The sequence below is a fragment of the Bacillota bacterium genome (genome assembly GCA_018818595.1).
GTDB lineage: Bacteria > Bacillota_I > Bacilli_A > Izemoplasmatales > Hujiaoplasmataceae > JAHIRM01.
Map to the genome: position 1 here is coordinate 1 of JAHIRM010000018.1, position 57,671 is coordinate 57,671.

Consider the following 57,671-nt stretch of genomic DNA (forward strand, 5'->3'; position numbering starts at 1 on the left):
AAGCCTTCGTATTGTACTCTTTCTAATTCAAATGCACTAAATACGAATAAGCCATCTTCGATTAAACCTTCATCAAGTGTGTCAAATGTTCCCATATTGATTTGTAGACCAAATGATGAATTTTCAGCTCTAAATGGTAATTCTAATGCGTTATCTCCGGCTACTAAGTCTACTATGAATTCAGTCATAACTCCACCAAACGTATTATCTTTTACTTGAATGGATACTTTTCTTGCGACTTCAGCATTCACATTTAATTTGAGGATATAATCTCCACCAAATTGAATTTCTCCACTCTTGTATTTCACTTGGATTCCCCAGAATTCAGGTGATCCAGTTTTAGTAATATCTAATTTAACAGAATCATCTTCATAGATACTTGTAAGTTCTGGAAGTTCAGTCCAACTACCAAACCAATCTGCGATTCCATACCATAAAATAAAGGTATCTGCAGGAATTGGTTCTGGGTTAAAGGCTAATGCTTCTCCATTTACGTTTGCAATTGCTTCAAAAGGATAAGGTGCTACTTCTTCAACTGGAGCAATTGGTTGTGAATATTTAAAGTTGTCAAATATTAGTGTTGAAGGATCTGTTAATCCTAGTAACATAAATAATCTAAATTGAGCTTGAGTTGCAACATAATATACTGTGACATGGTTGTCTCCTACTTCAAGCGAAACAATAACATCTTTATTTCCAGCATCACTTGCAGCTTTTAATTGAACTCCAATTGTTGTTGCAACAGTACTGTTTACGTCAAATTCAACTTTATAAACTGCTCCAACTGTCATATTATCTTCTTCGTGATTGTATTGAATTTGACATGCCCATAATGCATGTCCTGTTTGTGTAGTAACTGCAGTTAAAACTCCACCATCAATTACTTGAGTACCAAGATATTCAGGTTGATCAACTTCTAGCCAATCTGCGCCTGTACTTGTCCATAATGCCCAACCGAGTGCGTTTTCTCCTCCAAATACTTGAGTAGTTTCAAAATCGCCATTATCGATATATCCAACTACTTCTTCAACTGGTCTTGAAACCATAAATCTTTCAAAAGAAAGAGTTCCAATATCAGATAAATCATCTGCAAAAGTACCTAAATTAATTTGCATATTGAATGTATCAAATTCAGCGGTAAATGGGAGTTCAACTAAATTATATCCCGCTGTTAATACGATATCTTCGTTAATTGTACTTGCATTAAATGCAGCATTTTTAACTTGAACATTAATTGTTCTTGCAATTTCTGAGTAAACTATAAAGCTTAGTGAATAATCTACATTAACATAAAGATTATCACCAATGTATTTAAGTTGAGTAGAATAGAATTCAGGTCCATTTTGAGTAATATCTAGATTAACTTTTCCGTCTGTAACATCGCCTGTTAAGGTTGGATAAGTTCCCCAAGTAAACCATCCTGAAGCTTCAAATCCATACCATAAGAAGAATGTGTTTACTGGAATTTCAACTGTTTCTTCTGATGCAAATAAGAATCCAATATCAACACTTTCAACTGCCAGTGCTTCTTCGTTAACATTAAGAGGTGTTCCAAATACGTTTCCAATAATTGATCCATCATCTACCGGATCAGGAGGAGCAACTGCGCCAGCTTCTTCGTATAGTTTCAGATCTGTAATTGAAAATAAACCTGTTTGAGTTAAATCGCCATAATTTCCAAAGAATATCTTCATAAAGAAATAATCATATAACGATACAAATTCTAATACTATTTCATTGTCTCCAGCAACCAAACTATAACTTTGAGTTCCTGAGATAGGAAGAGCATTTGCATTTCCCGTTACTGAAACAACCATTGTTCTAGCAACTTCGGCATTTACGCTCATTGTTAATTTGTAATTGGCATCTATTTTTAAAGCTACTCCGGCTTTGTTCATATCATTCCATTGTAATTGAATGCCATAATCATGAGGTGCAGCTGTAATGACTGTAACATCAATTCCATCGGCCGTTACTTCGCCACTCATAAGATCGCCATCAGATTCATCCCAATAATAAAATTCTCTTACATAATTCGAATCCGTTGTCGAATTGTATTCAATACTTGTTTCTGCTGCTACATCTACATTTGTGAAGAAATCTTCTAATTCTGTATATTCAATTACGATTGGTCCCTCATAAATAACAAAATTTGAAAATTTTAAATATCCAAAGTCTGTTTCTAGTTCAACATTACCTGTCATAATGTTTAAATGAAGAATTTCCTGTGGCGCAACAAATATGATTTCATAATCATGAACTCCAGCTTGTAGTTCAAGAATATTAGGATAGTCATCATCATATCCTGCATCAGCATTTTGCGCTTTAACTACGATATTGATGTATCGCGCGACTTCTGAATCAATCGTCATTGTAATTTTGTAAGTACGAGCTGCTTCTAAAGCGATGTCTGTCATTACTTTAGCTTGTAAAGAATAATCATTTCCTCCCATGGCTTCTTGATCCATGACAAGAGAGTCATTTTCGACGCTTAAAGCAACTGTTGAAATGTCAGTCCAATAATACCATTCATTGGCAACAGCATCTTTTGTAAGTTTTGCCTCTACTGTATAATCCGTTCCAAACAGTAATTCATTGTCCCAAAGTGTGGTTTCAGTAAATTCCATAACATTTGGGGTGGCTGTAATCTTAATTAACCGTGTTGCTCTAGCCATAACACTGTTTATTACAACCGTGTATACTACTGAGCAAGTTTTAGCAGATGAAGCCATTAATTGTTTATCTGCTATTTGACATGCAGCATCGTCGCTTTGGAATAAAATATTATTTTTATAATCGACGCTATCTGATCCATAGGCATGTACACCTTCTAAAAGATCAAAATATTCGCCTGAATAAATGACATCTTCTTCCAAAAAGCCAACTTCTGTCAATCCAGATAAAGCAATTGTGAAAGGTGTTGCCGTTGTCGTTGTTGTTGTTTGAGTCGTAGTAGTTGTTGTAGTCGTTCCACTAGTTGTAGTGGTCGTTGTGACTTCATTACAAGCAACAAGTCCAAATCCAAGAAGTATTGCTAACACAAATACAAACGCTTTCTTTTTCATTTTTTCCTCCTATATTTTTTTGGCCGTAACCGTTTACCTATTCATTATATCAAAACATGTTAGCGATTTCAATAGATTTAATTTAGAAAAAATGAAATTTTATAAAAAAAGAAAAAGGAATGTGTCACTGTTTACACATTCCTCAGAATCTTTCATAATTTAATTATTCTTCGTGGGGGTTCACATGAATCATGCAGTGCTTTACATCAGGTACTAATTCTTCTATTTGATCATGTATCATGTCCGCTATTTTATGCGCTTCTAGAATAGATAAACTCTGATCCACTGATATTTCTAAATCCACGTAAAGTTTCATCCCAAACATTCTGGTTTTTAAATCATCGAGTCCTTTTACTTGAGGATTATCCAAAACAATCTTTTTAATTTGTAAAATGATTTCTTCGTCTGCGGATTGATCTACAACTTGACTGAATCCTACTTTTATAATTTGGAACCCAACTCTTAATACAAAGAAACAAATGACGATAGAGGCGACCGGTTCTAAAAAAGCAACACCTAGCATGGAGCCTCCAATTCCAATTACTGCTCCAAAACTTGCAAGTTCATCTGAACGATGATCTAATGCTTGAGCATTTAAGGAAGAGGATCTTGATTTCTTTGCATTTATTTTAGTAAAACGATACATTCCTTCTTTTATAACAATGGTTGAAATCGCGACGATTAAAGCAATTAATTTAGGGGGTGTAATCTCATCTCCATAAACAGCATAGTTATAAATTATGATTACTGCTGCTTTCCCAATTTCAAATGCGGTAATAATAATCGCAACTCCTAATAAGACGGAAACCATACTGTCAAATTTTTCATGACCATATGGATGAGAATCATCGATTCCTTTACGAGAGAATTTCCCTGAAATCATCACGACAAGGTTGGTGAGTACATCACTTATTGAATTGACGGCATCCGAAATCATCGCCGTTGAATTTCCTAATACTCCAGCGATAATCTTAATGACTGCCAAAAATCCATTTAAAAGCATAATCCAAATCGATGTTTTAACAATGATTTCAGCTTCTAGTTTATCTTGCATAAAGTGCCTCCAAACAAAAGTGCGAGTCTTTTCTAGCTCGCCCTATTTGTTATGTTAAATTATTCACTAATTGTATCTAAATTTTGAAATACTTGATTAAAATAGATGTCTTTAATTTCAGCAATATATGTCTTTAAATTAGCATCTGTAACATTACAGTAAGTTGTATCTTGGTTTAAGAACGTTCCAGCCATTAATTTATCTGCTACAATAATATTTAAGTACCCAACGACATACATTGAATCGTGTAGTGTCGTAAAATAGGCTTCCATCGCGTTTGTTACAGCAACTGGTATTCTAGGAACGGTTATTCCATAAGTCTCTTCAAGGTCTGTTGATGTTCCATAGATAATCTCATAAAAACGATACTCAGAATATACTTTTAATTGTTCGATTGAAGGAACGTTTTCTGTGTTATCTGTTCCTGCTGTATAGTTAGGTAATCCTTCTGTATCATAGGTCATCGTAAATTTAGCTGATGGTTTTACAAAATCTGTTCCTTTTTGTACGTATAATAAGTGAACGCCATATGTGGTTTGAATTAAATCATCAACATACATAAATGTTTTTGTTTTGTTTTCGGTTAAATTATAGGTGTTATAAGCAGAAATTAGTCCGTCTACAAATGGGGTTTCATAGGTATCGACTGAATTTAAGTAATTTAAAGATTCTGAAGCTGATAAATTTTCAGTTAGAAGATTAAATCCATAACTTTTAAAAATACCCCAAATTGGATCTGTTCTTTTTGCTTTATTATAAGTAGAAATTAATGAGGCAAACGTGTTATCTTCTGAAGCATCTAAATAGGTTTGGATGGTATCATGAAAATCAGACAATAAAGCATCATAGGCTACTTGATCTGTTAATCCAAGTAAAAATTCTTGATAATCATCTGGTGAACCATTTTCATCGCGGTCAACAAAAATTAGTAAATGTTCCACATTAAGGCTAAAATAGTTGTCATAATAATCTTGAATTAAATCATATAAATAATCAGTTAGTAACCACCAATCATCTTTTTGAAGTTCATCATAGATTAGATAAGGTTGAAGTGTTGATTTTACATAATATTTTTCAATCATTTCTGTTTCTGTTTTAGCACCATATGCTAAGTAAATATATTCATCAAAGGTATAGTAGTACACGTAATAGCTTTCTTCAAAAGAGGTTCTTAGTTCTTCAAGAGTTGCGCGGTGTTCTACTACTTTTGCTGATTCATTTTCGCTTAAATCGTAATTGCATACAACCGAAGTATCTGTACAATATACTTCGCTAAAGTAAGCATCCATAACTACTGCAACTTGTGCGGCATAAAGCGCATATAGGGCTGCGTTTTTGTTTAAAGCAAACGTTAAAAGTTCATCGGCAGTAATGGTGTATTCATCTCCAAAAGATGCTACTTGTGTTAAATGTCCTGCTTTGTTCGTTATGTAATCAACATCTACTGCTTGATAATCAATTCCCAAATAATAATCGTAAATTACTAAATTATTTAAAGCGCGTAAATCCGTAACTCTTGAAGATACAAATCCACTTGTTAAAATGGATGTATCTATTTTATCTTGATAGATTTCATCGTAAGTGGAAGCGCCAATTATTCCTTTAAGAGCTGCTTCATCTCCTGAAAAATCTGATAAATCCTCTTTTATAGTTCTCGATAAATTTAAAATCATATAACAACTTGTATCGCTTTCTCCATAATATTTTACAGGAGCATAAGTGTAGTAAAGAGGAGATGTTTCATCCAAACTATACGCATTAATTGATCCTAAAGTACGATACATAAACGTTGCAAGACTTGTATTAGAAGACGCAAGGTCTGTATAATCCATTTGTAAATCTTCAATGGCATCTAACTCTGAAAGAGTAGCTGCTTTGCTTAGTGGCAGACGATAATCTTCATATACATAATTATACATATCAATGAAGGCATCAACTAATTCTGCTTCAGATAACTCTCTTGTGTTGATATCAGTAAAACTAGAAGAAGGGACTTCATCAATGGGTTTGTCACCAATATATAATTTAAGAGTGCCACCAATGCTAACTAAATTAAATACTTTTAATACATTTTTTGCATCTGTTTCACTTAAAAAACGGATTTTAATGGAACTTAAATCTTCGTAGTATCCGTTTGTGTAAGAAGTTGCAACCGTAGAAGGTCCAACATACCATGTTTCAGAACTGTTTGCCTCAGAAGTCATCGCTTCAATTGCATAATTTTCTTTTGCAACAACCATTCGAACATAGGTATTTTCATTTCCTGAATAGCCTAGCAAATACATGTTCTCATCATAATTTTTTTCATAATCTAGTTTATCTTGAGGCTCAATGTCTGCAATTTCATCGTCATTAATCGTTCCATAAGTTAAATACTTAATTTTAGAATCGATTTCAGATTGTGTGACTTGATCTAAGTAATCTGATAATAAAACCGTATCCACCATAAATAATAATTGGTTAATACCGTCATTTATTTTAAATTCTTCATAGATATCGCTATAAGTGACATCATAAGTATCTCCAGAAAAAAAGACTGCATCAGGATTGCTTAATGTAGGCATAATTCCAGTAACAGTTGTATCAGCCGTTGTGGTTGTATTGTTTCCATTAACGGTTATAAGGATAATTCCTACAATTGTTCCAACAAGTAATATAATTCCTAAAGATAGTAGTACGGTCTTTTTTGTAATAAATCGCATAATCTCAAACCCCTTCTAAAATTGACACTTTCTTATATTATATAACAAATCCTCTTGTTTTAAAAACATTTTTTCAAGATTTTTGTTAATACTATTATACATTTGAATCGTGGTTAAATTGTGAAGATTTGAAAGAAAGATGGCTCCTTTTGAAAGGGGCCATCCCTAATTTAGTCTATTTTTATTTAATAATATCCGAATAATCCATCGCTAAGTATCGTTTGTACATTTGATAGCGACGTTTTGCATCTTTTAAATTGAGTTCTAATAATTCATCTGCTTCTTTTGGATTAACTAAAAGTAGTTGTTGATAACGGTTTTCACTTAATAAGAAATCGTGATATTTAGACCAATCGGGTTCTTTTGAATCAAGTTGGAATGGATTTTTCCCTTGTTCAATTAAACGAGGATCATATCTAAATGTTGGCCAATATCCACATTCTGTAGCAAGTTTTGCTTGTTGATGAGAATTGGTTAATCCACCATTAATTCCATGAGCAATACAAGGAGAATACGCAATAATTAAGGAAGGTCCCGGATAGGATTCTGCTTCTTTCATCGCTTTTAACAATTGTGTTGCACTTGCTCCATGACTAATGGTTGCTACATATACATGTTCATAAGTCATCGCAAGAGAGGCTAAATCCTTTTTCTTTCCTGGTTTTCCAGAAGCGGTAAATTTAGCAATGGATCCAGTACGAGCTGATTTGGAAGATTGTCCACCTGTATTTGAATATACTTCAGTATCTAATACTAATATATTAACGTCTTCTTGATTTGCGATAACATGGTCAAGTCCACCATATCCTATATCATAAGCCCAACCATCTCCACCAATAATCCAAGTGGATTGTTTTACAAGGTAGTCTTTTAATTCAAGAATGTCTTTTGCGGATTTGGAAGAATCACTTTCAAGTAATGGAATTAATTTTTTGGCAATGGCTAAGGTAACATCTCCATTTTGACGATTTTCAATCCATTCGGTTAATAATGGTTTGATTTTTTCGTTTTTAAATTGATCCAAAGAAGAAAGGATTAGATTTTGCAAACGAGCCCGAATGGTTTCTTGAGCAATCATCATACCAAAACCAAATTCAGCATTGTCTTCGAATAAAGAATTTGCCCATGCAGGACCTCTTCCTTCATCGTTGGTTGTAAATGGTGAAGCTGGGAAAGACGCTCCATAAATAGAAGAACATCCTGTTGCGTTAGCTATTACCATTCTTTCACCAAATAATTGGGTTACAAATTTGATATAAGGTGTTTCCCCACATCCTGCGCATGCCCCAGAAAATTCAAACAATGGTTTTTCAAATTGTACATTTTTATATGTCGATTTACCAACTAAATGAACTTTTGTAGGAACATCGTTGTATAGATATTCTGCTCTTAAATGTTCTTTGTTTTCGATTTGTTCGATAATCGGTTTTAGTTCCAAAGCTTTTGATTTAGCAGGACAGGTATTAATACAGACTGCGCATCCTGTACAATCTAAGATGGAAACTTGAATACGATATTTTAATCCTTCAAGTCCTCTTCCTAATGCATCTTTCCAAACTGTACCCTCTGGTGCTTTTAAAGCTTCCTCTTCTGTTGCAAGAATAGGACGAATGCAAGCATGAGGACATGCATAAGCACATTGATTACATTGGATACAGTTTTCGGAAATCCATGTGGATACTTCTTCAGCTACTCCTCTTTTTTCATATGCGGCTGTTCCATTTGGAATATGTCCATCTGCATAATCTAAGAAAGCTGATGTTGGTAAATCATATCCTTTAATAGCGTTAACAACGTCTGCTACATTTTTTACAAATGCAGGACGTTTTTCATCCACAACTACTATATCTTCTAACGATACCCAAGAAGGATTTACTTTAATTTGAACAAGTCCATCGGCTCCGCGATCAACGGCTTCGACATTCATTTTTACAATGTCTTCGCCTTTACGAGCAAATGATTTTTTCGCAAATGATTTCATAGCATCTTGTGCTTTTTCAAATGGCATAATTTGTTCGTTTAGTTTAAAGAAAGCAGATTGCATAATGGTAGAAACTAGTTTAATTTCTCCAATTTCTTTTGCTAATTTATAAGAATCTATAATATAGAATTTAACTTCTTTTCTCGCAAGGATTCTTTTAATATCGTTTGGTAAGAATTCAACGATATGATCTTGATCTTGCGTTGTACTTAGCAAGAAAATACCACCACGTCTTATTCCTCTTAATAAATCAAAACGGAACAAATAACTTTCTTGTGAGCAAGAAATAAAATGTGCATGATTAACAAGATAAGTAGAATGAATTGGGTTTTTACCAAAACGAAGATGCATTCTGGTAACTCCACCTGATTTTTTCGAGTCATACGATGCATAAGCTTGTCCATAAAGATCGGTATAATCTCCTATAATTTTAGAGATGTTTTTAACTGCTCCTACGGTTCCATCTGATCCTAATCCAAAGAATAACAATTCTGTTGTATTTGGATCGGTTACATCAGGGGCTTCTTCGACAGGAAGACTTGTGAAATTGACATCATCAACGATTCCAATGGTAAAACGATCTTTCTTTTCGCCTAACAAATTAGCATACACTGCAAAAATTTGAGCAGGAGTCGTATCTTTAGAAGAAAGACCATATCTTCCTCCAAGAATTAGTGGTTCAAAGTCTTTTCCATAAAAGATGGATCTAACATCTAAGTAAAGTGGTTCTCCAGCAGATCCTGGTTCTTTTGTACGGTCAAGTACTGCAATTCTTTTTACTGTTTTTGGTAAAACATTAAAGAAATATTTTTCTGAGAAAGGACGATATAAGTGAACAGCTATCATTCCTACTTTTTCGCCTTGAGATACTTTGTAATCCACTACTTCGTGCATGGTTTCTGTAACAGAACCCATTGCGATAATGATATCTGTAGCATCTTCTGCACCATAATAAGTAAATGGTTTGTAATCGCGTCCTGTTACTTTTGAAATTTCATTTAGGTACCCATTAACGATATCTGGAACAGGAGTGTAATATTTTTCTTGTACTTCTTTTGCTTGGAAGTATACATCATCGTTTTGAGCTGTACCTTTTGTAACCGGATGACTTGAATTTAAGCCACGATTTCTAAAAGCAGTAATCGCTTCTTTATCTAACAAACGATCAAATACTTTATAATCCATTACTTCAATTTTATTGACTTCATGACTTGTTCTAAATCCATCGAAGAAATGTAAGAAAGGAATGCTTGATTTAATGGCTGCCAAATGAGCAACTCCTGCTAAATCCATTGTCTCTTGAACAGAACCAGATGCGATCATAGCAAATCCTGTTTGTCTTGCGGCCATGACATCTTGATGATCTCCAAAAATGGATAAGGATTGAGCTGCTAAAGATCTAGCTGCTACATGGATAACTCCTGGTAAAAGTTCTCCTGCAATTTTATACATATTAGGTATTTTTAAAAGCAAGCCTTGTGATGCAGTAAAAGTGGTTGTTAAAGCTCCTGAAATCAAGGATCCATGAACGGTACCAGCCGCACCAGCTTCTGATTGCATTTCTACTACTTTTACTGGCATTCCAAATAAATTCTTTTTGCCTTGAGCTGCCCACATATCCGTAAATTCAGGCATTGGTGTTGAAGGGGTAATTGGATAAATTCCTGCAACTTCTGTAAACGCATATGCACAATACGCCGCTGCTTGATTTCCATCCATTGATTCAAAGTTTTTCTTTGTTGTCATAAATTAATAACCTCCCATAAATGATTCGTCTTTTTTAAGATTATTTCACTTTACCATTATAACGCAAAAAATGAGAAATGACAATTAAAAAATTATCAAATAATACGCTTTCATTCTTTTTATAATTGAAAGTTAAAAAGTGTTTTTTTGTCTTGTTTTTAAGCAGATAAATTAATAAATGAAATCTTGAATTTATAAGCACATCTCTTCAAGCGGCTCATTTTGCCTTGCACAAGTGATTTCAAAATCTTCTATGATTAGTCCTTGTTCTAAGAACACGTTCGTGTAAGCTGCCAAAGCATCTTCTTCGGTGTTGCATTCTTCTGATAGATGAGCAAGAATAATTAATTTTGTGTTTTCTCCCACTAAATTAATGGTAAGAAATGCACTATCATCATTGGAAAGATGACCTTGATCGTCTAAAATTCTTCTTTTTAATGTCCAAGGTCTGTTACTATCTAATAACAAATCTAAAGAATGATTTGCCTCAATAATGTAAGCTGTAGCATTTCGCAATATATCAAAATTCTTTTGTGGAAAATAACCCGTATCCGTTAGATATACAAGGGATGTTCCTGATTCGGTAAATCGATACCCACAAGGTTCAAGAGCGTCATGATAAGTCATAAAAGGCAGTATCGAACATTCATCTAATAAAATAGGTGATTCGAAATCAATAAACCGAAAATAAGAGGAATCTATTTTATCTAAAATGCGGAAGTTTAAATTTTTATAGGTGCCTTCAGATAAATAAATTGGCATTTTGTATGTTTTAGCTACCATGATAAGCCCCATAACGTGATCGATATGTTCGTGGGTAATAAATACTCCATCAAGAGTACTTAGTTCTTTGTTTCTTATAGAAAGGCGAAAAACGATTTGTTTCAATGAAATTCCTACATCAATTAAAAATTTCTTTTGGCCTATTTCTAAGTAAGTACAATTTCCTTTGGACCCGCTTGCGAGTACTATAAATTTCACATTATCACTTCCATGTTTTATTATATAACAATACAAGTCTTTTTTTACATAAAAAAAGCAAAAACGAAGGTAATTATTGTTCGTTTTTACTCTTGATCATTTTTCTTTTCACTTTTTAATTTTTCGAGAGCATCTTGTATCATTTTCTCTTTTTCTTCTAAAAAAATTTGCTTTTTTTGTTGACTGAGCGTTTTAATGATGTTTAAGCTCTCAGTAAAAGCAATCATGAGAAAAATGAGGACCGCGATAGCATATAAGAAATTCATGCCACCACTAAACACAAAATAATAAATATCTCCTAAAAAGGTTGATTTAGAAAGGTATTTCCCAATAACTAAGCTTGAATCAAAGTTTATTTCCCAGTCAAGTGACTCTTGGTTATTATCGCCTTTTGTCGTGATGTATGTAACGCCATCAATGACGGTAATGGATTTTATTCTATGCGTAATATAGACGCTTTCATCTCCTGGCTGATGAAACGTAATGATATCGTCTTTAAAGTATTCCGTCTCATTTGTATCTACAAAAATTAAATCACCTGTCATGATCGTATCTTCCATAGAAGGAGACACAACTAGAAACATTCCATAACCGAAAACGGTAGGAGTTCTTTCGTTTTTAATAGAAACTACGATTTGTAATATTAAGGCAATTGCCATCGCAAAGAAAAGATAAGGTAACACTTGTAAAATTATTTTTCCAGTTTTTTTAAGCATTAGCCTTCACCTCAAGTTTAAGCGGTATTTATTCCATAATCTCTATGGATTCGAATAGCCAGTTGAAAAATTGTAATTTGTTAATTCAACCCACGAAACATTGTCTGCTTGTTTTACTTCAATGGTAACTGTAACGGATAAAGGAACTCCAGAATAATCAATTCCTACAAATTCTCCATCATAATACATCGATGTAAGAATGCTTATCGCTCCAGATTCAGCTGATATCACATAATCTAAAGCCGTGTAATACCAATACTCGCTTGAATACAAAAAATTCGCATTCATCAAAACCGTTAAATGATCATCTACTGCATTAGAGTAAACAACATCATTTGCGGATGTTGTAACTTTAGTATATATAATTTGCATTCTCATTTGAGAAGTTATGGGTGAATTATTAGTTAACTCAAAAGCAGTAGAAATTAATTCTTGGCTTGGAACAATAATACTATCCTGTGCAATGAATTCTCCTGCTTTTTCATAGCGTAAATCTCCTACGCCGATTTCACCGCTTGGAAGGGTTGTTTGTTGAACAATCCATCCATAAGAAATCCCTATAATTACGAAAGAAACAAGTGCTAAGACTAAAGAGATTACACTAAAAATGAGTGCTTTTTGTTTCATAAGTATCCTCTCCTTATCATCTTTGAGAAGAAATTGAAATTGAAGAAATAATTAATTTTAGATTTTGGAAGTCATTACCTGCAAGTAACGAATCAATTGTAAAGGTAAAATAAAGATATACTGTACCTGCTGGCGATAATTCTAAATCGCCGGCAATTACAAGCCCTGAAGGCATTATAGCAAGTAAATCAGACATTAATTCAGCGTCTAATGCTTCCGTATTTATCGTATTTGAAGTAGTAATACGAATCACATCTAAAAGAGTTTGATTGTTGTCAAAGTTAGTAGTATCTCCTAAAGGGTCTGCTGCTGAATCTGTAAATTCATCTAAAGCAACTTGACAATGAATATCGATGTTTCCTGTGTTTTCAATCAATAAACGATAATAATAGATATCCCCTGGCACTCCGTCTATGATTTCAATCGATGTTGCTTCAACATAGTTTTCTCCGCCATCTGTTGACACTTCTAAAATGGCAGACGCTTCAATATTGGCGATGTTTACCATCGGATTAACTATCTCAACGATTTCTGATACCGCAAACCAAGCAAAAGAGGCTAAAACAAACAAAAAAACAGAACTTATCAATGCAATTAAAGATAAGGTAAAGCGTTTTTTTTGCATGATTTCACCCCGTTTTTTAGTCTTCGGCAGCTTCTAATTCTCGTTTCGCTTTTTCAAATGCTTTCACTAAACGTTTTTTTCTAGCGATACGAAGCAGTTTTTCAGCTCGTTCAATTTTCTTTTTAAGTGCAAGTTCTTCTTTTTGTTTTTGTTTCTTTTCCTCTTCTTTTCTTAGTCTTTCTTCTTCTAACAGACGTTCTCTTTCTGCTTTTTCGATTGCTTGAATTCGTTTTAATTCATCGCGATAGTTTCTAAGATTTAATAAAGCCACAGCTTTATTTGTTTTAAGTTGACGAATATCATCTTGTTTAATATTTTCAATTTGTCTATACACATTAAGAATTTTTTCTTGTGTTGATATTTTATCAGTTAGATTTGGTTCGTTTTCAGGATTAAACATAAATTTTATGTAGTCTTCATAAACTGCATTTGAAATATCAACAATTTGTTTAAAGATAATGTCAATTGCTTCTTCAAATGATATTCCTGCTTCAGATAAAGTTTTAAACCTAGCATAGTTGCTTTTTCGAATTTGGTCCAAATAATATTGATTCAAGTGATTGTTTTCAAACTCTAAATATCCAGGTTGTAAATACACATCACTTAAATTTTGCTTTGTAATTTTTGGAGCTTTAATTCGTTTGTAATCAAAAGGCACATCTTGATTAATACCAAAATCTTCGCTTTGTTGACTTGCAAATGTTGTATAAAGCATTAATAAAGCGTTATTAATTTGACCTATATATTCTTGGTCAAAATCAATGTCTCTTTCAAAAATATCTACGTCATACCCTACTCTGTCAATTTGGTCCATTAACACCCAAAGACTATAACATTGTCTAAAATCAATGTCTTTCATGATGATATTAGTTTTCATAATTGGTGGAGTAACTGGTGCAAATTCTTTCATTGCTTTCATAAAAGTAGACATTTTAAAATAAGTAATATTCGTTCTAACTTTTGTCATGCGATCAAACAACTCTTGATTTTGTTTGTCAACTTCATCAGAAGGTAACGTTTGATTAATTTTTAATGTAATATCGTAATCAAGTGTTGCATCGTTAAAAAAGACTTCAGATTTCAGATTCAAGTAATTAACATATTCTGTATGCATCTTTTTAACAATTAAGTCATATCTTTTTTCAATAAAGATAAATAGTTTATCAACTAATGTCATAAGGAACCGGTTTTCATAGGTTCCAAAATCAGAATCAGTATAAGAAGTTAAAACTTGAGATGGCGTAACTTCGCCTTTTGAATTCACATTTTTAATAAATTGTGTATTAGCAGCCAAATGCCTGATGGTTTCTTTGTCGGTTTTCTTTGCTTGTTCAACAGGAACCACAACTCTAACTTTTTTTAGACTTTCTCGAGGATTTCGAGTCAATTTATCAATTACGGGAACCGCTTTTTCCACAGAATCCAACCAAGAGTCATCAAATATCCGACGTTCTCGACGTTCTTTCTGATACAAAGTCGTATTCCCGCTTTTTAATAGGTTTAAAAATAATTGTGAAAATTCATCTTGTTCATTGAGTCGAGAAAAAGTGGAGTTTATTTTTTTATAGGTTTTCTTAGAAGCGTTATCTTTCATCTAGCATCACCCTATATCTGTTTTTGTAAGTTTCGGATATATTTAACCGATTCTTCAAAATTGTTTTTTCCAAAAATTTTATTGATTTGTTGAACTAAAGTATCTAATTCATCTCTTAAAAAAGCTAAATTTAAGCTTTCAAATTTACGCAATACTTTATTCGCAAAAATGTAATCCAATCCAGCCTCTTCTGCTCCTCCACACGCTACATATACAGGTATAAATTTATGAAGTTGAACCATGATTCTATTACCAAAAGCAATCTTAAAATTCGATTGAACGTATTTATCTAAAATAAGGAATTTATCTAGTAACTCTGTTGAAACAGGATATTTATAAAAAGCTTCATCAAATAATTCTTGAAGATAAGAGTTAGACATATGAACCGGTTCTGTTTCAGGAGCTTGAAAGAAAACTCCTTTGCTTTCGAATTCTAATGCGATGGCTCTGTCATATACTTTATCTGTAATTGTAAAGGTGGAATCATCCTTATTAGCAGTACCAACAAACCATACGTTTGGTGGAACTGTAATTTTTCCGTTGATTACTTTTAAAGGATCATTTGGCTTGCTATCAGGAACAAGGTCAATTTTCCATTCAGATTGATCTGGCATTTCCATGATAGATAAAAATTCTGCAAAATAATACTCAATTCGTGCAAGATTCATTTCATCTAATACGATAAGACTCACGTCTTTTCGATAAATAGATTCATATAAAGCTCTTAAGAAATCTGTTTCATTAAATCGTTTTGTAAATTCATTTAAATACCCAATGATTTCTGCTCTATCTCTCCAAGATGGTTGAACGGAAATGATCGCCGCATTATTATCAAAGAATTTCGCCATAGAATATGGTAAAGAAGTCTTTCCTGTTCCAGAAATACCTTCAAGGATAATAACTTTAGAAGACGCCATTCCAGCGAAAAATAATGAAATCATTTTTGGAGTATAATATAGTTTAAGTTGCGATGCAGAAAAATTAACAAATCGAGTAACTAACTCAGGCAGTGTAATATAATCAGACTCCACCATATAGATTTGTGTATCTTTTCCAGCATATTCTTTGTCTACTTGAATTAATTTAACAAAACGAGAAGGCCCTGTTTGAGCTTGAGAAGATGCTCTTGATTCAGCGTCTGGCTGATTACTAGGCATAGAGGGTCCCATAACGACTGTTGTATTTCCTGATGCCGTTCCATAAGCTGGTTGCATATAAGATCTTCCTGGGATAGGCCCTGTAACAATTCTTTCTGAAGGTTCACCTGTAGTTGCATTAATTCCAAGTTGAGAAACTTTCATAGCCATAATTTGATTTTTTTCATCGGCAAGAGCAATCACTTTGTCATTTAAAAGAGCAATTTCTTCAATTAACTCATTTTTTTCAATTTCAATTTTACGAAAAGCCATGTATTTCTTTGCCCATATAAAAAGTTTTGCAAATATAAATATCAAAAGTGAAATATTTAAGACAAAAGTTAATGCTACCATAGCCCAGGAAATAGGCGTAAAATCACCAGATTCCACATCTAATAATGCGAGGTAGGATCTTATGTTATTATAGATTTTAACAATAATATCATTCCATAATACGTTAAAAAAATCTTGGAAATCTTGCCAAAAATATCTAAATAATTCTATATAATAGCGAGAAAATTGATTCATAAATTCCAACCTCCCTTCCTGCAAATATCAGTAGCAAAAAGATTATAGATTTTCTACTTATTCAGTAGGTTCTTCTTCTTTTTTTTCTTTTGGTTTTATTTTTACTTTTGTTTCCGCTTCAAGTTGAGCTCTTGCCATAGCAAGTGCATCTTCTTGCATTTGTACTCGACTTCCCAAAGCTTTTTGAACGTTATAGTCTGACACTACTTTGACAAAGCGAATAATTTCGTAAACTAAGAAAGCAAAACATGGTAATACAATAAATAATAAGAATCCTGTTCCTGATTTCAAGAATGAAACAAGTCCATCGGTAAATGATCCAAGATTTGACCAAACTTTCCCATTCCATACACCGATAATATCGCCTTCAAAAACGATTTCTAATTGATCTTCGGGATTGTTATCACCATGAGTTGTAAACCACTTGATGCCTCCAATTTCATTGATTTCTTTGATAGTATGCGTATTATAAATGTCAACTGGTCCATCAGGTGTGACTAACGTCATTCTATACGATATTACATCATTTTCTAGCAAATCATCTACATTAAAGGTCGTGTCAATAAAAATTAAATCACCTTCATCAAAAGTAGGACTCATAGAATTAGATTGCACAGATAAAACTGATACACCTAAAAAAGTAGAACTATTTTTGTCTTGATCTGAAAACAGTGCCAAAACAGAATAAATTAGTACTAACCCGAGTACAACCCAAAATATCACATTTCCCGCGACTTTTAGTTTGCTTTTGCTGTTTATTGCGTTTTCCATAAAACACACTCCTTATAATAAGTTATTAAATTTAAGATAACTTATATTATAACGTAAAAAAATAAATAATTCATTACTATTTTAATAAATATATCGATAAATTAGGCATTTTTATGGTTTTTTTTGTATTTGGTCGTCTTTTCCAAACACACAAAGGAATTTATGTGTTTGGAAAAAACAACCCTTTATGGTAACACAACTTAGGATTTCGCCTAAGTTGTGTTAGTATTGAGGTTATTTTTTACTTTTAATTTTTGTGAAAAACTATTGTTTTAATCGATTTAAAGAATGGTGAAATTAAAAGCTACTGTCATTGGAGCGGCAGCAACATCTTGAGTTGCCTCTGCATCCCATCCTTCAAGATAAATTGTAACAAATACTACAACTGGAACGTTTGCTGTTAAAGTTTGAATAGTTGCGCCGTCAGCTCCGTTTGCAGCTGTAACAGATGCAGCAAAAGCAACTCCAGAATCTAGAACATAAGTAGAATATTCAGAAATTAAGTTAAAATTCGTATCCGTGATTGCAGGAATAGCAGCTAAAGATGTTCCGGCAAATGAGTAATCATAATCCATATCTGTTCCAAAAATCTTTCCATTAGTATTACCAGTAGAAGTGATTGCAAGTCTCATGGAATTTTGAACAGCTGTATTAACTGTTCCAGATCCAGAAGTACCAGTAACACTTTGTGTAGCTAATTTTAAAGTAGCATCCGTTTGTGCCATTACCCAAAATTTTAATTGGATAGCATATCCGCTTGTTGAATTAAAATCCGTTGTTGCAGTTAATGCTCTAGCGGTTGTTCCACCTATTACATTAAATGCATTTGCAAGTACACCAGAGTAATCTGTTTCCACTGTCGTAACAGGGGACATAGTCCAAGTAGCTAGAGAATACCCTAGTCCGGTTCCAAGGCCTGTTGGATCAAAGTTGTCGCTTGTTAATGCTGTTGTGTAATTAGAAGGTGTTAGTTCAGCAGAAGTTGGAGAAGCATTAATAGCAGTAGTAGCTGGTGCAACTTTAATTAATAGTGACTCTGCTGTTGTAATGTTTAATTCAAGAGATGAAACAGCAACAGTTGAAGATACGGTAAACCATGCATAAGTTGAGCCGATGGTCGCAACTAATGCGAAGAATAATACAAATGCTGATAGTAAAACTTTTGTTTTTAATGATTTCATAAATTTTCTCCTTTTATTTTTCTATATTTTTATTTTTTTGTTCTCTAAGTAAATACTATAAATTTGGGTTGTAAATCCTACTAATCGTAAATTTCATTTCGAATTTTACGCCGCCGCTGTGAAGATTTATGTTATGATTGGAATCTTCTCCTTCATACCATAAAATAACTGTCACTTTTAAAGTTTGCTCCGGTTGAAATTCAATGAATTCTTGATTCATAACAGTGGTAGCCCCTACGAAAGGATCCGTTAACGGTTCAAGCATTCCTGGATTATCTCCTGATGCTGATTGAACCCTTGCATAAGTTGTTCCAACTCCATTAAAGATCACCCTTACTCTTACAGCCTCATCAGCTCCCTTAGTAACAGATAAGAGCGAAATGGTCGCAGCTAAATCTACTGCATACTGTCCTGCATTTTGTACGTAAAAGGTTTGAACAAGGTAATTTTCGCCATTATTGGGTCCATTAACTGATCCAAGTTCTTCATCAGAAGGTATACATACACTATCTCCTATTGAAAATTCTGTGTACTCTGTTCCGCAATAGGCTGTCATTCCATCAGCTTCATCAACCTTATTTGCGATAATTCGAGTAACGAAATCAGGTACTTCAGGATCATCATACATCGTAATCCCAGCATCAAGGGCTAACCTATCAACTGAGAAGCTGAAGTTTCCCACCACTTCTCCATAGTAAGATATTGCAAAAATCAGAAAGGTAAGAACAGCACTAACGACAATTCCTAAGCGACTAGCTTTGGCAATCCGTGTTGCTTTGGAAGCATAGATTATTCTTCCGGCTAATTTAGCTTTTTGGCTCATACCGCATGCAATCCCTCCCATCTTCAATTATAAGGCAGGCTTTTGGTAATAAAAAAAGCCACTACCTTTTTGAGTACTCGGTCATTTTATACTTCTCACACGTACATCATAAGAAATAAAAAATGCCCTCGTCTCTAAAGACAACGGCAACTGGCTACCATCTCATCGAAGGCCCTATAGCTTTGCGTCACTAACTTTCGCTAGTTTTGCTATTTACGCACTCATTATATATTAGTCAAATTTCTTTGTCAAGTGCTTTTATCCATTTTTTTTACTTTTTTTTTACTTTTTTTACACTTTAAGGCACTTTTAGGCTTTGTTGGGGCTTTTAAAAGTGCCTCTTTGTGAGAAAAAAAAGTTAAGTATATGAATAAATAGCAATATATTTAAGAGAAAAATTCAAAAAATGTAGTCATTAATTCATCAAGTTTTACACAAGAGCAAAGCGTGTCACACCCATCAAATGTAATGCAAATTGAATTTATCGTAAGAGCATTTACGTTATCTAATCTATGTAGTTTTGGTTCAAATAAAAATCTTTTAAACGAGTAATTTAAAAAGCGAGTATCCTTATAAACGCATCCCTCCATTTACATTGATTGTTTGTCCGGTAATATAAGATGCGTCATCACTTGCTAAGAAAACAGCTGCTTTTGCTATTTCAATTGGTTCTCCCAATCGTTTTAACATCGTTAAGGCAGCAAATTGATCTAATAAATCTTGTGGGACTGTTTTTAAAATATCGGTCATGATGTATCCGGGTGCAATTGCATTTACTCTAACCGGAACGCCTTTTCTTGCAAACTCTTTTGCCCAAGTCATGGTTAGTCCAATCGCTCCTGCTTTTGATGCCGCATAATTAGCTTGACCAATATTTCCAAAAACTCCGACAACTGATGAAATATTAATAATAGAGCCTCCTCCTATGTTTTCCATTTGAGGACCTACATATCTCACTAAATTGAACAATCCTTTTAAGTTAACGTCTAAAACTAGATCCCATTGTTCGTCTGTCATTTTTCTTGTCATAGAATCTCTTGTAATTCCTGCGTTATTTACTAAAATATCAATTTTGCCATATTTTTCAATTATTACATTATAAAACGTTTTACAACCTTCTGTGTCTGTTACATTTAGTTGATAAGGAATAACATTTGCCATTTCATAGGTCATTTGTCCCATATCTGCAGCAATAACGATAGCTCCTTCTTTTGCTAATTCTTTCGCTATTTCAGCACCAATTCCTTTTGCTCCACCTGTTACAACGGCAATTTTTCCAATTAATTTCATAATCAAAAAACCTCCTTTTATCTTTATCTTTTAATAATGATTGATGTTCCCATTCCTCCGCCAATACAAAGACTAGCGAGTCCAATGTGGTTATCTCTTTTAATCATTTCATATAGTAAACTTACAACGATTCTATTTCCAGAAGCCCCTAAGGGATGTCCTAAAGCAATGGCTCCACCATTTACATTTATTTTTTTTAGAAGGTCTTCTTCATTGACGAGATGTTCTTTTACTAACTCTTTTACAACTCCAATGCTTTGAGCAGCGAATGCTTCGTTTAGTTCAATAAGTTCTAAATCATCTAAAGTAAGATTTGCATTTTTTAATGATTTTGAAATTGCAGGAACAGGTCCAAGTCCCATGACATTTGGATCTACTCCGCCTTGACCAATACTAATGATTTCTGCTAATACTGGTAAATGGTATTTTTTTACCATTTCTTCTGAGGCAATAATGGTAAAACTAGCTCCATCATTAATTCCTGAAGAGTTTCCTGCGGTAACGGACCCATCTTGTTTAAAGGCAGGACGTAGTTTTGAAAGCTTTTCAAGAGAAGTCGTTCTATTTGGATATTCATCGGTATCAAATATGATTGTTTCTTTTCTTGTCTTTATTGTTATAGGAATAATTTCATCTTTAAATCTTCCAGCATCTACTGCTGCAATGGCTTTTTGTTGAGATTGAATTGCAAATTCATCTTGAGAAGCTCTCGAAATGGAATGCATATCAACAATATTTTCAGCTGTGACGCCCATATGCAATTGACTAAATGCATCTGTTAAAGAATCTGATATCATATGATCTGTAAAACTCAAATCTCCCATTTTAACGCCTTCTCTAACTTTAGAAGATACGATATAAGGAGCTTTACTCATCGATTCCACACCACCAGCTACTACAAGATTAGAAAACCCAGCTTGTATTCCCACAAAAGCATTCATAATGGCTTTCATACCACTTCCACATACCATATTTAAAGAATAGGCAGGGACTGAATTAGGAATACCAGCTTTTATGGATACTTGTCTTGCTAACCCTTGACCTAATCCCGCCGATAAAATATTTCCAATAATTACTTCATCAATCATGTCAAGCGGTATTTTTGTTTCTTCTAAAAGCGATTTTAAAACGAAAGCTCCCAAATCTGAAGGGTGAACATCTTTCAATGAACCTAAAAACTGACCAATTGGACTTCTTTTTGCACCGACAATAAAAACTTTTTGTTTCATAAAATCCTCCTTCATTATATTTAAATTAGCTTAAACAAATCAACCCATTTAAGCTCTTTCAATTCTCATTTAAATCTTGGATATATCAATTCAAAAATATAATATGAATAATGTTTCATATTATGACAACATTTTATAAGATTCAAATAAATTTGTCAAGGGATATCAGGTAAAAAAACAAATAAATTTAAGGTCATTAATCCGCTTAAAATCTACAAGTATTAGAATATAATCTAATATAGTTAAAAATTCATTAAATAAAATAAACGTATTATCCTAATTTTATATATGAAATTTTATTCACCTATAATTTATGTAAAAATAAATCGTAAATAGTATTGTCATTTTAAATGCTTTGCTTTACAATAAGAAGTGGTGATGAAACGATGAATAAAATGGATTTTCGTCTTCCAAAAACAAAAGTAGGAGAAAAAACCTTCTACAAAATTATCAAAGCAGGAAAAAAACTGTTTTCAAAAAACGGATTCCATGTAACTTCGATTAATGATATCATTGCTAAATCAAAAGTAGCTGCTGGAACATTCTATATTTATTTTGATAGCAAACTTGCGCTTTATTTATATTTGCTTGAAGAATATCGTTATAGCATTCAAGATGAGGCAAATAAAGCTATCGAAGGGCTTACAACTCGCTTTGATATCGAAAGAGAGGGATTGAAATCCTTTATTATGTTTGTAAAACGAGATCCTCTCGCATACAAGTTGATTTGGGAATCACTCTTTGTAGATTCTACTATTTTCAAAGAATATTATCAGTCTTTTTCTCTATCGTACGTAAATCATTTAAGAAAATATGTAGAAATAGGTGAATTAAGAAAAGATATAAACTTAGAAACAATGTCTTATGTATTAATGGGTATTTCTAATTTCATTGGCTTTCAAATAATTTTCAAAGAACAAGCCAGTGAAACTGATATCGATTTTGTGGTAGATGAAACCATGAAATTGTTGAAAAATGGTATATTTCAATAATATAATTTTTGAAATAAAAGCACATTTTCTTCTATGGAAAATGTGCTTTCTTTATGTCTTATTTATAAAATTTATCGAAAGTATTCATATCCCATGGAGATTTCTTTAACATTTGGGTGACGTCTTCTGTAGATTTAGGTGGGCTGAAAAAATATCCTTGTAAAAATCTAACATCTAAATCAGCTATTTTTTGAATCATGATTTCGTCTTCAATGCCTTCGGCAATGACTATTTTTTGCTTTTTCATTGCAAATTGAATGACTCGTTGAATTTGATCTGACTCTGGAAAATCATTCATAATTTTTAAGACATCTTCTCTGCTAATTTTAATAATGGTAGCTTGAATGGAATCCATATCTGTAACTAGTTCAAATTGATCTCCTAAATCATCGATTGCAATTCTAAACCCAAACTTTCTAAATTCTCCTAAATTGTGAATTGCAATTGGATTTTTAATAATTGTGTAATAGTCCAATATCTCTAGGCAAAATATTTCTGTTGTTACTTCGTGTTTTTTTACAATATCAAAAAAAGATTTAGCTAAATTTTGAACCATTAATTGTTTTGGAGATAAATTAATGGAAATAAAAACATCTTTTACTCTAAATTGTTTTTTCCAATTTACATATTGAGATACCACTTTTTCAAATCCCCACGTACCAAACCACGTAATGTCACCAGTTAAATCCATTACGTTTAAAAATTTTCCTGGTGGCAAGATTCCCATGGTAGGGTGATTCCACCTTAAGAGGGATTCTAATCCTATAATCTTTCCTGTCTTAATATCTACGATTGGTTGATAATAAAGTAAGAATTCATCATGAGAAATGGATTTTTTAATTTCTTGGTAGTAATTAATGTTGAATTGTTCTTTTTCAATTAAATCTTCTGAATAAAGGGCGAAACGATTTTTCCCTTCTTTTTTTGATACGTAGAGTGCTATTTCAGCATTTTTAATTAGTTGCGTTGCATTAATTCCATCATAAGGAAATACGACGATACCGATTGATGTCGTAATATTCTCCGCCACAGACTTTAAGGGTTCGCTTACCATCAACAATAATTCTTGTGCAGATCTTTGAATCACGTCATTGTCAATTTTGCCTGATAGATAGCAGATGAATATATCGTCTTCATAGTGTCCACAAATACTTGATTTTGATTGAGTTCTCTTTAATCGTTTTTCAATTTCTAAAATAATCTTATCTACTTCTTTTTGATCATACTTATCAACGATAAATCGAAAATTATCAAGATTCATAAAAAATAAAACACTAATCGCTCCTTCTTTTGTATGACGAATTTCTTGATCGATTAGTCCAACGATGTCTTTGCTTTTCTTACTTATAGTTTTTGATTCTGAAATTAATTTAGCTTGTTTGTTTGAAGCGTTTTCCCCTTCGTCTTGTTTTGTTTTTAAAAGTTTTCGATCATTCTTTTCTTTTTTAATTTCTTTCATTACATTTTTAAACAAAAAATACAAGACAAGGCATGTCATAAAAATTATGACGATAGCAGCAACTAATTCCCAGGTTTCTCCAGGGTATGTTGTATCTAACATGTTAAGTAATCTCACTTGTTTCACCTCTATTCATAATAATCTTTTGCGGCAAAAACATCAATCCGTTTCATTTTTGCGACCTTATAAAATTGGTCAATGTAATTGATGGTTTCATCGTATGTCAATGGTTTTGAAAACAAAAACCCTTGAAAAATATCTGTTGAGATTTGCTTTAAATATTCATACTGTTTTTTTGTTTCAATACCTTCAGCAACGACCTTCATGTCTAGGTTGTGGACAAGTTCCACAATCGTACCAATGATTGAATGATCTTTTTTCCCGCCAAAAATTCCATCCACAAATGATTTATCTATCTTTAAATTATCAAATGGGATTTTTCGCAAATAGGTAAGTGAAGCGTATCCCGTACCAAAATCGTCAAGTGCGATTTTAGCTCCAATCGCATGTAGATAATTAATGGTTTCTTCTAAATAAATCGTAGATTCTATTAAAACACCTTCGGTTATTTCTAATACCAAATAACGAGGGTTAATATTTGTTTCTCTAATAATTCGTTTCAATACATCAATGAAATTCTTTTGCAAAATTTGTACAGGGCTTACATTGACTGACATCACAAAATCTCTTTTAAACTTTTTTGCGAACTCAACTTGAGCTTGACAAGAACTTTCTAAAATCCAAGTTCCAATCGGAATAATTAATCGCGATTCCTCAGCATTTGCAATAAAGACTTGAGGGCTGATTTCGCCAAGAGTTGGCGATTTCCACCTTACTAGTGCTTCAAATCCGTAAATTTCATTTTTATTGTCTATTAATGGTTGGTACTTTAAATATAATTGATGTTTTTCAATAGCTACTGCTAGTTCATCACTAATTTGAGCGTGATAATTTACTTCTCTTGTTAATTGATCATTGTAAAAAATGTATTTCCCAAATCCAGCTTCTCTTGCTTTATATAACGCTGTATCACACTTCTTCATCAATTCAGACATGTTCTTACCATCTGATGGGAAGATAGAAATTCCTATATGTATTTTTACTTCTACTTTTATGTTTTTTATCTCAAATGGTTCTATAAAGCTTTCCAAAACTTTTAACACTTCTGTTTCAACGATTTCTAATGACTTAACTCCTTTAATTATGAAAACAAATTCATTTGAACTGTTACTCAATATATTTTCATTATTAGGTAGCGTTTTTTGAAGTCTTAACGCAATTGCTTTGATTAATTCATCGCCTATCATTTGACCTTTAGTTACGTTGATATCTTTCAGATTATCAACATCTAACAGACAAATTGCGACCTTTTCATTTGGTTTTAATATTTGTTCGTCAATTTCTGAATGAACGGACTTTCGGTTTTTAAGTCCAGTTAATGAATCATATAAATAACTTTGATATACTAAATCTACTTGTTTTCCAATTTCTTTAGACATAATATTTAAAGCATCCGCAACGTTTTTCAATTCGTTATTTTCTGAAATTTGAACGTCGATGTTATAATTTCCATTCTTAATTTCTTCAATCGAATGAAGAATGTCACTTACCGGGCTTAATGTTTTATTAATCTTTTTACTCAAAATGATTGCAACAAGAATCATAAGGATTAAAATGAACACCACTAAGAATAAAAAAATGATTTCTATTCCAATAAAAACTTCTTTTTCAACGAGAACAGCAACGGTCCATTTACAATCATCTAAATAAGAAAACGACACACTATAGTCTGTTCCGAAGATACTTAATTTTTGAACGTTATCTTGATTTTCAATGTTTTGAATTAACAATCCAAGTCCGTTTTCAGGGTATCCATAAGCTTGATCAAGAACAATAACTTCGGGTTCATCAAGCATTTGATAACCTGGAAGTGCTGCATCTGAATAGTGCAAAACAGTTAAAACTCCGTCTTTTTCAACAAAGATAGCAAGTGCTTTTTGAGAATCATTTGAGTAGTAATCGTATTCGTAAATTGCTGAGGAAATGGTTGATACCAAGACATCAATTCCAAGGTATCCAATCACTTCTTCTCCATTATACACTTTACTGACAAAAGTTAAAACATCTTCTGAAGATAAACTATCAATATAAGGCCCTGTAAACACAAAATCGTTTTGACCTAGTTCAATAAACCACGGTCTTTGTTGAAGTGTCCAAGTATCGTCAGATATTTGGCCGGAGGTTCCTACAAAACATCCATCCTCACCTGTCGAACAATTTGTGTCAGTTGCTACAAATAAAAAATCATATACTCCTTCAGAACTATAATCTTTCACAGATTCTAGTAGTAAGATAAATTCATTATAAATAAGATAATTAGGATCTAGTGTATCTGTTATAATCGGATTTGACCCTGTTTGAAGGTATGTTAAATAATTAATGACCGCTTCATCTTCTGCAAGCATAAACACATCACTTGTAGTATCTTGAATAAAAGCATGAATTGCTGTAACTGCATTATTTGATTCTAGTTCAGCATTTCGAATTTCAGAATTTGTTAAACTATCTATATAAACAAAAGAAATGATTGCCATGATGATGACTAAAAAGAGCGCGTCCAAAAAAACAGTCAAACTAACAATTCTTTTGGCTAAACTATTTTGTTGAATTTTTGCTTTTCTTCTCTTCATAGATCCTCACCACCTTTTAAATCTAATTGCCTGCCCACGATCTAAAGAAATCAAACAATCCCCAAGGTGCGTCCGTTGAAACGGGGTTTGCTTCTCTTATATATATATTAAATCTTCGAGATCTATTTTTTGTCGCATACTCGATGTAAAAATACTTGCCTTCGATTTCAGAAACTAAATCTAAATTGAAATCTGTTGTCTCATATAATGTATATTCTAAAAATTCGATTTCATAAGTATATAAATCATTTAGGTAAGCATCGAGTGGTAATTCGACATCAAACACATAGAATCCTCCACGGTTACGACCAAAACTATATCTGTAATTTTCTGAAGTTGTTAAGTAAAACTGACTCATTTGATTATATAATCCTGTGATTTCGGTGAACTCTGGATAATCATCTGGGTTTTCTACATTAATAACTGAGTCATCTCCATCGGTCATGAGATTCTTAACAGAAATAATAGCAAGTTTATCTGAAAAATCGACACTTTCTGAAGCTAAAGTACAAACTTCAGGTTCTCCAGAACAATAATAGACATCAAAGATTAATGTAACATTATAGGTCACATCTGTGACGGTAACGTAGTAATAAGTATAAAAATCTCGGTCTTCTGATGTGACTCGATATTGAATTACGACTTCCTGTTCTCCAACTGGTTCTTCACCTGTCAAAGGCATCAAGGTATAATCGGTAATTAATTCATTTTTTTCAGCTGGATCTGAATTAATATCCACTTCAGTCGTCCAAGACCAAGTTAATGCCTGCAAATCATAATCATGTCTTGAAAGAGTGGCTCCATAAGGAATATAGTTTAACATAAATGGTACATAATCATTTAAAGTAACATTGGAAACTTGTCCATCAACTCTAAAATAACGATAACCTAACGTATTTGCTCCATCATAATCAATTCCCGCAAAATAGACTCTAGGATCAAGCCCGGTAGCTTCATTCACCGCTCCAAATTCATCAGTGATACGAATGGTGGGATAACTTGTTTCATTGGCTAAATCGGAAAAACGAATATCGGTTAAATAAGCATCAGTTCCAGCCAACTTCGTAATGTCAAGCGTATCCACAAAGGAAACATAATAGGCTGTTCCATCACGGTAAAAGTATCCGCTAAATGTATAAATTCCTGGGATTGTAGAATAACTCATTGTAATGTATAGATAATCTCCTGTTGAAAAAGTAATCCCTACAATATCTTCTTCAAGATACGTGGTTAATCCATCTAAACTAGTCGCCGTAATAGAAATGTCAAAATAGGATGTACTTCCTTCAATTATGTTATAAAGATTTAAGTTTTGATCGAGTCCAAGATCTACCGTAAATACGGTAAAATCGTCTTCACGAAGAGCAAATACATCTTCTAAATCTGTATCATTTCCATTGGTCAATACTGAAACCAATCCAATGGAACGTTCAATCAAATTATGGGTGTATATTTGAGTTGAGTTATCTTCAGCTTTAATTATAATTTCAATTTGATACGTTTTATATCCACTGTTATATGTTGTACTTACAAGTCTTGCACTTGTTACACTTGCAAACTTAGAAAGAGAAAGTGTGTCATCATACATATAGCTAATGTCATACGTTGCATTTGATAAATAGGCAACTATTCCACCATCAATGTTTTCTGTAAAATTATCCGTTAATGCCGTTATACTAACCAAAGCACCTAAACTTATGTAAGACGTAATGGTTGTTCCAACAATAGAAATAGAATCATCTTCTGAATAATAATCAAAATCAATTATTGTTTTTGCAGATGATGCTGCTTTATCAAACAAAACGGTATTTGTAGCACTACTGCTAAAGTATCGATATTCAAAGTGATAATCTGCCGAACGTAGATTACCATAAAACGTAAATGTAATACTATAATATCCTGTGCCGGAAGTAATCGTAACCGGATCGGCTAAAACAGTATAATAAGAGGAAGGGATAATATCATCATTACTATATCTTAACACAAAATAGTCTTTAAAATCATAGCCTAAAGTTAAAATACCTTTTGTATCCTCAAAATTAAAGCGAATCGATCCAGCAGAGGTTACATCGCCTAAACTTCGAACATCTTCAGGGTTGGTTGCTGTGAAGGTAGATCCTCCATTAAATTGAACAGAATCAATGCCGATTGTTCCTGTAGAAATCCCAGAAATTCCTGGTGTAAAGATAATATAGACTTCATAATCAGTATAATAATTTGATGATGCAAAGATCAAACTTCCTATAAAAGCTTCAGAATAGACAGTTAAATAACCAAGAAACATCGGAGCTGTGTCAGCTACTATGTCTTTTGATGGTAGGGTTATTTCCAAAAGGGCAGGAAAACTCATTGAAATACCGTCATATCTTTCAGGGTACAACAGCGTTCGGTATTCCAATAAATCTACAGGATCTGGATCATAGGCATCTTCGGCTTTTTCAGCTACGAGTGCATTTAACGATGTAAAAGCATTCGTTACAGCATAATTAGCTGTTAAGTCCAATCCTGAAAATGCTTCCATACTAATGGTATACGTAATAATGAAATTGTCATTATCAATATCCGCGTTGGCAAGTATCGTATCTGAACCATCATTTTCTGTTAAAATCAACAGTTCTGTACCGCTTGCAATTAATTCTGATTTTTCATTAAAAATGGTTTGTCTTAAATCGTCGTATTTACTTATTAATAAAGTATTTAAATCTGCTTGAAACGAAACAGATACATTTGCATAATCAATCAGTAAAGAAATTTGTGATGCATAGTCTTCATCGATTGGTCTAATCTCATCTGTATTAATATTGGCAGGTAATACAGCTCCATAAGTAGAGCCTGCTGTAGTGGATAATACATACATTCCATCTGGACGATAGTTTGGGCTTAATTCGTCTTGAAAACGATCTGCTAATAGAGTAGATCCCATGAAATAAATATATTCGGTTAAATCAGGATTTACTCTCATTTCAAAATCTGCGTCGTACATATATTCGGTATCTGAATTCGAAATTAATGGATCAAATTCATCTTCAGTGATCCAAGGAACATCGATTGAGTCTATGTAATAAGGTGTAGGAGTAGATAAAAGCGTGCCTATAACCGGAGTTGATCTACTCGTTGAAGTGTACGAATACGTTCCTATAATAACATTAGGAACAGCTTTTTCTATTACAATCCCAACTTGTTCATACACGTAGTTCGTTGCTGTTATACTCCAGTTTCTACTATATCCTGTATAACTTGTTATTTCATAGAAATAGCCTAGATTAAATCCAGTGAACACAGCTTGTGTGGTGTCGTCAACTTTTGCAGAATAATAAACAGCATCATTAAATCTAAAAAAACGAGAAGAACTTGAAAAGTTATATACTTGATCTAATCGTCCAATTAAATCAACATCTGGGTCTGCGTTTACAATAAAGTCAAATTCGCCACCCACACTTGTCATAATTCCACTTAATCCTCTTTGAAGACGTCCAAAGATACCGCCAAAACCTCTTTTACCTCTTGGTTCCTCAACGGTGTATCCTGTTGGATATAAAAAGATATCATCTATATCCATAAAATAACTGGAGATATCTGAATAACTCATAGAATAAGAATTAATACTTGAAACATCCCCCGCTGGGACTGCTCTAATATTTCCATAATTAATAGCGGTGTTGATGTGTACAATAGTGGTTTCTGATCCAAGAGCATAAGTTGCCCCTACTACCCCTCCTGCCACATCCGTTGAAGAAACTGTTCCATGGTTTAACATGCGTCTCATCACTGAAAGTCCATACCCAATAACGCCTCCTGCAGAAGCGTTAATTTCTGGTCGTTCTTGAGAAGCTGTTGTAGTATATTGAGAATAAACTGCTCCATATGTTGTAGCAGCTCCATAGATGATTTCAAAAGATTGATTAGTTGGAGTATCTTCAGTATACTCTTTTATAATAACAGTCAAAGCTGATACGTTTCCAAAATTTAATCCATTAGATAAAACGGATAACTGAATGGTGTTTAAAAGTCCCATTCCAGCAGTAATTCCTCCTGCATAGGCTTCAGCATACAAACTAACACCTAGTACACCACCAGCTCTTGCAAAACGATAACTTTTTGCGACGATATCGCCATTGTTACCTGTATCATAAACTCTAGCATCACCTGATAAGGTTGCCGCGACTACTCCTCCTACAACCACTCCTCCTGCATAAATTGAAATTAATCCTGCTGAAGTTTGATCTGTTAGGAATGTTGCGGTTGCTGAAGAATTTGAATTATATACAGTGACATCTCCTAAATTTGCTGCATCTTGGATGGAGCCCGCGTTTAACGTAGCAATTCCACTAGCAAACGTATTGCTAAGTCCATTTACTCCATAAATATTTTGAGCTTCAAGTCCATAAGATGTCGTAATGTTTCCATAATTAATGGTATTGATAATACCAATGGTCGCAATGGGTAGAGTAGGATTCTGAGTTTCTGACTGTAAATCTCCAGAAAGATTGGTGTTAGTAATTCCACCAACCAGTAAAATGCCTGTACCAGTCATTTTAGCAAAAACAAGATTTCCTTCATTTAAAGAATTCTTGATGTATTTCCCGCTTGTTAGTGTTTTTGTGATTCCAGAAAGATAAAGTGCGTTCGTTCCAACGTTTACATTCACAACACTTAATGTTCCATAATTGGATACATTTAAGAAATTCACATTGGTCGAAGTGGTAATTCCAGAAATAGATAAAGTCGTCGCTAAATTAATGACGGTTAACCCTGAATCTTTCCAAAAAGTAACATCTCCATAATTCGCAGAATAGCGAATGATCGTTGTATTATTATTATCAGAACGATACAAAGGCGAAATATTGACATAATAAGAAGAATCGTAAACGAAATCTCCATGATTATAAACTCGAGAAAGAGTTACGGCTTGTGTTCCTATATCAAAAATGGTTCCTGTGTATTGGAATAATTGATTGGTATAAGTTGCTCCAGTCGTATTATAAATAAAGGTTCCATAGTTAAATAATAACGCATATTCGACTGGCACGCTTGTATTTGTTATTCCAATGCCAGCAGCTTTTATAACTGAGGTTTCTGTTACATATGAAGCATGAATCGTTCCGCTATTATACAAATTTGCAAATTGATAATCAGGTCCTGTTTCTAAAACAGGTTTCACTCCCGTTAATTCACCAAATACACCACCAATTCGTTGATTTGATGGTAACGAAACAGTATTTGTAACACTATTAACATAAAGATCTCCCATATTTGCTACATTGACAAATTGATGAATGGCAGTGGTTAAATTTAAGATATACCCAACAACTCCACCCATTTTAACGGTGATAGCGGTTGTTCCAGATGCAAGATAAAATGTAGAAGAAGTTCCAAATCCATAAAGCGTTCCATGATTTACAGCTTCTGTTACTACTAATTGAGCTTGATCTGCAGAACCTACGATTCCACCAATATAATATTTAGCTGCGATATTATAAGTGGATAAAAAGGTATGAGTATTCATATTGATTGTACCACTACTTGAAACTTCGTTGATGACTCCAGATGCTTGTCCTACGATGCCACCAACATGGGTTTCGCCTATGGCTCCAGTTCCCATATTAATGTCAACATCAACGATAACATCCTCTATGATGCCACCAGTCATTCTTCCAGCTATCGCGCCTACATAAAAGACACTACTATAGTAAGTTGCTGTATTGGTAAGAGAAATAGTAGATTCATTGAAATTTAAATTATTAACCGAAGCCCCAGATCCAATCACACTGAACAAACCAGCATAATATAGAGTTCCTCTCAAAATTCCAGTTGAAATTGTCAAATTATAAATATAAAAATTATCACTTAAATCCGTTCCTTGATCGTTAAAACCAGTCAGACTTCCATAAAAAGTCACATTTGGTGTTGTATAAACCGTTGTCGCTAAAACACCCATATCAATATCGTCAGTAATTTCATAATCTGCATAAGCATAAGCAACACCGTTATTTTCGGTAACAAATGCTAAAACTCTAGAAAAGAATTGTAAGTCAATTGCGGATGTTATTAAATACGCATTATTTGAATATTCTAATCCTTGAAGAAGTGGATAACAATCGTCTTCATAAAAATGCCAGTCATCTGTTAATGTGTTAAGGGATGATGCATCTGATTTCAACACGGAAGTTATTTCACCAGTTGCATAAGCATTTGGAGTTGCAATTGTAAAAGTGGATGTACCTACTACCACTTCTAATAAATAGACCTCTGAGTCATACACTAAATTTGAATAAGTTCCTGTGTTTAGATATAAGACAGGTTGAATATTAAACTTATTGATATAGTTACCATTGACTACTACTTTTGAAACATAATAGGAGTTGGTGAAAATTCCTGCATTAGTATGAACCAATCCAGCTGCTTCAAACACTTCAGAAGAGGTTCCTACTTTGTACCGAATACCAGCTTCTAAAACATCAGTTCGACTATCGATTACATACACATGGTCGACAACTCCGTTTGATAAATTAATTCCCACAACATTTGATACTTTATCAATATCAATGTGTAAATTAAGTAATTCAAACGTCGGATTTAACAATCCAAAGTTTTTGATGACGCCATCATTAAAAGGAAACATCGAATAATAACTGGATAAAGCAATATCAACCGTATTTCCTCCTACGGTTTGAGAACTAACAAGATATTCATATCCTGCAACATATAAGTTTGAAATGGCAAACCCTTGTCCATCAAAAGAACCTGTAAAAATATTTTCATTAAATACTGGTTGTTCTAGCTCATCATATCCTGAAAAAGAATATCCAATGGGAATAAATGTTTTTGATCCCATGACAGAATAATCAATGTTCTTTCCTAGCACATAGTCTAAAGATAATAATACTGCAATTTTTTCTTCTGATAATTTGTAATTTTCAGTTGGTACGGTGGATTGATATACTTGTTCAAACGATACATCTATAGAAAAACGATACAATCCTTCTGCGGTATCAAAACGAATTTTTTTACCAGCTGCCGCATCAGAACATTCTTGAGGAGTAGCTGCTAAATTACAATAGTTGTTTCTATATTCAGTATAAGTAATATAATCCGTATTTGATGTTAATACAGATAAAGTGGTTTCCCAATCATAATTTCCTTCAAAGACAGCCACATCTTCAATACCCGTAGTGGATAATCCAAGTGGTTTTGCTTCTACCACAAAAGCAGATGTAATAAAAGAAAAAACAACAAGCGAAAAAAACGCTATTAAGCGCAATAAATTTTGATTTCTAAAAATAATTTTTCGCATAATATTTCCTCCTTACGGTTGAATCCAACTTCCTTCTGTGTCCCACGGTGGTGTCGCAAGACCCCAAACATTTTCAGGACCACCTAAAGCTTGTACTGCTTCAATTGAGAATGCAATTTGCAAAGAATATCCTGGAGAATAATTCGAGAAAGTACTACCCGTATATTCTGAAATCAATTCAAATGTAAGCGGAACTACTTCTGATGTTCTTTGAACAGGAGAAGTATAATAAATGTAATTATCAATACTTCGATTTAAATAATACCAATCAGTTGTTGCAAAAGTGAAAGGCATATACTCTTCATTTAAAATCGACAATTCGGTAACGATTCCTTCAAAGTTTGTATAAGTTAATGTTAATTGCTCATAGATTTTAACTCTTAAATATGTATCAACATTGCTTAACACTTCAATATCAAGTCTAAAGTTTTCGAAGTAATTCGAAGAAGAATTACTAATAATATTAATTGAGTATACTCCTGGCTTATAAGTGCTAGTTCCGATTAAGACCTCTACCGCTTCAACCCTGTCTACTCCGTTTATAAAATAGGCATCAATATTGACATCGACAAATCCAACCTCAACTCCAAGGGAATCCTCATACATTTGAGTAAACCAAGCAAAACTGGCAAAGACAAAAAGAGACAATGAGAAGATTAGCATTGCCAAAGAAATGAGAAATCTTTTTTTGAGTAGATTTTCGCTCAAATTCATCAACTCTTTCTTTCCTTATATTTAATGTATGATTTTTTTATACAAAAAAAGCCATTATCTACATAACGATGCATTGATTTATTTCTAATACGGTATTAGAAATAAAAAAATGCCCTCGTCTTTAAAAGACAACGGCAACTGGCTACCATCTTATCGAAGGCCCTATAGCTTTGCGTCACTAACTTTCGCTAGTTTTGCTATTTACAGAAGTTATTATATAATTGAAATTAATTTTTGTCAACTAAGATTGTCAATTTTTCCATAATTAATCTAAAAAAACAGCATCCAAATCCTTGTTTTTTTAAAAATTAATAAAATTTGAAATATTTTAGAGACTCAAATCCCTATAAGCTCATAAAATAATCACAATATTTTTGTTGTTTTTAAATGAAATTAATGATATCATAGAGGTTGCAAATTTAATAAGGAGTGGAATCTATGAAAAGCCTATTAACAAAGAAAGTCGTCATTGTATTTTCCGTTTTAATTGTAATAGTTCTATCTGCTATCTTGCTTGCTTTTTTAACTGGATCAACAAATTATCCAGAAATCAGCGACCCAGATGGAATCTTTTATCAAACTACTGATGACGATGGAAATGTTCTTTATACAATAACAAATAAAGAATTATTTGAAGAAATCAAAACAAACGATGGTATCGAACAATTATTATTTATGGTTGATGCCTATTTACTCGAAGATTATTTAAATGCTTTAACAACGGAACAAATTGAAGCAAAGTTGTTAGAACTTGAGTATGGTACATCTGATTTAGATGAAATCAATGCTCTTGAAGCCGATTTAAAACTTCAATATGAAACAGCTTATCAACAAAGCATTACTTTGGCAGGATATTTAAACAACGAAGAAGCTTACGCAAAAATCATTTTAGCGCGTGAAGAGTTTGTTCGCCATATAATCGACGTGAATGAAGAAATCACGGATTTAGCTGTCGCAAAAGAGTATGCTAATTACTATTTTGAAGACATAGACGCTCTTAAAATTCGTTTTACTAGTTCAGAAGATGCAGCCTTTGTAATGAACAAAGTTAATCTTGTGGTTTACAACTTAACTAGTTTAAGAGAATACAGTGGTTTCATTTACCAAACAGAATCTATTCTAGACCCTTTAGAAGGTGTCGTTGAAGCTTATAAAACGGTTACTCCATACTTTTTTGATCAAGATGAAAATATATTAAATCTAGATGAAGAAATTATTTATACGCTTGGGACAAATTCAATCTACACTGATTCAAGTGATGATGAATATGCAATTGATGAAACTGGAAACTTAGTAGACATCGCAGACGAAATCGTTATCGAAAATGATTTGTTATTTGATTCGGTCGAGACAGCGCAAGCTTACAAAGATGCAAACACCATTTATTACACCGTTTCTAAAGTGGATGCCTTTGACGAAAACGAAGACGCTGTTGTTACTGATGGAGCAGACGTTGTTCAATATACCATTGATTCTGATGGGAAAATATATGATCTATTATCTGTTGATGTTACTAGTACTACTGATTTAATTGTTAATAAAATTTATACACCTATCGAAGACGTTAATTCATTTACTTTAAACAACTCCATTGAATTAACCAATGCAGAAATCTTACTTAAATATATTGCAATGTACAATTATGTTTACGAAGTACAACGTGATTCATTACCAACAGACGCAACAGCTGATGAATTAATCGCTTTAAACAATGATTTTCTAATTCATAATTTTGATGAAGTTTCAGCGTACCAAGCTTCTCTTGCTACTTACATGTTTAGTACTCTAGACTTAAACGATGAAGATTTAAAACCATTTACCGTGACTCCTAAAAAATACGCTGCTTCAAGTGATAATGGCTATTATATGGTATATAAATTATCACAAGTTGATAAGGTTGATGTTTTAGAAATCATGTTAGATTATATTGAAAACAATATCATTTTACCTTCACAAACCGTAGATAATTTAGAGCTTCCTGTTACAGGATGGTATAGTTCTACTATTACTTGGTCTTCTGGAGACACAGCTATTATTTCAAATGCTGGAGTGGTTACTTTACCTGATGCGGATACAGAAGTTGAATTAACTTATACCATTACCGCAAATAGTATCACAAGAACTGGAATTATTACTGTTAATGTTTTAACAGAAGGTACTACAAGCGAAGTGACTCAAAACACTTCAGACGAAGTGACATTCAAATCTTTATTAAATGATGACGCCTTATATCTTAGTCTATATAACGGACTAATTGAAGATATGGTTACCGGATCATCTTCTGATACAAATATTTCTTCTCGACTAGTTACATTAAGAGCGGATTATGGGTTTGTAATCTATGATCGTTATCTTGGACTAGATTACCAAGAAACAGATGCTACTTATGAGTTAAACGAAAAAGGAAATAAAGTGTTATTAGCTACCTTAACGGGTCGCCCAGGTAGTGAAGAAGCTGCCTTTGAAATCAGCGCAGATGATTTCTTCTCGTATACTCTTACAAAAAACGCTGCTCTTTATACGCTTTTTGCTTCTGAATACAAAGAACTTGTCGCATCTGATTATTTCACTGAAGTATTTGGCAGTGTGACAAACATTGAAAAAAACAAATCAGCTCGTATGCTTGAAATGTATGATTCCGTGCAATCCGCAAAAGATTACTACTCTTACTTACAATCACTTTATGCATCTTATGGATTGGCATTTACCTATAATTCATTTGCTGATTACGCTTATTCTCAATACGGTACAAAAACGGAATACCAATTGCTTGAGTATTTTGTAGAAGGTGAACTTCAACCTTATTTGATTAACGAAGCTATTTCAGATTATGATTTGATTACATTACTTTATCCTACTGTTGAATCTTATTATCAAAACTATTTCTCTTTAAATGTAAGCCATATCGTAATTTATCTTGATTTTAATGAAGATGGAACTCCAGATGATTTTATGGAATACATTGATAATTTAACAGCACTTGAAGCTGATGAATTTGAAACATTAAGAGCGGGATTAGAGTATGAAATTGATCAATACTTAGATGATGACACAAATAGTTTTACAACTCTTGTTTCTGATTTCCAAAATGCTTCACGGGAAGATGAAACATGGGGAGATTTTAAACAATATGGTTTTTTAATTCTAACAGAAGACTTAAATACCGTTGATGATGATGACGTATCTCATTCCTTACAATATAGCGGTACTTATGGAATTAAAGATACTTACGTTACTGAATACGTTGACGCTTTAATTGCTCTTTATCAAGCTTATCAATCAGACATTAACCAAGACGTTACTGAATTGTATTCAAATGATGAAAACATTTCCATTGAAACAATCTTTGGTATTCACATTATCCTTGTTACACAAGGCGATGACTTTGATCATCCAACTGCTGCTTTTTCAGAAACAGATTCTCAAAATCCAATTTATTCTGTTGGGTCTGAAAACACAGAAGCAATTCCTTCAATGGAACAATTACAACTATACGCTGATTATTTCTTCTATAGTACTGTTTATAATTTAACAGATGCAGATGTCGAATCAACGTATGGAATTACCATACCAAAAATTCCTGCAAGTGTTAACTCTACTCTAGAATTCTACTTTGGAGATTTACTTTCAAGCTTTTACGTTGTAGGAACGGTCAATGTTATTGTAGCAGATAAAATGGTAGATGGCAGTTTTGTTTCAACTGATTATTTAAATCTTACAAACGCCGAACTTCAAGCATCTCTTTTAGCAATAAGAACTGTATATTACGATGCTTTATACGGCCAATACGCTGACTAATACTTTAAAAGTTATATAAAAAAAACAGAAACTATTCAATAGTTTCTGTTTTTGTTTTCCTCTTGAATCGAATAAAAATAAGTCGTCCTTACTCTTGTGATAATTTGTGCTTATAGTATCTTTCTCGTTCTAAAACGCCAATAGAAGCTGTTAAATCTCCTTGTTTTACTAAATCTAATTCTTCTCCTAGCACACAAACCTTGGAATCAATATTATCAATAAAATGAATAATTAGAGCTTCCGCAATGTTTGGTTTTTTAGGGGAACCAAAATTGCCATAATAATGATGACTTATAATAATATGTTGAAGTAACATCGTTTCTTCATCGTTTTCGTATCCTAATTCTTTTGCGGTGATGGCAATTAAATTGGCACCTAATGTAATATGTCCAATCAATCTGCCTTGAATAGTATACTCACTGCCTTCATAGGAATCAAATTCTTTAATCTTACAGACATCATGTAAAATGATACCAGAATAGATTAAGTCTTGATTTAAGAACGGATAAACCTTTATGAACCCATCCGCAAGTTCAAGCATCGAATACGTGTGATATGCCAATCCAGAAATATATGCATGATGAAATTTAGTCGCAGCGGGATATAAATAAAAATCATCTGCGTGGTCTAAGTAAATTTTCTCTGTAATGGCTTTGAGGATGGGATTCGAAATAAAAGACAATTTATCTTCAATTCTTTTGCGGATAACCGATAAATTAATCGGAGCGTAGTGATAAAAAGCTCTCATTAATTTTTCTTTTACATCATCAGATAAATCCATTTCTCCAATAATAGTAAAGTCGTTAGCCATTAAGTGAATTTTCTCTTTAAATAAAACTGCTTCCGTTTTAAAAAAGTAAATTTTGTTTAGGGAGATGTCTTCTCCTTCTTTGATTCTCACAATAACATTTTCGTTATCTGCGCTTGTTACATTACAAGCAAAAGAATCATAAGTAGAAGTGTTAATTTGATCAACTTTTCCAAAAAATTCGTACGTTTGACCAATTTCAATGTTCAATAGAATCACTCGCTTTCTTTTTGGAAGATATAGGTTCCAATGTCCTTTAAAGTAAAACAACATTCTTCAGATTTTTCGGATTTTGAAGAAGATGAAATGAATAAATGGTATCCTTCCGGAATGATAATTGTTTCATCATCTATCGTAGGCTTAAAGATTAAAATGAGATTTGCATCGTCATTTAAATGCATCATAATGGACTTACTACCCAAAACGATGACTTCAACGTGTTGAGTTAATTCTGAGCTTGATTTTAATTTAAAGCAACTATATGTCTTTCTTAATTGTATGAGTTGCTTAAAATACTCGATGTCTAAATAATTTTCATCTACTAATTTCCAATCAATCAAATTAATTTCATCGCTGGAAATATATGAATTTTCATTTCCTTTTTTTGTACGATAAAATTCTTGGCCTGAATGAATAAATGGAACTCCTTGTGATAAAATAACAAAGGAAGTTGCCAGTTTTTGCCATTTCTTAATTAAAGAAATGTCTTTGGTTAGATGAAATGCTTTATCAAAAAAAGTTAAATTATCGTGACACTCCACATAGTTAATTGATTGAGTAGTGTATTTGAATAAATAGCGATTCATTGCGCTTCCAAGTAACATTTCTTTGATAATATCCACATTTTGTACATTTCCCATGGAGTAACCTTTATCTTTTGGCAAAAAAGTAGCTCCTTTAATTGTTTCTCGAAACGTATCGTTAAAGAATCCAATGGTATGAATTACATTCTTGTTTTTCATATGAGCCATTCGGTCCGCAAGATTCGAAGAATACATCTTCCATCCTTCTCCATACACAATTATATGTTTGCTTATGGAGTGAAGCTCTTGACGAAGTTCATTCATGGTTTCTACATCAATTAATCCCATCAAATCAAAACGAAAGCCATCGATATGATATTCGTTTACCCAGTATAAAACAGATTCAATAATTAATTTTCGAATCATTTTTCTGTCGGTTGCTAAATCATTTTTACATCCAGATACATTGGTGTAAATTCCGTCTCTATCTACATGGTAAGAATATCCTGGCACCAGTAATTCATAAGAAAACGTTGCCGCATCAAACACATGATTAAATACAACATCCATGACTACGTTTATGTTTTCTTTATGCAAAGCATCAATCATCTGTCTTAATTCATTGATTCTAGCATAGGGATCGTCTGGATTAGTAGAATACCATCCTTCTGGAACGTTATATTGTTGGGGATTATATCCCCAGTTATAGGTCGTACTTTGATTTAATTCATCGACTCCATCAAAATCAAAGATTGGCATTAATTGAACGTGAGTGATGCCTATTGATTTTAGATAATCAAATCCCGCTGGATTTCCTTCTAAAGTTTTGATTCCTTTTTCAATAACTCCTAAAAATTTCCCTTTGTGTTGAAAATTCATTTTCGGATCAATCGTAAAATCTCGAACATTCATTTCATAAAGAATGGCGTCAAGTGGATCTCCTGAAAAAGAGGTGCTATACTTCATTGGAAACAATTTTGATTTATCAATAACATAGCTATACTCCCCAAAAGCAGTGGATGAAATAGCATAAGGATCAGAAACTATTTGTTCTTTTCCATTAACTAAAGCCAAAAAGCGATAACGATATTTTTCTAAATCCCCCATAACAAGAATTCGCCACACTCCAGAATTAGTGTAAAGCATGTCAATCATTAATGTTTCGTTTTGTGGGTTAAGAAGCTCTAATTTAACGGATTTTGCAACAGGTGTCCAAATTTTAAACTTCGTTGATTCAGCCGTATACGTAAAACCTAAATCGGTTTTCTTATACCGATAGATATTATCGAATAACTCGGTTCGAACAATTTTGCCAGTATAGAGTTCGGATTGTTCTAATTCTTCGTTTTCAACATAATAGGTCTTACCTAAATCAATATAGGCATCAAAAGAACAAATGAGTTTTACTTCAACGCCTAAATTCAATTTTTGCCGAATGGTTAATTCAATCCATTCATCATTTCCAACTAATCGGTAATGATTGTTATCCCTATAATTCTTTAAAGGAATGATAATGGTTAATTCATCAAAATTATCTAAATAGGAATAAAAAGTTCTAAGGTCCATGTTTATTCCGTCCTATCTTTTTGCATTTGAATGAAATGTAAAGCTAATTCTTTTAACGTATCATAGTCATTTGGTATTTCTAATGTGATGACCTTATAAGTAAGTTCATCGATGATGTCTCCTATAATTCTTGCGTCTTTTAAAGAAGTCAATTCTAGAATATCTTGTCCTTTAAAAGCTAAATCACAGGTTTGATGAATTGGCATTTTGTTATAAAGGGATAAAATGAAAGCTTCTTGGTTGTTTTGTGGATTTAAAGAAGCGTTTACTTTATTTGCCATCAAACATAAATCGAGCCCATTACTATAAACAATTAGTTCGTTAAAAGAATCATTCTTTGTGACTTCTACTAATTCAATCATCCGGTTAATAATTGCTTTATCTTTATTAGAAAAACGCCATTTATCGCTAATTTCCATACCATTTAGATAGAAACACAAAGCAAAAAATTCTAAAATATTTAAATCTATTTTTGTTTGCTTTGAAAGAAAATTGATTCCTTGTAGTAGGTCAGGAAAGTTTTCTTTTACAAGTGACTTGTTCATCCATTGGAGTGCTTTTAACGCAAAAGGATATTCGATGATTTTTCTAAATTCTTGGAGAATTCTTTCGTTTGAAATTTTAGAAAGCAAAGAATAATTCTTTTCAATACTTTGAAATGTTTTTTCTTCTATATCAAAATCTAGTTTGCTAATGAACCGAAAGGCTCTTAACATTCGCAATGCATCTTCATAAAAACGAGTATCTGGATTTCCTATGGCTCTTATCAGTTTTAGTTTTAAATCTCTTTTTCCATCAAACAAATCGATGATTTGTTTTTCTTGGTCCATAGCAAGTGCGTTTATTGTAAAATCTCTTCTTTTTAGATCTTCTTCGATTGTTTTAGAAAAAGTAATCTGTTTTGGATGTCGATGATTTGAATAAACTCCCTCAGAGCGAAAAGTAGTAACTTCAAAAGCAAAGTCATCTTCAAATACCGTAATGGTTCCATACTTAATGCCAGTGTCTCTTGTTTTCTTAAAATATGATTTTACAAGTTTTGGCGATGCATCGGTAGTAATATCAATATCATTTACAGGTAGTCCTAATAAAAAATCACGAACAAAACCACCTACAAAATAGGCAAAATGTCCGTGTCCTGTTAAAATAGATAGTACTTTATTTCCTGTTTTTACGTATAAACTCATGATAAATCACCTAATTTATTATATCATATCCTAACTTATTATTCTATCAAAATCAATTCTTGCGTGATATAATAAATTAGGTGATAATTATGCGCTCTATAAAAGAATTTGTTTCTTCAGACATCGAAATTCAAAAATCAAAATTCATTTGTTGTTTCATTCCAGTGTCAAATGAAGAAGATGTTTCAAAAGCTCTTTTGGATATACGCATTTTATACCCAGGAGGAAACCACTACTGCTTTGCCTATATTTTAGGGGACACTGGCTTAATTCAAAGAGCAAGTGATGATAAAGAACCAAGCAAAACAGCAGGAATTCCTATTTTAGAAATTTTAAAGAAGAATGACTTGACAAATCTAATCGCAATCGTCATTCGCCATTTTGGAGGCACAAAACTTGGCGCTTCAGGACTCATTCGTGCTTATGCAAAAGTAACAAAACTTTGTGTTGAAAAGGCAACTCTAACATATAAAAACACTTTTTATCATTGCAAAGTTCAAATTGATTATTTATATGTTGGATTACTTGAAAACAAACTAAGGGAACTAACAGAAATGTTAGAAATCAACTATTTAAAATCAGTTGAATATCACTTTAACATCAACGCAGATCAATTTTCTTTCTTAGAAGAACAAATCAGTAAAGACACAAGTTATCTTTCAAAAATAGAAATATTAAATACTTTTACGAAATATCTTTAAAAGGAACATTGCAAAATTGCAATGTTTTTCTTTTAAAACAGACTATTTAATTGCTCAAATAGAGATATAAAGACATCCACAAACAAATACCCTAAAATAATTGAAATGACGATAAATAAAAAACGAATCTGGTCACTTGAGTTTGGTTTGAAGATTTTAGATAACTCTACTGATTGCATGGCCTTATACACAAAAATAGTTGCGACAAAAAACAAAATGATTCTTGATATAATAAATACACTAGGATCTAACATTTATATCACTCCACAACTGCATCTAGAATAAATTCTTCTGATGCCATATTGGTAAAAACTTGAATAAAAAGTTCATTTGGTAAACAAACGAGGGGTTCTAAACTTGAATTGGTTGGCTTTTGTAATTGACAAATATCTTTCGGACTTTCTTGATATACGACACTTATTTTTTCGTTTTCCACTAAGATTTTAATTCCCTTGATTTCATTATCTCTTGCAAACTCATCGGTGATATACAAATCCTGCATATCAGTGGATGTTGTCCCAGGAACATAGAAAATACCTTGAGAAGATAGAGTTGCATTAATATCGTCTTTATACACTGTATCATAAATGATATAATCGAGTGATTCTAAATCAATCATCAAGATGAGTTCATCTTGATAAGTGATTTTCGCATAAAGATTTCCGGTTGAATTGACTTGTTCTATCTTTTTAAATCCCACAAGAAGGATTGCACCAACAAAAAGCAAAGATATAATAAAGATTAGATCTATTTTTTTAATGGTACCACCTCTTTTTCTAACTCATTTACTATTATACAATATGGAAGCTTCTTTTAAAAGTTTATCCTTATGATATTGTTTGGAAAAGCAGATAATTTTTGGTATAATAAACAAAGGTGAAGCCTAATGAAAAAAATACTCAATTTTTTATCTATTCTCATACTTTGTATGACCATTCTTAGTTGCGACTCTTTTGACAATCCAAATAAAGACGTTTGCAATTTAGGAGCAAGTAATGAAGTCTATCTGTGTAGTAAAAGTTGGACATCGTTTTTCGATTCTCCGATTTCTTTAACATTATATGTTACCAGTGAAGACACTTACTCGATAAATGACGTATTTGATTTTGTTGAATCTACTTTAGAACAATATCACAACTATTTTGATAAATACAACGAATATCCTAATCTTACGAATGTGTATTTAATCAATCACCGTTTAACTTCTTCTGTTGAAATTGAAGAAGCCTTATATGATGCAATTGCTTTTGCATTACTTCATCAAGAAGAAATTAAAATAGATGATTTTCCTTTATTTAACATTGCTTTAGGCCCAGTATTATCCATCTGGCACGACGCCAGAGAGAATCCTCTTTGTGAAGTATCACTTTCCTCAATGAACACAGTCTGTCCCGTTCCAAATGAGCTTTTAACAGGCATTACCTTTCACACAGATCCTTCCAAGATTGTTTTGACTCATGATCAAGACTTTACCATTTCTTTTCTAGAAGAAGGAATGGAAATTGATTTAGGTGGCTTTGGAAAAGGATATGTATCTGAAATAATTACCGATTATTTAGATGAATTAAATGTGAAATATATTTTGAATACTGGAAATAGTAATGTAAAAGCTGGTGGAATAAATCCAAATTCTGAAGATGGATTTTATACCATTGCCTTAAAAAGACCAAAAATTGTTATAACAGATGAATCGGTGTATTTTGCTTATATTAAACTTCCAAATAATCTTTCCATCGTGACAAGTGGTAATTACCAACGATTTTTTATTGGTCTAGAAGATGGGTTAGTCTATCATCATATCATTGATCCAACAACGAATTATCCAGGTGGAGAAGCAATGAGTGTCTCCATACTATATGAAGACGGAGCTTTAGCTGATATCTATTCCACTGCTATATATTTAATGCCATTAGAGGATGGACTTGCTTTTGTAAATCAAATAGAAGGCTTAGAAGCTGTATGGTATTTTGACAGTGGCGATATCATATATTCTGATCATTTTGAATCTTATTTATATATTCCTTCTTAACAAAAAAAGCAAGAGAGTCCTCTTGCTTTTTTATTTCTTTTCTTCTTGTAACTGATTTTCAAAAACAAAAACCAATTTTTTACTTGCAAGTCCTACAAAAATCCCTGTAGGAATGCTTATTAAAATCATGTAAGGTAAATAATAAAGAAGTGTTGGTGTATCAAGAATAATCATTGCCATAATAATTTGCCCTACCATATGCATAAAAGCACCGGCAACACTAACACTAATAATGGAAAAAATTCTTATTTTTTTAAAAAACACCATCGTTATATAAGCAAAAATTCCTCCAGATAAACTTAAGAGTGCAGTAGGATTAAATATTCCAGAATAAACCAAAGCTACCAAAAAAATTCTAAGAATAACTACGACAAAGGCTTCTTTATATCCATAAATATATAAAATAATCAGTGTAATAACATTAGCAAGTCCTAATTTTACTCCTGGGATGATAAACAAAGCGGTTGAAAACATGGATTCTAGAATGCTTAAGACAATACTAGAAGAAATCATCAACGCAATAAAGATTAATTTTTTTAAATTCATACGTTTCACCTGAAGTTATTGTATCATTTTTATATAAAATCTTCAAGAAAAAGAAAAGACGGAAAATCCGTCTATTTTTTACTGATTAAAAATCGATAAAGCATTGCAAGTGGCCAGAAAAACACTCCTATAATAACAACCACAAACCAATAAACTCTCCCAAAAAAGTCAAGAAAAGTTAAATTGAAAAATAAGGCAAGTCCTACAATAAGAATGTATCCCAGTAATGAGAAGAAAAACTGATTTTTTCGTTCACGAAGTAAATTATATTTCTTTTCATTTTTTTTAGGAAACGCTTCTAAAATATCATCTGAACTTCCAAATTCTTGAATAGATTGTTTAATGGCATCTTCTTTTGAAGTTCCAAGTTCCACTAAATCTTCTACTTTTTCTTCCAAACTAGTTGTCAATATTTCAATAAGTTCTTTTTTATCTTCTGCATTAAATAAATCTTTTAAAAGTCTAGATACAAATCGTTTAATCGTATTCATTCAACATCACTTCCTAACATAGCAATCATAATCTCTCTCAGTAATTTCCATTCTTTAATCATTTCATTATAATATGCTTTTCCAAGAGGAGTCACTTGATAATATCTTCTTTTTCCCCCATGTGTTTTTTCGCCAGTATAAGAAACAATCAGTTCTCTCGATTCTAATCGTTGAACAACAGAATAAAGGGTAGCTTCTTTGATGTCAAATTTATTTTCTGTTCTTTGTTTGATTTCTCCTGCAATTTCATACCCATATCGATCTCTTTCTAAAAGTAATTTTAAAATAATCGTATCGATATGTCCACGAATTACATCACTATGAATCATAAATCCACCTCTATTTTTTTAACACATATCCAATCGTCATGGCTTTTGGTCCACAGTGTGCGCCAACAGCTGGAGTTAATAAATAATCTTTAATCTCTTTTAGTTCAGGTCTTACGTTTAAGATAACATCTCTAACGTATTGAACTCCTTGAGGATTGTTTGCATGAATGATAAATGGTTCGTAATCTTTTCCTTCGGTTTCTTCTAAAAATTTTTCAACCACACGGTTAAGTGCTTTTTGGAAGGTTCTTATTTTTTCAACGGTTACTACGGCTCCGTTTTTATCAACTTCAAGTAATGGTTTAATTTTTAAGACATCTGCCAAAAATCCTGCAGCATTGGAAAGTCTTCCGTTTTTCACTAAATATTTTAAATCAGAGACCGCAAAGTAAATATGATTGTTATCTCTTATTTGATCTAGTGCTTCAAGAATTTCTTCCATTGATTTGCCTTCACTTGCTAAATCATGTGCTAAAAAAGCCATTTTGCATTGAAGGTATCCTACTGTTTTTGAATCATAAACGGTTACTTTAATACCTTCAACCATATTTCTAGCAATCATGGCATTTTCAAAAATTCCACTCATTTTGCTTGAAATGGTAATAAAGATGGCTTCGTCGCATCCTTCATCTCGAAGTTTTTCATAAGCTTCTAACATTGTACCAGTAGATGCCATGGCTGTTCTTGGAAATAAAGAAGGATCGCTTTCAAGCATTTCGTAAAATTTGTCTGCAGTTAATTCTTCAAAATCAACATATTCTTTTCCTCCCATTAAAATGGTGGAACGAATGATTCTGATGTCATACTTATGCGGAATATAATCTAGTGCTGAATTTGTACAAACTAAGACACCGAGTTTTTTCATTTATATTTCTCCCTTAAAAAAGAATTATTTCTAATTTTATTATATCTATAAAGTACAATTTGTCAATGACTTCAGGTTTATAAAGGGTTAGTGTCTATAATTTACTGGTTTTCTTGGTTTCTTTGATATGGAAAGATTTGCTTTCTTGCCTTTTAATTTTGTATTGTTTAATTTCTCTAGGATTTCACTTGCGACAGGTGTTGGTACCGAAAAGAAAGTAAATTCAGTTAAAATTGCAATGTCTTGAACTTCTCTTCGTTCTAATCGAATCTTCGAACAAACAAAATCTAAAATGTCTGATACACTTAAATCTTGATCTTTTCCCATGTTAAGGTGAAATCTGGTTGATTTACTATCTGATGAGTGACCAGATTTTTGGCTTTTGAATTCAAATTCCTCGTTGATATCTGCTTCATTGATGGCTGCATTGTTTTTGCTCGTTACCATTTTTAGTAGTGAAACGATAATTTGATCTTCTGTCATTTTTGCGCCAATGGCTTTGTTTAGAATTAAGTATTCTTGGTCAAAGTTTTCTGTTTCTAATTCTCGCATCATTTGTTCGATTAATTTATCGTTTTTCACATCTTGAACTTTATCATAAGTAGGAATGCTTCTTTTCTTAATTTTTGTATTTGTAATTCGTTCAATTTCAGAGATTTGTTTCATTTCTCCTCTTGAAACTAAGGTAAACGAATATCCAATATTGCCAATTCGCCCTGTCCTACCAATACGATGAACGTAGTAATCTGCTTTTTCAGGAACATCATAATTAAAAACAGCTTCAACCGCTTTAATATCCAGCCCTCTTGCGGCTACGTCGGTTGCGACAAGCACTTTAATAATTCCATTGTGGAATTTCTTTAAGACATCCATTCGCGTTGTTTGTGGTAAATCTCCATGAATTTTATCGCAATTAATGCCTCTTTCAATTAGTTCTTGAGTAAGTTCGTCTACTTTAACTTTGGTGTTACAAAAAATTAAGCTTAGTTTAGGACGATAGATATTAATCAATCGATAAATGGCTTCTGTTTTATTTTCTCTTTTTACTTTGTAATAGTATTGATTGATATCACTGTTTGTTGATTCAGATCCGATAACACGAATTAATTCAGGATTTGTCATGTAACTTGTGGCAAGATGCATAATTTGTCTTGGCATAGTTGCTGAAAACATAAGTGTTTGTCTTGATGCAGGCGTTGCTTGGAAGATTCTTTCGATATCTTCTTGGAAACCCATCTTTAACATTTCATCGGCTTCATCTAACACCATGAATTTGATTTCAGGCACTTTTAATGTATTACGATTCATGTGATCGATGGTTCTTCCTGGAGTTCCTACCACGATTTGTGGATGTTTTTTTAAAGCATAAATTTGTCTAGTAATGGGATCTCCACCAAAAACAGTCACAATTTTACACTTATCTATGTATTTAGCAATTCTCATCAATTCATCATGAATTTGAACTGCAAGTTCTCTTGTTGGACAAATAATTAATGCTTGAACTTGATCATTATCAAAGTCAATCATTTGTAGAATGGGGATACCAAAAGCAGCTGTTTTACCAGTTCCTGTATGGGAGTGCCCAATGACATCTTTTCCTTCTAATAATAAAGGAATGGTTTGTTTTTGGATTTCAGTTAAATCAACGAAACCCATCTCATCTATTGCTTTTTGTATTTCTAAACGTATTTCCATATTTCACTCTTCTTTCGTCATATTTGACATTTAATTATACCATATTTGGTAATGCATTTCATCTATATCGCTAAACAGACAAAAAAGGCCGCACTACAGCTGACCTTCTTGATTTAAATCAATAATTTCAATTCCGTTTGCTAATAGATACTTACAAGTAATTCCTTGACCGAGTATACGAGAACCAGTAAAAGTACCATCATAAATATACGAGTATCCGCAAGAAGGAGATCCATCTTTTAAGATGACTTTCGTACAATGATGTTCTTTTAATAATTCTAAAGTTCTTTTCTTTCCTTGTTCGAAAAAGAAAGTCACTTCTTCTCCAACCGAACTATAGACCTTTTCTTGATCTATACTAATTTCTGAAGGAATTCTTGGAGTCGGCATACCACCAAATACTTCAGGACAGATTGGAATAATTTTCATGCCATTGGTTTTTTCAATGACGTTAAAATTTAAATTGTTTGAACCATTGTATTTACAATTATATCCTAGTAAACACGCACTAACTGCAATTAAACGTTCCATATATTAAATACAAAAGCCTTTATTCGAACGAATCAATATCGATGTTGATTCGCTTGCCGATTCTGGAAGCTGCTGCGTACGAAATGGTTCGGATGGCATTTGCAATTTTTCCACCTTTACCGATGACTCTACCTAAGTCATCTTTATTCACAAGCACTTGAATCGTTATGGACGATTCATCTTCAGAAAACTTCTTCACTAATAAATCTTCCGGATGAATGACTAATGGCGTAACCAAATCTAAAACTAGTTTCTCAAAATTAACAGCCATTTTTATTCCCTGCTACTTATTTTTCTTAGATGCTAAGAATTCTTGGTTAATTCCTGCTTTAGTGAATAGGTTTTTTACAGTCTCAGTAGGTTGCGCCCCAACACTTAGCCATTTTAAAGCTAATTCATTGTTTATTTCCATAAATGCTGGTTTTTTTGTAGGATCGTATAATCCAACAATTTCTAAATATCTACCATCACGTTTTTTTCTTGCTTCTGCAGCTACGATACGATAGAATGGACGTTTTGTTGTTCCGAATCTTTGTAATCTGATTTTAACCATTGATATTACCTCCTGTATTTGAAAATCACTAGTATTTTACCAAATAAAAAGTCATCTGTCAATGTTTTTCTCTTGACAGATGAAAATTATTCATTAAAATCAAATGTTTCCATTTCTAAGAGCGAATCTTCTACTTTTCTAACGTGTCGAAGATTAGCGATTTGCTTTTTTACTTTGTCATAAGATATCGCGTCAACGTATCCAATAAGGTAGTTCATTTTCACATTAATATAGGTAATGTTCACGCCAAGCTTTTCAATTTCTTTTTCTACTTTTTTGCTTTGGAAATATACTACCATTGCTTTTCTACTTACCATCTTTTCACCTTTTTTCACAAGTTGCTTTTTCATTTATAAAACAGTCTTTTGCAACTTCATTTAATTTTGAATTAAATTGATTTAATTTTTTATTAAACAAATTCAACGTTTTTATATAATCTTTGTAGTATTCATTTTGATAAAGAGCCGTTTTTGCTTGAATAAAGTTAAGGGTCACTTCTTTAGAGTCTGGATGATGCTTTCCATAAAGAGTAACGCTATTATATTTTGCTTTTGATTTTTTAAACTCCTCTATCAGAAAAGCAGCCTTTTGAGATAAAACGTTTAAAGAAGTTGTAACATTTAGGTATTCTTTGCTATTTTTTAATTCGTCTAATACATCATAGCTTAGATCAATTAGTTCATAAGATTCCATTGTATCACCTATTTGATTATATCATAAAGCCCGAAATATATTTAAAATATTTACTGAAATATAAGCTCAATCTCAGATTCTAGGCACTCTCTATATTCTCCTTTTGGAAGTGTTTCATCTAAATGCAATCCACCAATCGAAACTCTTTTTAAAAAGATGACTTCATTTTGGATGGCTTCAAACATTCGTTTCACTTGATGAAATTTTCCTTCTTTAATGGAAATATAGACATGTGTTGAATCTATTTTTTCAATAATTGCTGGTTTTGTCTTATATGATAAATCTCTTCCATCTTTTATCGCGATTCCTTTTTCAAGTAATTCTTCGTTTGTGATTGGATCTAGTAATGAAACATAATACCTTTTGTAGACCTCTTTATTTGGATGAATGATTTTGTGCAATAGTTGTCCGTCACTTACAAGCAAAACAAGTCCTTCGGAATCTTTATCAAGTCTTCCGGCAATGTTTAAATCAAACCGATTATACGGTTCTTTTATTAAATCCATTACGGTTGGAAAAAGGGCGTCTTTATTCGCAGATACAACCCCTTCTGGCTTGTTTATCATTAAAACAATTCCTTCTTTGTAAAAAATGACTTCATCGTCTAATTTTATTACATCTTGCAAAGGATTTATTTCAAGACTGACATCTTTAATAACTTCACCATTTAATTCAATACGATTTTTTCTTGAGAATTCTCTTATGTCTTTTCTTGAACCATATTTTAAATTGCTTAAAAATTTATCTAATCTCATTTTTATTTTCTCCTATCAAACCAATTTTATACTTTTCATATACTCTTAATATTTCACCTATACTCCATGCTTGAGTATAACATCCTCTTGAAACATCTCCATTTAATCCATCGAAAATTTCAGAATACCCATTAATGCATCCGTTGTGTAACTGTTGATTGATATTTTGGTAAAGGGCCAAAACTGAAGCTTGTGCTTTTTTAGAAAACCGATGAACAATCAAAAGACTTTCCATGTAGCTTCCAAGCAGATACCCCCATGAAGTTCCCATATGATACGCATGGTCTCTTGTTTCAAGATTTCCAGTATAGCTTGACTTAAATCTTGGATCATCTTTAGAAAGAGTTCTTATTCCATAAACATCTAACAATTTTGAAGTAACAATTGTTAGAACTTTTTTAGCTTTATTCATTGATAAAACTGGAAAGGTAAGGCTAATCGCAAACAATTGATTTGGACGAATTGAATCGTCCTTGGGATTTAGGACATCGTATAAACAGTTTGTTTTTGCGTTCCAAAAATGATGATTAAAATTCTTTTTTACTATTTTTGCCAATAACATATAATCTTTGTTATCTTCATCAAATAATTCTGAAAGTTTTGACATAATTACTAAGCTATTATACCACAATGCATTGATTTCAACCGGTATTCCGTGTCGAGGTGTAATAACTTCTTCATTAATTCTTACATCCATCCAGGTAACTTGGTCTAAACCCGATCCCGCATGAATAAAACCAAATTGATCCATACCTATGTTAAATTGAGTTCCTTCTATATAATGATTTACGATATTTTTCATAGTTTGAAATAATTCATTGTGAATAAAATAATAATCTTTTGTATAAAGAGCATACTGATAAATGGCATGAATATACCAAAGACTTGCATCACAAGTGTTATAGAGTGGTGATTCTCCCTCATCGGGGAAAAGGTTTGGAATTAAACCATCTTTTTCATAAAGAGAAAAGGATTTTAATACTTCTTTTGCTTCCAAAAATCTTTTTGTTGAAAGAAACAACCCTTCAAAGGCAATCATCGTATCTCTTCCCCAATCGCTAAACCAAGGAAGTCCAGCTAAGACGGTTTTTAAATTCGTTGATTTTCGATAAGCGATAAACTGATCACTCGCAAGGACAAGTCGCCTTCCTAAATCAGTTTTTACTTTGGAGAGTTTGATTAATTCTTGAGCTCTTTCAATATAAGCATCCCTTATCTCTGAAGCCGTAAGTTTGGGAGGAGTTCCCAAACTACAAACGACTTCAATGTTTATGGTTTGAAATGGTAAAATCTCTATATCAATATGGTAGGGTTGAAAATGAGTGTCTTTTCTAGAATCACCAGTTGAATTGTCTTTATCGTAAAAGAAAGGGCGAGTATATTTTTCTTCGTTTTCGATAAAGGTTCCTTTATCAATGGAAAAACTAATTACTTGATTTTGATCCGTAAAAGGAATCAATTGTAATGTGTTGTTTATAACAGAAGTTTCAAAGTTTAATGAGTTTTTGCTTGAGACTTCGCTATGACTTCGATAATTAAAAAGCGGGTTAATTTGAAAGGTTATTCCTTTGTTTTGAGTTGTAATGTTGTAAAGAATCGCACAAGTATTATGACCGTAAAATGGCGATATTGTCTTTTTTACCATGATTTGATTAACAAGATAATGGTAGGTGGCAACTTCGCTTAATTCAAAATGAGTTAAAAATGAGTTTTCTGGTAAAGAATTTAATTCATATTCTTGAGAAGACAACTGATAGACTTGATTGTTTAACACAACTACCTCTTCTGTTTTGGAAAAGATTACTTTGCGTTTAATAGGAGAAGACAAAGAGGCTATCAAGTAGCCGTGATGTTTGCGAAAATGGGATCCTATTGCAGAACTACTTGCATAACCACCCATTCCATTTGTCAAAACCCATTCTAAAGGATCATGGTGGTTTTTAGATAAAATTTCATCTAGTTGAAACAGATATTTCATATCCACAAAACCTCCTTACCTCTACTCTAATTGTAACATAATTTAAAGCGTTTATCTTGGAATTTTTAGATTATTTATGTTATAATTAATTTGGTGATATTATGTTATTAATGAAAGATATCTTGCAAGAAGGAAATCCAATTTTAAGAAAAAGAGCGCAAGATGTAAAGCTTCCTCTATCAGATGAAGATGCTCTGACTTTAAAAAAAATGATGGAATATATTTTAAATAGTCAAAACAAGGACCTTGTAGAAGAATTTAACCTGCGTCCCTCTATTGGACTTGCTGCTCCTCAAATTGGCATATCTAAAAAAATGTTCTGTATTAATACTTATGACGAATCGGGAAGTGTTCTACATTCTTATGCTGTTGTAAATCCTAAGATCATCTCTCATTCTGAAGAACTTACTTATCTTCCAGGCGGAGAAGGATGTCTTTCCGTTTTAGAAGAAAAAAACGGATTGGTTGCTAGATCAAAACGAATCAAAGCTAAAACCATTTTAGTTAATTTAGAAACGTTTGAGACAAAAGAAGTTTTGTTAAAACTATCAGGATATGTAGGAATCGTTTTCCAACACGAGTACGATCATTTAATTGGCGTACTGTTTGTCGATAAAGTAAAAGAATCTTTGCCTTCTATTACTCCAGTTCATTTTGATGACGAAGAAGATATAAACTAGTAAACTTTTTATATAATAAAAGGACTCTCTTTCCCTTGAGTCCTTTAATTTTATATTTATTTTGAAATTCCTTGCATAAAAAATCCGAATTTTTTACCAAAATCAAAAGCTTCTTGTAATTGAGAACTAGAAGGATTAAACCGGATTCTAATGCCTTCGATAGTTTTCATTTTTAACTGAGTCAGTCTTTCCATTATAAATTTAACCGCTTCTCCACTCCAACCATATGAACCAAATGCCGAAGCGAATTTCAAACCATGAATAACTGGATTTAATGAAGATAACAAATCCCAAACGGGTTTAACTGAATCGTTCAGAATCGTTGTTGATCCAATTAACAATCCTTCCGCTTCTTCGATTCGTTTGACAATGTCTTTTAAAGGTGTTTCAACCAAATCATAGAGTTCGACATCTACTTTAGTAAAAAACGCCTCTTCAAGGCCTTCTTTTATCATTTGAGCCATCTTTGCCGTGTACCCATAAGCGCTAGCGTACGGAATGACTACTAAAGGAACTTCTCTTTTTGTGAAAGGAGTAGCCCATTCTTTATAAAGCTTCTGTACTTCTTCTAAATTAGAATTATCAATGACGGGTCCATGGCTCGTTGCGATGTACTTAATTTTTAATCGTTTGATGGTTTCTAATGCCTTTAAAACGAAAGGTTTAAAGGGCGACATAATCGAATCAAAATAATATTTAAACGCTTCTTTATAAATTGTTTGATCCTTGACGTTTTTTGCAAGAACTCCTTCAAATGCATAGTGCGCTCCAAAGAAATCGCATGTAAATAAAATCTCGTCTTCTTCTAAATAAGTAAATAGGGTATCTGGCCAATGTAAATTTGGTAAGTTAAAGAAACGAAGTGTTTTATTTCCAAGTGATATTACAGTATCGTCTTTTGTTCTTAAAGAGTGAAAGGGTCGATTTACAATTTCCTTGATATTAGAAAGAGCGGGAGACGAAGCGACAATAATAATGTCTGGATTCATATCGAGTATTTTCTCGATAGATCCAGAATGATCTGGTTCTGTATGATTAAGTATTAAATAATCGATTGTTTTTATGTCAATAAGAGTGTTTAATTTTGCAAGGTAGTCTTCATTAAAATTTGCTTTTGAAGTATCTACTAAAGCAGATTTATGACTTCCTTTAATGAAATAGGCATTATACGTTGTACCATATAATGTTTCCATTGTTATATCAAATACTCTTAGATCATAATCAGTAACTCCAACCCAAAAGATATCTTTATTTAATTCAAATGTGTTTGTTTGCATATGCTTCACCTCTAGTTTATTATACAATATTTACGCCGTTTAAACAATTAAATTGCACATTGTAAAAATCCATTTTTAAAAGCGGTATTTTTGTAAAATTATAAGAATTTGCTTAAAAAGAGTAGAAAATTTGTTATAATCAAACTATCTAAAAATTTTTAACACGATTATTTTATAAAATATTGGAGGAAATTATGAAAAATTATGTCATTATTACTGATTCATGTATTGATTTACCGTGTGAACTAGCAAACGAATTAGAGCTCGTCATTTTACCACTAGCCGTAAATGTAGAAGGAAAAGAGTATCTCAATTATTTAGATGAAAGAGACATTACCGCTAAAGCTTTTTACCAACTATTACGAGAACATAAAAAAACGTCAACAGCGCAAGCAACGCCTCAAAATTTTATCGAAGTTTTGACTCCTCTTCTTGAGGCGGGAAATGATATCTTGTCAATATCTTTTTCTTCTCAATTATCTGGAACTTATAGTGCTTCTCTTGTTGCCAAAAAGGAATTATTAGAAAAATTTCCTGACAGAGTTATTCATACCATCGATTCAACCTGTGCATCTATGGGACAAGGACTTCTTCTTACTTATGCTGCTCATTTAAAAAAAGAGGGTAAATCTTTAGAAGAGGTATCAACTTGGGTGGAAGAGAATAAATTGTTAGTAAGTCATCTTTTTACTGTTAGTGATTTAGGTCACTTAAGAAGAGGCGGAAGACTATCCGCAAGTAAAGAGATTTTAGGTACACTTCTTAATGTCAAACCCCTACTTCATGTATCCCTTGAAGGAAAATTAGTTGTCTATGGAAAAGCAAGAGGTCGTTATAAATCCTTAAACGCACTGGTAAACAGAATGGTGGAAACATTTGACAAATCTCTTGACCAAATCGTCTACATTTCTCATGGAGATTCGTTAGAAGATGCTATGTATGTCAAATCTCTTGTGATGGAAAAATTAAATGTAAAAGATGAGAATATCTTCGTAAACACAATAGGACCCGTTATTGGAAGTCATTCGGGAGTCGATACACTAGCTATTTTTTACTTAGGGAATGAAAGAACTGCTTAAATATAAAATTCAAGGAAGCTATAAGCTTCCTTTTTTTTCATTCAACAATAAATAAAAAAAATATATTATGTGCTAGTTGCATTTTAAATCTTTGAGAGATATAATAAATTTAGACAATGCAAATTATCTTGATGAAGTAACAAATTGGTTTATCGGCGAAGGTCAATTC

43 protein-coding genes and 2 riboswitches are annotated in these 57,671 nt (G+C 32.6%); of the genes, 6 read left to right on the top strand and 37 right to left on the bottom strand.

Going from position 1 to position 57,671, the window contains the following annotated elements:
* The 15 genes from KJ971_04235 to KJ971_04305 all read right to left on the bottom strand — a co-directional run.
* Positions 1–3,065, bottom strand: a 3,065-nt coding sequence (locus KJ971_04235; GenBank protein ID MBU1145047.1) for a hypothetical protein, incomplete at its 3' end; no start/stop codon positions are given.
* Positions 3,066–3,228: 163 nt separating this feature from the next.
* The gene (locus KJ971_04240; protein ID MBU1145048.1) at positions 3,229–4,119 is read right to left on the bottom strand and encodes a cation diffusion facilitator family transporter; all 891 of its coding nucleotides are present in this window, start codon (positions 4,117–4,119) and stop codon (positions 3,229–3,231) included.
* Positions 4,120–4,178: 59 nt separating this feature from the next.
* Positions 4,179–6,821: a hypothetical protein gene (locus tag KJ971_04245; GenBank protein ID MBU1145049.1), complete on the bottom strand. Its 2,643-nt coding sequence runs from the start codon at positions 6,819–6,821 to the stop codon at positions 4,179–4,181.
* Between the two features lie 181 nt (positions 6,822–7,002).
* Entirely contained in the window at positions 7,003–10,548 is a 3,546-nt protein-coding gene (nifJ, locus tag KJ971_04250; GenBank protein ID MBU1145050.1) for a pyruvate:ferredoxin (flavodoxin) oxidoreductase, read from the bottom strand.
* A 192-nt stretch (positions 10,549–10,740) separates the two neighbouring features.
* Positions 10,741–11,529 carry an MBL fold metallo-hydrolase gene (locus KJ971_04255; protein MBU1145051.1) on the bottom strand — a complete coding sequence of 263 codons (789 nt, stop codon included), beginning with the start codon at positions 11,527–11,529 and terminating at the stop codon, positions 10,741–10,743.
* 86 nt (positions 11,530–11,615) lie between these two features.
* Positions 11,616–12,245 carry a signal peptidase I gene (locus KJ971_04260; GenBank protein MBU1145052.1) on the bottom strand — a complete coding sequence of 210 codons (630 nt, stop codon included), beginning with the start codon at positions 12,243–12,245 and terminating at the stop codon, positions 11,616–11,618.
* Between the two features lie 42 nt (positions 12,246–12,287).
* A complete protein-coding gene (locus tag KJ971_04265; GenBank protein MBU1145053.1) occupies positions 12,288–12,872 on the bottom strand; it encodes a hypothetical protein in 585 nt (194 codons plus the stop codon).
* A 16-nt stretch (positions 12,873–12,888) separates the two neighbouring features.
* On the bottom strand, positions 12,889–13,497 hold the full coding sequence (locus KJ971_04270; protein MBU1145054.1) for a hypothetical protein: 609 nt from the start codon (positions 13,495–13,497) through the stop codon (positions 12,889–12,891).
* 16 nt (positions 13,498–13,513) lie between these two features.
* On the bottom strand, positions 13,514–15,091 hold the full coding sequence (locus tag KJ971_04275) for a hypothetical protein (protein ID MBU1145055.1): 1,578 nt from the start codon (positions 15,089–15,091) through the stop codon (positions 13,514–13,516).
* 11 nt (positions 15,092–15,102) lie between these two features.
* On the bottom strand, positions 15,103–16,755 hold the full coding sequence (locus KJ971_04280) for a hypothetical protein (GenBank protein ID MBU1145056.1): 1,653 nt from the start codon (positions 16,753–16,755) through the stop codon (positions 15,103–15,105).
* A 57-nt stretch (positions 16,756–16,812) separates the two neighbouring features.
* On the bottom strand, positions 16,813–17,526 hold the full coding sequence (locus KJ971_04285; GenBank protein ID MBU1145057.1) for a signal peptidase I: 714 nt from the start codon (positions 17,524–17,526) through the stop codon (positions 16,813–16,815).
* Between the two features lie 281 nt (positions 17,527–17,807).
* Entirely contained in the window at positions 17,808–18,707 is a 900-nt protein-coding gene (locus KJ971_04290; protein MBU1145058.1) for a hypothetical protein, read from the bottom strand.
* A gap of 55 nt (positions 18,708–18,762) precedes the next feature.
* Positions 18,763–19,530, bottom strand: a complete 768-nt coding sequence (locus tag KJ971_04295) for a hypothetical protein (protein MBU1145059.1) — start codon at positions 19,528–19,530, stop codon at positions 18,763–18,765.
* 142 nt (positions 19,531–19,672) lie between these two features.
* A riboswitch (cyclic di-GMP riboswitch) is annotated at positions 19,673–19,751 on the bottom strand.
* Positions 19,752–20,100: 349 nt separating this feature from the next.
* A complete protein-coding gene (gene fabG / locus KJ971_04300; GenBank protein MBU1145060.1) occupies positions 20,101–20,820 on the bottom strand; it encodes a 3-oxoacyl-ACP reductase FabG in 720 nt (239 codons plus the stop codon).
* Between the two features lie 23 nt (positions 20,821–20,843).
* Positions 20,844–22,049, bottom strand: coding sequence for an acetyl-CoA C-acetyltransferase (locus KJ971_04305; GenBank protein ID MBU1145061.1), 1,206 nt, complete (start codon positions 22,047–22,049; stop codon positions 20,844–20,846).
* 386 nt (positions 22,050–22,435) lie between these two features.
* On the opposite strand from KJ971_04305, the gene KJ971_04310 reads away from it, so the two are divergent.
* Positions 22,436–23,041, top strand: coding sequence for a TetR/AcrR family transcriptional regulator (locus KJ971_04310; protein MBU1145062.1), 606 nt, complete (start codon positions 22,436–22,438; stop codon positions 23,039–23,041).
* A gap of 58 nt (positions 23,042–23,099) precedes the next feature.
* Here KJ971_04310 and KJ971_04315 read toward each other — a convergent pair whose 3' ends face one another.
* From KJ971_04315 to KJ971_04330, 4 genes are read right to left on the bottom strand one after another with little or no spacing between them, the layout of a single operon-like run.
* Complete coding sequence (locus tag KJ971_04315; protein MBU1145063.1) at positions 23,100–24,617, bottom strand: phosphodiesterase; 1,518 nt, start codon at positions 24,615–24,617, stop codon at positions 23,100–23,102.
* An 11-nt stretch (positions 24,618–24,628) separates the two neighbouring features.
* Complete coding sequence (locus KJ971_04320; protein MBU1145064.1) at positions 24,629–27,190, bottom strand: EAL domain-containing protein; 2,562 nt, start codon at positions 27,188–27,190, stop codon at positions 24,629–24,631.
* A gap of 22 nt (positions 27,191–27,212) precedes the next feature.
* Positions 27,213–34,484: a hypothetical protein gene (locus tag KJ971_04325; protein MBU1145065.1), complete on the bottom strand. Its 7,272-nt coding sequence runs from the start codon at positions 34,482–34,484 to the stop codon at positions 27,213–27,215.
* A gap of 12 nt (positions 34,485–34,496) precedes the next feature.
* Positions 34,497–35,198, bottom strand: coding sequence for a hypothetical protein (locus tag KJ971_04330; protein ID MBU1145066.1), 702 nt, complete (start codon positions 35,196–35,198; stop codon positions 34,497–34,499).
* A 130-nt stretch (positions 35,199–35,328) separates the two neighbouring features.
* Positions 35,329–35,407: riboswitch (cyclic di-GMP riboswitch) on the bottom strand.
* Between the two features lie 229 nt (positions 35,408–35,636).
* Between KJ971_04330 and KJ971_04335 the strand changes: the two genes are divergently transcribed.
* Entirely contained in the window at positions 35,637–38,996 is a 3,360-nt protein-coding gene (locus KJ971_04335; protein ID MBU1145067.1) for a hypothetical protein, read from the top strand.
* A gap of 88 nt (positions 38,997–39,084) precedes the next feature.
* Here the strand turns inward: KJ971_04335 and KJ971_04340 are convergent, their stop codons facing one another.
* Genes KJ971_04340 through KJ971_04350 form a run of 3 tightly spaced genes read right to left on the bottom strand, consistent with a single transcriptional unit; the run spans position 39,085 to position 43,300 of the window.
* Complete coding sequence (locus tag KJ971_04340; protein ID MBU1145068.1) at positions 39,085–40,014, bottom strand: HD domain-containing protein; 930 nt, start codon at positions 40,012–40,014, stop codon at positions 39,085–39,087.
* A gap of 5 nt (positions 40,015–40,019) precedes the next feature.
* Complete coding sequence (gene pulA / locus KJ971_04345) at positions 40,020–42,113, bottom strand: type I pullulanase (GenBank protein MBU1145069.1); 2,094 nt, start codon at positions 42,111–42,113, stop codon at positions 40,020–40,022.
* Between the two features lie 2 nt (positions 42,114–42,115).
* On the bottom strand, positions 42,116–43,300 hold the full coding sequence (locus KJ971_04350) for a CCA tRNA nucleotidyltransferase (GenBank protein MBU1145070.1): 1,185 nt from the start codon (positions 43,298–43,300) through the stop codon (positions 42,116–42,118).
* A gap of 89 nt (positions 43,301–43,389) precedes the next feature.
* Between KJ971_04350 and KJ971_04355 the strand changes: the two genes are divergently transcribed.
* Complete coding sequence (locus KJ971_04355; GenBank protein MBU1145071.1) at positions 43,390–44,001, top strand: YigZ family protein; 612 nt, start codon at positions 43,390–43,392, stop codon at positions 43,999–44,001.
* Positions 44,002–44,033: 32 nt separating this feature from the next.
* On the opposite strand, the gene KJ971_04360 is transcribed toward KJ971_04355, so the two are convergent.
* On the bottom strand, positions 44,034–44,255 hold the full coding sequence (locus tag KJ971_04360) for a DUF1146 family protein (protein MBU1145072.1): 222 nt from the start codon (positions 44,253–44,255) through the stop codon (positions 44,034–44,036).
* 5 nt (positions 44,256–44,260) lie between these two features.
* On the bottom strand, positions 44,261–44,701 hold the full coding sequence (locus KJ971_04365) for a NusG domain II-containing protein (protein ID MBU1145073.1): 441 nt from the start codon (positions 44,699–44,701) through the stop codon (positions 44,261–44,263).
* Between the two features lie 186 nt (positions 44,702–44,887).
* Between KJ971_04365 and KJ971_04370 the strand changes: the two genes are divergently transcribed.
* Positions 44,888–46,030 carry an FAD:protein FMN transferase gene (locus KJ971_04370; GenBank protein MBU1145074.1) on the top strand — a complete coding sequence of 381 codons (1,143 nt, stop codon included), beginning with the start codon at positions 44,888–44,890 and terminating at the stop codon, positions 46,028–46,030.
* A 30-nt stretch (positions 46,031–46,060) separates the two neighbouring features.
* Here KJ971_04370 and KJ971_04375 read toward each other — a convergent pair whose 3' ends face one another.
* The 12 genes from KJ971_04375 to KJ971_04430 all read right to left on the bottom strand — a co-directional run bounded on the left by KJ971_04375 (position 46,061) and on the right by KJ971_04430 (position 54,466).
* Complete coding sequence (locus tag KJ971_04375; GenBank protein ID MBU1145075.1) at positions 46,061–46,576, bottom strand: Gx transporter family protein; 516 nt, start codon at positions 46,574–46,576, stop codon at positions 46,061–46,063.
* Positions 46,577–46,647: 71 nt separating this feature from the next.
* Entirely contained in the window at positions 46,648–47,067 is a 420-nt protein-coding gene (locus tag KJ971_04380) for a hypothetical protein (protein ID MBU1145076.1), read from the bottom strand.
* Entirely contained in the window at positions 47,064–47,396 is a 333-nt protein-coding gene (locus tag KJ971_04385) for a PadR family transcriptional regulator (protein MBU1145077.1), read from the bottom strand. Before KJ971_04385 ends, KJ971_04380 begins: the two co-directional genes overlap by 4 nt.
* Before the next feature lie 10 nt (positions 47,397–47,406).
* The gene (locus KJ971_04390) at positions 47,407–48,261 is read right to left on the bottom strand and encodes a DegV family protein (protein MBU1145078.1); all 855 of its coding nucleotides are present in this window, start codon (positions 48,259–48,261) and stop codon (positions 47,407–47,409) included.
* Positions 48,262–48,348: 87 nt separating this feature from the next.
* On the bottom strand, positions 48,349–49,956 hold the full coding sequence (locus KJ971_04395) for a DEAD/DEAH box helicase (GenBank protein MBU1145079.1): 1,608 nt from the start codon (positions 49,954–49,956) through the stop codon (positions 48,349–48,351).
* Positions 49,957–50,049: 93 nt separating this feature from the next.
* Positions 50,050–50,487 (bottom strand): DUF523 domain-containing protein, encoded by a 438-nt coding sequence (locus KJ971_04400; protein MBU1145080.1) that lies wholly within the window; start codon positions 50,485–50,487, stop codon positions 50,050–50,052.
* A 19-nt stretch (positions 50,488–50,506) separates the two neighbouring features.
* The gene (locus KJ971_04405; protein ID MBU1145081.1) at positions 50,507–50,758 is read right to left on the bottom strand and encodes a KH domain-containing protein; all 252 of its coding nucleotides are present in this window, start codon (positions 50,756–50,758) and stop codon (positions 50,507–50,509) included.
* A gap of 12 nt (positions 50,759–50,770) precedes the next feature.
* Positions 50,771–51,040 (bottom strand): 30S ribosomal protein S16, encoded by a 270-nt coding sequence (gene rpsP / locus KJ971_04410; GenBank protein MBU1145082.1) that lies wholly within the window; start codon positions 51,038–51,040, stop codon positions 50,771–50,773.
* Between the two features lie 86 nt (positions 51,041–51,126).
* A complete protein-coding gene (locus KJ971_04415) occupies positions 51,127–51,357 on the bottom strand; it encodes a YlbG family protein (protein ID MBU1145083.1) in 231 nt (76 codons plus the stop codon).
* A 4-nt stretch (positions 51,358–51,361) separates the two neighbouring features.
* On the bottom strand, positions 51,362–51,733 hold the full coding sequence (locus tag KJ971_04420; GenBank protein ID MBU1145084.1) for a YlbF family regulator: 372 nt from the start codon (positions 51,731–51,733) through the stop codon (positions 51,362–51,364).
* Positions 51,734–51,783: 50 nt separating this feature from the next.
* Entirely contained in the window at positions 51,784–52,488 is a 705-nt protein-coding gene (locus KJ971_04425; protein MBU1145085.1) for an rRNA pseudouridine synthase, read from the bottom strand.
* Positions 52,475–54,466 (bottom strand): amylo-alpha-1,6-glucosidase, encoded by a 1,992-nt coding sequence (locus KJ971_04430; protein MBU1145086.1) that lies wholly within the window; start codon positions 54,464–54,466, stop codon positions 52,475–52,477. The genes KJ971_04425 and KJ971_04430 overlap by 14 nt, the downstream gene beginning before the upstream one ends.
* A gap of 101 nt (positions 54,467–54,567) precedes the next feature.
* On the opposite strand from KJ971_04430, the gene def reads away from it, so the two are divergent.
* The gene (gene def, locus KJ971_04435; protein ID MBU1145087.1) at positions 54,568–55,146 is read left to right on the top strand and encodes a peptide deformylase; all 579 of its coding nucleotides are present in this window, start codon (positions 54,568–54,570) and stop codon (positions 55,144–55,146) included.
* A 56-nt stretch (positions 55,147–55,202) separates the two neighbouring features.
* Here the strand turns inward: def and KJ971_04440 are convergent, their stop codons facing one another.
* Positions 55,203–56,423 (bottom strand): FprA family A-type flavoprotein, encoded by a 1,221-nt coding sequence (locus KJ971_04440; GenBank protein ID MBU1145088.1) that lies wholly within the window; start codon positions 56,421–56,423, stop codon positions 55,203–55,205.
* Between the two features lie 194 nt (positions 56,424–56,617).
* Between KJ971_04440 and KJ971_04445 the strand changes: the two genes are divergently transcribed.
* The gene (locus tag KJ971_04445) at positions 56,618–57,502 is read left to right on the top strand and encodes a DegV family protein (GenBank protein ID MBU1145089.1); all 885 of its coding nucleotides are present in this window, start codon (positions 56,618–56,620) and stop codon (positions 57,500–57,502) included.
* The last annotated feature ends 169 nt before the right edge of the window (positions 57,503–57,671 follow it).

Coding starts and splice junctions, on each gene's coding strand:
- KJ971_04240 (MBU1145048.1), bottom strand. CDS start 4,119: ATGCAAGATAAACTAGAAGCTGAAATCATTGTTAAAACATCGATTTGG.
- KJ971_04245 (MBU1145049.1), bottom strand. CDS start 6,821: ATGCGATTTATTACAAAAAAGACCGTACTACTATCTTTAGGAATTATA.
- nifJ (MBU1145050.1), bottom strand. CDS start 10,548: ATGACAACAAAGAAAAACTTTGAATCAATGGATGGAAATCAAGCAGCG.
- KJ971_04260 (MBU1145052.1), bottom strand. CDS start 12,245: ATGCTTAAAAAAACTGGAAAAATAATTTTACAAGTGTTACCTTATCTT.
- KJ971_04265 (MBU1145053.1), bottom strand. CDS start 12,872: ATGAAACAAAAAGCACTCATTTTTAGTGTAATCTCTTTAGTCTTAGCA.
- KJ971_04270 (MBU1145054.1), bottom strand. CDS start 13,497: ATGCAAAAAAAACGCTTTACCTTATCTTTAATTGCATTGATAAGTTCT.
- KJ971_04275 (MBU1145055.1), bottom strand. CDS start 15,091: ATGAAAGATAACGCTTCTAAGAAAACCTATAAAAAAATAAACTCCACT.
- KJ971_04280 (MBU1145056.1), bottom strand. CDS start 16,755: ATGAATCAATTTTCTCGCTATTATATAGAATTATTTAGATATTTTTGG.
- KJ971_04285 (MBU1145057.1), bottom strand. CDS start 17,526: ATGGAAAACGCAATAAACAGCAAAAGCAAACTAAAAGTCGCGGGAAAT.
- KJ971_04290 (MBU1145058.1), bottom strand. CDS start 18,707: ATGAAATCATTAAAAACAAAAGTTTTACTATCAGCATTTGTATTATTC.
- KJ971_04295 (MBU1145059.1), bottom strand. CDS start 19,530: ATGAGCCAAAAAGCTAAATTAGCCGGAAGAATAATCTATGCTTCCAAA.
- fabG (MBU1145060.1), bottom strand. CDS start 20,820: ATGAAATTAATTGGAAAAATTGCCGTTGTAACAGGTGGAGCAAAAGGA.
- KJ971_04305 (MBU1145061.1), bottom strand. CDS start 22,049: ATGAAACAAAAAGTTTTTATTGTCGGTGCAAAAAGAAGTCCAATTGGT.
- KJ971_04310 (MBU1145062.1), top strand. CDS start 22,436: ATGAATAAAATGGATTTTCGTCTTCCAAAAACAAAAGTAGGAGAAAAA.
- KJ971_04320 (MBU1145064.1), bottom strand. CDS start 27,190: ATGAAGAGAAGAAAAGCAAAAATTCAACAAAATAGTTTAGCCAAAAGA.
- KJ971_04325 (MBU1145065.1), bottom strand. CDS start 34,484: ATGCGAAAAATTATTTTTAGAAATCAAAATTTATTGCGCTTAATAGCG.
- KJ971_04330 (MBU1145066.1), bottom strand. CDS start 35,198: ATGAATTTGAGCGAAAATCTACTCAAAAAAAGATTTCTCATTTCTTTG.
- KJ971_04335 (MBU1145067.1), top strand. CDS start 35,637: ATGAAAAGCCTATTAACAAAGAAAGTCGTCATTGTATTTTCCGTTTTA.
- pulA (MBU1145069.1), bottom strand. CDS start 42,113: ATGGACCTTAGAACTTTTTATTCCTATTTAGATAATTTTGATGAATTA.
- KJ971_04350 (MBU1145070.1), bottom strand. CDS start 43,300: ATGAGTTTATACGTAAAAACAGGAAATAAAGTACTATCTATTTTAACA.
- KJ971_04355 (MBU1145071.1), top strand. CDS start 43,390: ATGCGCTCTATAAAAGAATTTGTTTCTTCAGACATCGAAATTCAAAAA.
- KJ971_04360 (MBU1145072.1), bottom strand. CDS start 44,255: ATGTTAGATCCTAGTGTATTTATTATATCAAGAATCATTTTGTTTTTT.
- KJ971_04370 (MBU1145074.1), top strand. CDS start 44,888: ATGAAAAAAATACTCAATTTTTTATCTATTCTCATACTTTGTATGACC.
- KJ971_04375 (MBU1145075.1), bottom strand. CDS start 46,576: ATGAATTTAAAAAAATTAATCTTTATTGCGTTGATGATTTCTTCTAGT.
- KJ971_04380 (MBU1145076.1), bottom strand. CDS start 47,067: ATGAATACGATTAAACGATTTGTATCTAGACTTTTAAAAGATTTATTT.
- KJ971_04385 (MBU1145077.1), bottom strand. CDS start 47,396: ATGATTCATAGTGATGTAATTCGTGGACATATCGATACGATTATTTTA.
- KJ971_04390 (MBU1145078.1), bottom strand. CDS start 48,261: ATGAAAAAACTCGGTGTCTTAGTTTGTACAAATTCAGCACTAGATTAT.
- KJ971_04395 (MBU1145079.1), bottom strand. CDS start 49,956: ATGGAAATACGTTTAGAAATACAAAAAGCAATAGATGAGATGGGTTTC.
- KJ971_04400 (MBU1145080.1), bottom strand. CDS start 50,487: ATGGAACGTTTAATTGCAGTTAGTGCGTGTTTACTAGGATATAATTGT.
- KJ971_04405 (MBU1145081.1), bottom strand. CDS start 50,758: ATGGCTGTTAATTTTGAGAAACTAGTTTTAGATTTGGTTACGCCATTA.
- rpsP (MBU1145082.1), bottom strand. CDS start 51,040: ATGGTTAAAATCAGATTACAAAGATTCGGAACAACAAAACGTCCATTC.
- KJ971_04415 (MBU1145083.1), bottom strand. CDS start 51,357: ATGGTAAGTAGAAAAGCAATGGTAGTATATTTCCAAAGCAAAAAAGTA.
- KJ971_04420 (MBU1145084.1), bottom strand. CDS start 51,733: ATGGAATCTTATGAACTAATTGATCTAAGCTATGATGTATTAGACGAA.
- KJ971_04425 (MBU1145085.1), bottom strand. CDS start 52,488: ATGAGATTAGATAAATTTTTAAGCAATTTAAAATATGGTTCAAGAAAA.
- KJ971_04430 (MBU1145086.1), bottom strand. CDS start 54,466: ATGAAATATCTGTTTCAACTAGATGAAATTTTATCTAAAAACCACCAT.
- def (MBU1145087.1), top strand. CDS start 54,568: ATGTTATTAATGAAAGATATCTTGCAAGAAGGAAATCCAATTTTAAGA.
- KJ971_04440 (MBU1145088.1), bottom strand. CDS start 56,423: ATGCAAACAAACACATTTGAATTAAATAAAGATATCTTTTGGGTTGGA.
- KJ971_04445 (MBU1145089.1), top strand. CDS start 56,618: ATGAAAAATTATGTCATTATTACTGATTCATGTATTGATTTACCGTGT.